The sequence below is a fragment of the Parasediminibacterium sp. HNIBRBA5674 genome (assembly GCF_056745525.1).
Genome location: NZ_JBQWIE010000020.1, coordinates 1 through 57,671, shown reverse-complemented (window position 1 = coordinate 57,671; position 57,671 = coordinate 1). Strand labels below are relative to the sequence as shown.

The following is a 57,671-nucleotide window of genomic DNA, read 5'->3' as shown; positions in this document are numbered from 1 at the left end:
GTAGCAAATATTTCTTTCAAGCATGTAGAGGGTGAAGGTTTGTTAATGGGCTTTAATAAAAACATTGCATTAAGTTCAGGTTCTGCTTGTACGAGTGCTTCTTTAGAACCAAGCTATGTATTGAAAGCATTGGGCTTGGGTGATGATTTAGCACATAGTAGCTTGCGCTTTGGTTTAGGTAGATTTACTACCGAAGAACAAATTGACTACACCATTGAGCAAATTAGCAGTACAGTTCTTAAACTACGTGATATGAGCCCACTATGGGAAATGTATAAAGAAGGTATTGATTTAAACAGCATTGAGTGGGCACACCACTAGCCCCCAACCCCTGAAGGGGAGTTTAAAAAGTTCTTTTAAATTATAATTATAAAAATATAAAAGCCTACTGCCTCATAGGTTTTAGTCCCCCTTTAGGGGATAGGGGCATTAAATTATGGCATATTCAGAAAAAGTAATCGATCATTATAGTAACCCAAAAAACGTGGGTACTTTAGACAAGGCTAGCAAAAATGTTGGTACTGGTTTAGTAGGCGCACCAGAATGTGGTGACGTTATGCGTTTGCAAATTCAAGTAGATGACGCTACAGGCGTAATTACTGATGCTAAATTTAAAACCTTTGGTTGTGGTTCTGCAATCGCATCTTCGTCTTTAGCTACTGAGTGGTTAAAAGGTAAAACTGTAGACCAAGCGGTTGCAATTGACAATATGGATTTAGTAGAAGAATTAAATCTTCCACCAGTAAAAATTCACTGTTCAGTTTTAGCAGAAGATGCTATTAAAGCAGCCATTAACGATTACCGTGTAAAGAACGGTTTAGAAGAGTTAGTATTTGAAGAGAAAGGTGTTCATTAATACAGCCGCCCCAACCCCTCCAAAGGTGGGGCTTATATAAGCGAAGATTATGCTAAAGGAAACAGATGTAAATGAGACTATTTCTAAAGCCCCCACTTTTGGAGGGGGTTTGGGGGAGGCGAATGCAATATATGTAAGTGACAAAGCAAAAGCCAAAGTGATAAAGCTGATGGAAGATGCTGGTATTTACGGTGACCCAAGTTACTTTTTAAGAGTAGGTGTGGTAGGTGGTGGCTGTAGCGGTTTAAGCTACAAGCTTGATTTTGATAATGAGCAAAAGCCTATGGATCAAGTGTTTGAAGACAATGGTGTAAAGGTGGTAACCGACTTAAAAAGCTTCTTATACCTAGTAAATACTGAACTTGATTTTAGCGACGGATTGAATGGTAAAGGCTTTTACTTTAATAACCCTAATGCTAGTAGAAGCTGCGGTTGTGGTGAAAGTTTTGCGGTATAATTGTCTGAACCTTGATTTGGTAGGATTTAAATGATTATTAGGATATTAAAAATCCCGATTGCGATGAGCAATCGGGATTTTTGTTTTTGTAAATATCTACGCTTAGTTAAAAGATGCTGTATAGAAAGGCGCACAAGTGTGCGACGCAACAATGCTACATTGAAAATCTACAGCTGGTAACATGAATATCTAACTTTTTCTAAAAGCCCACTTGCTCATCTCTTTCCAGCTTACTTTTTTGCCGTACATTAAAATACCTACACGATAAATTTTAGCACTTAACCATGTGGTAGATAAAAAGCCGCCAACTAATAAGGCCATGCTTAGAATTAATTGCCAATAAGGTACCGTACCTGGCACACCAAAAGGTATGCGAGCCATCATTACAATAGGTGAAGTTAGTGGGAATAAACTGCCAAAAACTGCTAAGCCACCTGTTGGATTGTTTACTGCGCTTTGCATAATAACAATGCTGAAAATGATAGGCATTGTGATTGGTAATAATAGGCTTTGCGCTTCCTGTGGATCTTCGTTTACTACGCTACCTACGGCTGCAAATAGTGATGAATACAATAAATAGCCACCTAAGAAATAGAATATAAAGCAACCTAAAATTAAACCAATATTAAGGCCGCCTAGTGATGACATTATTTGATTAAAAGCACCACTACTTTTTGCTGATTCAAGTGCTTGTGATGCACCTGGTTGTGTTACTTCGGCCATGCCAGGAATAAGTAACGGTAATAATACGCGTAAGAACAAGGTTAAGCAAATCCAAATAAGAAACTGCACCAAACCTACCGCACCAATGCCTGTAATTTTACCCATCATTAGTTGAAAAGGTTTTACACTGCTAATGATTACTTCGGCAATACGTGTGGTTTTTTCTTCCATTACGCCACGCATTACCATAGTGCCGTAAATAAACAAAATGATATAAATTAAAAAGCCAGAAATATAGCCTACAATTAAACTAGCACTTGCTTTTTTATCGTCTTCTGCTTTGCCATCAAGTGTAGAAAATTTAATATCGTTGCCTCTTTGTAAGCTATCTAATGTTTTTTTGCTGATATTAAGTGACGACAATAAACGCTGGTTTTCTAGCGCATTGTTAATACGTTTTTGAATATCTGAACGTGTCATTAAACCTACCGTTTTCCCAGAAACAAATACCAAACTATCATTGGTGCTAGCATTAAAATTACTATCAACAATAACGTAGCCATCAAACTCTTTTTTAGACACTTTTACTTTCAGACTTTCGGGGCTTTCATCTTTTACAAATACAAAACTGATATCACCTTTGCTAGAAATTTTGCCGCCAAAAATATTGGCTTTATCTACCACAGCCACTTTAAAATCATCGGTGGATTTTACCGTGAAATAGATGATTAACGCATAAAAACCAAATATTACCAATGGCAATAAAATGGTAGTAAGCAAAAAAGTCTTCTTCTGTACACGGCTTAAAAATTCGCGTTTTGCAACAAGCCAAGTTTTATTCATAAGTTAGGTTATTAAAAAGTTAGTTTTGGTTTATTCAGTTACAGGCTGAAAAGCTCTTGTAACAGATTTTGTACCTTCTACCAAGCCAATGAAAATATCGTTAAGTGATGGCAAAATTTCGTTGAAAGATTCTATCACCACACCTTGTTGTATAAAGTGTTGCAATACATCGTTGCTGCTGAAGCCTTCATTAATTTTTACGGTAAAAGCATTGGCTTTTTGGTCTAAAATATTAAATGCTTGACTATTTGATGGCGCTGTAATGCCGTGTAGTTTAATGCTAAACTTATTTTCTTTGAACTGCTGCTTAATATCGCCAACGGTACCATCTAAAATTTTCTGCCCAAGGTTTACTAACACAATATGGTCGCATATTTCTTCTACTTGTTCCATACGGTGCGTACTGAAAATAATGGTGCAACCACGTTGCGCTAGGCCGTAAATTTCATCCTTAATTAAGTTGGCATTTACAGGATCAAGGCCACTAAATGGTTCATCTAAAATAATCAACTTTGGCTCGTGCAGTACCGTAATTACAAACTGTAATTTTTGGCTCATGCCTTTACTTAGGTCTTCTACTTTTTTGTTCCACCAGCTTTCCATTTCTAGTCGCTTAAACCAGAAAGTAATTTTTTCCATAGCTTCGGCTTTGCTTAAGCCTTTTAGCTGCGCTAAATACAAAGCTTGCTCACCAATTTTCATTTTTTTGTACAAGCCTCTTTCTTCAGGCATGTAACCTATTTTAATGATGTCATTTATTGGATCAAAGCGTTTGCCATCAAACATAATATGACCATTATCTGGGTAAAAAATACCCGTAATCATACGTAGTAAGGTGGTTTTGCCAGCACCATTTGGTCCTAATAAACCAAATATGCTGCCTTGTTCAATATTGAAGCTAATGTCGCTAACAGCCTTTTGTGTTGCGTAAAATTTTTGCAGATTGTGAAGCTCTAAAATAGAAGCCATAGATTGTATTTGTGACCCGAATATAAGTGACTTACAAACGATTGCAATGATTGTATAAAAAAAAATGGATTATTTTATTTAATAAGAGTAGGCGCTAACAATTTGGTGTTAAAACGTTCATGTAATTGCTAGTGTTGCTGCTGCGTATTTCACCTATCATTGCAGCTTAAATATTGTAAGTTATGCAAGTTGTAAAAAGAAGTGTTGTTGCGGTAGCCTTATCTGCTATCGTTATTAGTTTGTGTAGTTGGGGCTTTTTGGTGCATCATACCACTACGCAGCTAGCCATTTACGAGTTGCCAAAAGCCATGCAACCATTTTTTTATGCCTCTATGAAAGGCTTGGTAAAAGATTGTACAAGACCAGATGAACGTAGAAATACCGATGCCACAGAAGCTACCAAACACTTTGTAGATATGGAAGCTTATGGCGATAGTGCCGCTTATAAAATGCCTTTGGGTTGGGATGAAGCAGTAAAAAAATATACTAAAGATACGTTGCTGAAATATGGTTATGTGCCTTATCATATTATGGTGATGAAAGACAAACTAGTAGAAGCTTTTAAGGCAAATGATACTAGTAAAATATTATTCTACGCAGCTGACTTAGCACATTACATTGAAGATGCGCATGTGCCATTGCATACGTCTATTAATTACGATGGACAATTAACCAACCAAAAAGGCTTGCATGCTTTATGGGAAAGCGTAACGCCAGAAGTAGAACTAGGTACTTACAATTTGCGCAGCAAGCACAAAGCCACTTATCTAGCTAATCCTGAAGCAGCTGTTTGGGCAGATGTGCGTGGTACTTATGCTTTAGTGGCCGATGTTTTTGCCAAAGAAAAAGAAGTGTCGAAAAATTTTCCTGATAGTTTAAAATACAAAACTGTGTTTAAATACGGTAGAAATTTAAAATACTATACTGAAGCTTTTGCCAAAGCTTATGGCGAAAGTTTGCATCCAACCATTAATCAGCAGTTAATAAAATCTGCCGATATGGTGGCTGATTTTTGGTACACAGCATGGGTAGATGCTGGCAAGCCTAATTTAGATATAGACCTTACAAAAGCAGAACGCAAGCAAAAAAGACAATCGTTCCGTTCGTTTAAGCGTAATCATTTATTGCAAGATAGTTTGCTACTAGCACGTACTGCCTACAAGCCTGAATAAAATATTATAAAATTAATTGGCTCATATTGGTTTTGCCGCTATTTTCGAATACGCAAAAAAACGCTTATGATTTCTTTAAAAAAAGTATTGCTAGTTGCAATCGTATTAGTGGGTTCGTTACAAACATTTGCCCAAAACGCAGAAGGTGCAGGTGCCTACATGACATCTGTAACTAATGCACAAGGCGAAATGAACAAAAAGTATATGGCTTATGTAAGTGCTGCTGCGCATGGCAAGCGCTTACGCAAAGTAGAAAAATTGCGCCAAGCTGCTATAGAAAGTATTCAACAGAGTAAGTTCAATACTATTGGCTTGCCATTGTTTAAAGGCGATAATTCGCTTCGTCAAAAAAGCATTGACTACATTAATTTTTGTTATAAAATATTTAATGAAGACTATGCTCACATTGTAAACATGGAAGAAATAAGTGAGCAAAGCTTTGATGAAATGCAAGCCTACTTACTATTACAAGAAAAAACAGGTGAGAAACTGAAAGAAGCTACTGCTACTATCAATAAGGCTTACACAGATTTTGCTGCAAAATACAATGTAAACATGGTAGAGGGCGAAAAGTCTGAATTAGGGCAAAAAATGGAAGTAGCATCTAAACTTAATCACTATTACAATCAAGTGTATTTAGTTTTTTTTAAATGCAACTGGCAAGATGGTAAATTGACCGAAGCACTGAATGCCAAAAAATTGAATGATGCCGAACAAAGCCGCAATGCATTAATAAAATATGCAACCGAAGGTTTGGCAGCGTTAGATACCATGAAGAGTTTTATGGGCGACCCATCGCTAGCAGTGGCTTGCAGACAAGCATTACAGTTTTATAAAAAGAATGCAGAAGTAGAATTACCAAAGCAACTAGACTTTTACTTAAAGCAAGAAAACTTTGACAAAATGAAAAAAGCCTTTGAAGCAAAATCACAGTCTGATAGAAAAAAAGAAGATGTAGACGCTTATAACAAAGGCGTAAAAGATATTAATGCTGCGGTAAATGCCTTCAACCAAAGTATTAATACTACCAACAATAACAGAACACAAGTATTGCAAAATTGGGAAAACACACAGAAATCTTTTTTTGATACCCACATGCCTTACTACAAATAAAACGAATAATGGATGACTTAAGAATACGCTGCCCAAAATGCGAGTGGGAGCCGGATGGCAAGCCTTACTGGCAATGCACTTGTGACCATGTGTGGGATACTTTTAGCACTGGTGGCCGCTGCCCTAGCTGCACCAAAGTATGGGAAGAAACAGAATGCATAGACCATGCAGGTGGCTGCGGTAAAACAAGCCCCCACCTAGACTGGTATGAAGGCTTAGACGATATAGTAGCACAGTTAAAAGCAGAAATTTTAGAGCGCTGGCATGAAGGGGCGGCGCATTAAAGCAAGAAATAAATGTAACTTAGCTGTATTCAAATAAAATAGTTATGGGTTTAGTATATGCAGATATTACATTGATTAATGGTGAGGATTTAATACTTGCCAAGCGCCATTATATTGGTGAAGAAGAGGTAAAGCAAATGAATATTACCATGCTTGTAGATACAGGCAGTTACAACCTTTGCATTAACGAAGAAATACAATCGCAACTGCAATTTCCTGTAGTAGAGAAAAGAAATGCCGAAACTGCAGATGGTAGAGTAATAGAATGTGATGTGGTTGATAATGTACAAGTACGTTTTAAAAATCGTGCAACTATCTGTAGGGCTATGGTACTGCCTGGTAATTGTGAACCCTTACTTGGTGCAATACCTTTAGAAGATATGGATGTATTAATCCATCCGCAAAGTCAACAACTTATCAATGAGGGCAATGGGTGCAGCGTTTTTTCGCCGTTTTTGCGTCTTTGACCAACAACGAGTAGTAAATGCTGTTGGAGAAAGCAATACCAACAGCGGCGAAAATGAATTCATCACCTTACTTTCGAAGATCTTTTTTTGTAATACTCTTTTCAAAATGTCTGAACCAAGAGTAACCCGAGAAAGCTAAACTTTTGGAAACATTTTCTTCTGAATCGGACTCGTCTTCTAGATAAGCAAGGATAAGATCATTACTTTCTGCATTCTTTATATTTATTATCTTTCCATTCCATCTACTAAATTCCACACTGAAATCAATTTTTGCCCCAATAAGTTTTCCTCTTGTATAATAAAATGCTATACGTTCTTTATCTTCTTCAAACACTACTACCCTTAGAAGGTCTTTTGTTTTAGGGAATACCTTAAACTCAGTAATAACCCTATTGGTATATTCTCCATTTGTAGCACTCCAGTGGTATAATGACGTTGTGTCGAAAAAAAAATCCCCTTTCTGAGCTTCAATTACTTTTATTACACTATCTAAGGGCACTAGATCTTGAGCGCTCACCGTCGTAAAAACAAAAATAAATGTTATAGTCTGCAAAATTTTCACTATCATTTAGTTAAAAATTAGGTTCGTTATTTAATTTAGTTGCACGGCTTGTGCATAAGGAAAAAGGCTTGGCGTTTTTGGGGGAAACGCAGTTCAGCTAAGCTAATTAGAATTCCTTCAGCCCATTACCTAAGCCCAATGATTGCAATATTGCTGATGTTTTATTCATAAGCCAAATCTATAACATCCAGCCCAGACTGAAGCACAGTAAATAACAAATGCTGAGGCTATGTTCGTCAATCTCTGCTGGTCAGGATTTATAATCCCGTCCTCGTAGCCAAGGATTTAAAATCCAAATATGCTATAGACCAGATTGCAAATCTGGACTAGCTGATAAAAAAATACGTGTAGGTGGGGTAACAATATTGTTTGTGGGGTGTCAACGTTGTTTGTGGGGTACTGCTATTGAATTTGCCATTTACAAAATTGATTATGACACTTACGTATTTGTTGGTGGCACTTACGCTATTGATTATGGCATCATTGATATTGGATATGCCACTTTCGACATTGATTGTGCCATAAATAATCTTGATTTTAACATATACAACATAGCAGATGGCAGAAATAAGATTGAATATTGCAAAAAAAATTGGTAGATGCGGGTATTGATTTTGAGGTGGGCTTTGTACTAGCTATGACCAATAAAAATTACTCCCCACTAATTTTCTTACTCAATGAATATAACCACAAAGCAACAGGACAAAGAAGAAAACTACTTAATAAATCTCCATTACTTCCTTGCCCTGTGTTTCGTTTACTACGCTACGATAAAAGCCCATCTACTTTATGCAGCCGCAGTGTGCGACGCATATGTAGATGGGCTTTGTACTATTGATGACCAATAAAAGATTGCTTCGTACCTCAGAATGACACTTATTCTGTTGCCATTTTCTCGGCGTTTTCGGCCATTTGCAATGCCTCAATAAATTCTTCTATCTCACCATTGATGACTGCATCTAAATTGTAAGACGTTAAGTTAATGCGGTGGTCTGTAACACGACCTTGTGGCCAGTTGTAGGTACGTATTTTAGCACTTCTATCACCTGTACTTACCAAGGTTTTACGGCGTTTTGAAATTTCATCTTCATGCTTACGTACTTGTTCTTCGTACAATTTGGTACGCAACATAGTCATAGCTTTTTCACGGTTGCCTAGCTGGCTACGTTCTGTTTGGCACACAATAACCACACCTGTAGGTATGTGGGTAAGCATTACTTTGGTTTCGACCTTGTTTACGTTTTGTCCACCAGCACCACCGCTTCGTGCTGTTTCCATTTTTACATCGGCAGGGTTAAGTTCAAAGTCAATTTCTTCTGCCTCTGGCATCACCGCCACGGTAGCAGCAGATGTATGTACACGACCTTGCGTTTCAGTATTAGGTACACGCTGTACACGGTGCACACCACTTTCAAATTTTAAAGTACCATACACATCTTCACCCGTTACTTCTATTACTACCTCTTTATAGCCACCCACGGTGCCTTCACTTTCGCTGGCAATTGCAGTTTTCCAACCTTTTTTGTTGCAGTAGCGCAAGTACATACCAAGCAAATCGCCCACAAATAAGCTGGCTTCATCACCACCTGTACCTGCACGCAACTCTATCATGGCGTTTTTATCGTCTTGAGGGTCTTTTGGTATTAATAATTTAGTGAGTTGTTTTTCTAGCGTTTCTTTCTTTTCTTCAAGTTCTGGCAATTCCATTTTTGCCAATTCTTTCATCTCTTCATCGCTGCTGCCAAGATTTTCTTTTACAAAATCGTAGTCGGCCAATACTTTTATGTATTCTTGGTAGGGTTGTACAATTTTTTCTAATGAGCGGTATTCTTTGCTCATTTTACCAAATTCCTTTTGGTTGTTTATAATTTCAGGGTTAGTAAGCGCAACACCTACTTGATCGAATCTTGCTTTAATAGCTTCTAACTTATCTAACATAACACCAATATTTTTTCGGTGGGCAAAAGTAAGGGAAAGTTAAGAGATGTGTGGTGTAACGCAGATATGAGAGGGCTTTTGCACTAAGTCTGCAAGCAATTTCATGTTTGCAAAAGCCTCCTCACTTGGTCTGCAACCAAATTCACGGTTGAACAGGCTTCCTCACTAAGTCTGCAATCAATTTCATGTTTGAACAAGCTTCCTCACTAAGTCTGCAACCAATTTCATGTTTGAACAAGCTTCCTCACTAAGTCTGTAACCAATTTCACGGTTGAACAAGCTTCCTCACTAAGTCTGCAAGCAATTTCATCACTGAAAAATGCTTCCTGCAATATGCAGCGACCATTTTTACAACTGAAAAATGCTTGTCGCAAGTTGCAGCGACTATTTTCACAACCGAAAAATGCTTCCTGCGATGTGCAGTGACCATTTTTACAACTGAAAAATGCTTGCCGCAAGTTGCAGCAGGCATTTTTGGATACAGAAATAGTAATTACTGTAAATATGGATTGGTTAATTTTTCGTGACCAATAGTAGTAGGCCTGCCATGACCACTGTACACTTTGGTATCATCTGGCAGTGTAAATAATTGCGCTTTTATGCTATCTATCAATTGTTGATGGCTAGCGTAAGGCAAATCGGTACGGCCAATGCTGCCATTAAACAAAGCATCGCCTGCAATTACAAAGCCTTCAGCTTTTGCATACAAACTAATACTACCAGGTGAATGACCGGGTGTTTCTAGTACAATCAGCTCGTCTTCATCTAACTGTATGGTATAGTCTTGTTTTAAAAAATGTAGCGGCCCTGTATAATTTTCAAAAGGCAATCCCCATTTAATACCGCTTTGTGGTGCGTAAGCCAGCATTTTTTCTTCTTCTGGGTGAATGTATAGCTCTAAACCAAAGGCTTTTGCCGCCCATTTATTACCAAAAACATGGTCTAAGTGGCAATGCGTATTAATTAGTTGAACCACTGTAAGGCTATGATTAGTTAAAAACGTTTGCAGAGTTTCTTGTTCGGCAGTAAAATAGCAGCCCGGGTCTATCACAATGGCTTTGCCTTTATCGTTATAAACCACGTAAGTATTTTCTTGTATCGGATTGAAGGTGAATGTGTGAATATGCAACATGAGATTTGTGATTTATGATTTGGTATTTGTGATTTGAATGATTGAAATGAAAAAATGATTAACCAAATAGTTTTAAATCATTTGCTAGATTAGTAAAACTGAACCTCGCAAGTATCGCAATCATCATTTAATCATTAAAATCATTTACTCATTGATTAAATCCATTAATTTTAACATCCTATCAACTTATAAAATGTTGGTGCAAATGTGAATTAACTATTTTTACTTTTCGCAAAAATGTTGTTAAGCATTAAAAGCAAACTTTAATGAGGCAACAAACGTTTCTAAATATAACTCTAGTACTTTAAAGCAAAGAGATTGGCTATGCAAATAATAAATAGACAGCAGGTGATGATATGGATGCTATTGTTGGTATCTACAACATCAATGGCACAGGTGAACACAGTAACGTTTGGCAAAAACCGCATACAGTACAAAAAAATGCAGTGGAAGTTTTTTCAATCGCCACACTTTAATACCTACACATCGCAGGGCGGTACAGAGCTTGGGAAATTTGTAGCCCAAATAGCAGAAGAAGAACTACCAGGCATAGAAAAATTTGAAGAATATAGCTTGCAGCGCCGTACCAATATTGTGGTGTACAATAGCTACGATGAATACAAGCAAAGCAATATAGGGCTTGGTATAGATTGGCAAAATGCAGGCGGTCTTACCAAGTTGGTGAACAATAAGATTGTGGTGTATTTTGATGGTAACCATACCACACTTAAAAGACAAATACGTGAAGGTATTGCACGTTTGCTACTTGATAATATTTTATTTGGTGAAGATATTGGTGAGTTTGCAAGTAATGCAGCTTTATTAGACCTGCCTGTATGGCTTACAGATGGCTATGTAGCTTATGTAGCCGAGCCATGGAGCACTGTGCTTGACGACCAATTGAAAAGCGAAATGCTGAGTGGTAATTATAACAACTTCTATCAATTTGCATACGATAAACCAACCTTGGCTGGCCATGCTTTGTGGCAATACATAGGCGAGAAATACAAGGTAGATAATATTACTTACTTCTTGTACCTAGCACGCATTTACAAAAACCTAAACAAGGCTTCTGAAAAAATATGTAAGAAGAAGTTTAAAGAAGTGCTAGCTGAGTTTATGACATACGAGCAAGACAAGTATTACAAGGATATTCGTCAGCGTAAAAATGCACCAAAAGGTGTGCTAAGCATTACAGAAGATGTAAGCAAAAACGATTATTTCCGCTTTCAAGCCAATCCTAACAACCGCAATAATAACTATGCAGTAGTTGAATTTAAGAAAGGTATTTACAAAGTAAAATTGGTAGAAAACTTTTACCAAACAACCGTGCTACTTGATAAAGGTGTAAAAACCAATCAAGGTGATATTAACCCAAATTATCCGATATTATCTTGGGATACAAAAGGGCAGCGATTGTTAGTAATTTATTGGGAAGCAGGAAAAACAAAAATGTTTGTGTACGATGCGGTAGCACGTTACAAACGCTTTAAGCAAAACATTGACGATTTTGACCAAATACTAGATGCGAACTTTATGCTTGACCAAAATAGCTTGGTATTAAGCGCAGTAAAAAATGGTCATTCTGACATTTACACTTACAAAATTGAAGAGCAAAAAGCAACGCAAATAACCAACGATATTTATGATGATTTAAACCCAACATTTGTATCGTTCCCTAATCGTTCTGGTATTATTTTTTCAAGTAACAGACCAGGCAATAATGCACCGAATGCTGATACTGTATTGCCTAGCAAATACCGCTTCAACATTTACATTGTAGATATTTTCAACAATACACCAACCAAGCAAATTTCTCAATTAACCAATAGCAAATTGGGTAATGCGAAATTTCCTATGCAGTACAATACTAATCACTTTACTTACATAACAGATGAAAGTGGTGTTGAAAACCGCTGGGCCGGCTTCTTTTCTACCCAAAGAAATGGCCTAGATACATTGTATTATGTAGGCGATGAATTGCTAAGAAATCCTGCACCAAAAGAATTAGACAGTACTTTAACTGCTTGGCAAAAACAAGAGCCAGATAGTGTGAGTTATTTTCAAGTATTTAAAGATTCTACTTACACATTTCCTATTACCAACTACCAAAGCTCTTTGTTAGAAACAAGAATTGCAGGTAATAATGGTCAAGTAAGTGAAACAAGACGTGAAGGCGACTACAAATTTTTATACAAGCTAAAAATAAATGAGGATGCACTTACAAGACGTAATGTAAACCCAAGGCCTACAGAATACATGAAGAGCTTGATGGGCATTAAAAAAGCTGCTGAAGGCAAGCCGATAAAAGGTAAACAATTGCCTGCTGCACCAAAAGCATTGCCTGCTGTAGACACTATTAAGCCAAAAACTGCAAAAGACTTTTTCCAAAATGATTTTGCAGATGAACCACAAGATTCTGCTACTGAAGCTTTGGTAAAACTAACCAAACAAGCACCTAAAAAAGAAAGTTATCTTAATAACACCAAACTGTTTAAATACAGTATGCACTTTAGTAGCGACTATGTGTTGGCTGGTGTAACCAACAATATTTTGGTAAACAGATATCAGCAATATGGTGGTGGTACTGGCCCAGTACAACTAAGCAATGGCACAGATTTAAACTTCTCGTTCAGGGCTGGTACTAGCGACTTAATGGAAGATTATAAAATAATTGGTGGTGTACGGTTTGGCACTAACCTAAGCGATAAAGATGTGTATTTTACCTTTCAAAATCATAAGCGTAGACTTGATTGGGGCTTAACATACTATCGTAGTTACCAGTCTGACTTTTATGGACCAACTTATCCAACTGCGCTTATTACAAACCTTTATCAAGCTAATTTTGCTTATCCTTTCAATGAGGTAAAGAGTATTAGAGCTACTATTGGCTATAGAATTGACAGAGGCATTGTAAAAGCATTTCCTGATCCCAACAACCCTTTTATATCACCAATTTTACTCACATACCCTGACACAGTAAGCCAATATGCTGTAGCTCGATTAGAATATGTGCATGACAATACTATCAATCCATCGCAAAACATTTGGAACGGCTTGCGCTACAAAGTATATTTAGATGTAAATAGGCCAGTTATTGGTTCAGAAACAAACCTTACTTACAACTTTGGTTTCGATGCAAGGCATTATCTTAAAATTTACCGCAACTTTATTTGGGCTACAAGAGCAGCGGCTGATTTTAGCTGGGGCAATCAAAAAATACTTTATTATCTAGGTGGTGTAGATGGTTGGTTTAGTCCTAGGTTCAACGACAACAATAAGCCAGCGCAAGACCAAACTTATGCGTTTCAATCGCTAGCTGTAAACATGCGTGGTTACAACCAAAACATAGCCAACGGTAATAACGCTTTTGTTATCAATAGTGAATTACGCTTACCAGTATTTTCAACGCTTTTAAACAAACCAATTAATAACGCTTTCATTCGTAATTTTCAGTTGGTACAGTTTATAGATTTAGGCACTGCATGGAATGGCAAATACAACGGCATCAAACGTCCAGTAGAATATTACACCAGCCCTGGCAGCCCTGTTACTGTTAAAATTGATGCAGGTGGTTTAGGCCCATTTGCAGGTGGCTATGGCTTTGGTGCTCGTAGTAATTTGTTAGGCTATTTCATGAAGATTGATGCTGGCTGGCCAATGAAAGGTGTGTTTAAAGGTAGCCCAGTTTGGTACTTTGCTTTGGGCTTAGATTTTTAAGAAGAAACAAATTATTTACAAATTAAAATCTCTCGAATCAGTGATCAAGAAAGAGAAGTTAAGAATAGATAAATATCTCTGGTCAATTCGTTTGTTTAAAACCAGAAGTTTAGCAGCAGAAGCTTGCGAAAAAGGCAAGGTGAAGCTAAATGGCGACAATGTAAAGCCAGCCAAAACGGTAAACCTAAACGATGAATACGAGGTAAAAACTGAAGCCAGAAAATGGGTAATTAGAGTAACTGGTTTGCTAGAAACGCGTCAAGCTTATAGTGAAGCCATTAAGCATTACGAAGACATTACACCACCAGATGAACTGAATAGCATCACCTTTCAGCCGGCTGCATTTAATACTGGTAAAAGGCTTAGCAAAGTAGGTAGACCAACTAAAAAAGATAGACGTAGTGTTGAGGAATTTATGGATGATGAATAATAAGAACACTGATATGGAAAATCCTCATAGTTGTATCTAACAATTATGAGGATTTTTATTTTAATAGTATTTTGCCTTTCGTCATTAAAGACAAGCGCTCAAAAGAGTAGTAAGGTTGGCACGAATTATAATGACATCATCATCTGTGAACTGCCTATACCTGCAGAATTTCCTGGTGGCAGTAAAGCTTGGGCAAAGTATTTACAAGAAAATACAAACTCAGAACTTAGCAATAAATATATCACAATACCAAAAGGGAAAAAATCTGCAAAATCTACTGTTCGTATATGTTTTGTCATTTCAAAATGGGGCTATGTTACAGATGTAGAAAGAGCCATAAATGATACCATAAAAGTTCACCCTAAATTAGTTGTAGAAGCGATACGTGTAATTAAAGCAAGCCCAAGATGGATAGCCGAAAGATTTAATAGCAAAAGAGTTGCTTCTAGAAAGTGCCAAGCTATTACTTGGCAAGTAGATGAACGTTGATTTCATCACGTATACTGTTAGCTTTGTAATAATTCGTGTAATTAGCCTTAATTCGTGTAATTATTTACTTGAGTATGATAATTGACATTATTACTGTTTCGCCAGATTTATTGATAAGTCCGTTTAGCCACAGCATTATGAAACGTGCGCAAGACAAAGGCTTGCTGACTGTACGCACCCACAACTTACGTGATTGGGCTTTGAATAAATATGGGCAAATAGACGATTACCAATACGGTGGTGGTGCAGGTATGGTAATGATGTGCGAGCCATTGGCAAATGCCATAGAACATTTACAACAAACAACTACATACGACGAGATAATTTATATGACACCTGATGGACCAACGTTTAACCAACAAACGGCCAATCAATTGTCTATGAAAGAGAACCTACTGATTATTTGTGGGCATTATAAAGGCATCGATCAGCGCATACGAGACTTGTATGTGACCAAAGAAATTTCTATTGGTGATTATGTACTAAGCGGTGGCGAATTAGCTGCTGCAGTGGTGGTAGATGCTATTGGCAGATTATTACCGGGCGTACTTAACGATGAAACTTCTGCACTTTTTGATAGTTTTCAAGATAATTTACTAGCCCCACCAGTATATACAAGACCAGCAGAATTTAAAGGCTTAAAAGTGCCAGACATTTTACTATCTGGTGACCCGAAAAAGGTAGAAGATTGGCGACATGAACAAAGTATACAACGTACCAAAGAAAGACGACCAGATATTCTTGAATAGGTGCAATACATACATTGCTGCAAAGCGAACAGAACGTACAAGTGTGCGACGCAACAAAAGTTAAATAGTAGTACTAACGTTGGTCAACAAATAAAAATGATTTGAATAGTTGGGTAGCTGTTACTTATTTCTATGGATGTTTTGGTATAAGCAAGCGAAATTTTATTAAGATAAAATACCCAAAAATGGCATTTACATGAAAACAGATGGTTTTAATAGACGAGCTTACGAGTGAGAGGTTTACATTTGCGGCTCAAAATATTGCTCATCTTTCCACGTAAAGATGCAGTAGTTGGCAAATAACCATTTTGCCTCCTTTGTTTCTTTGCGTGTCATCGTTCTCACCATGCAAAAGAAAATTCAATCGGCATTAATTTCCGTTTTCTACAAAGACGGCTTAGCCCCATTGGCACAAGAGTTACAAGCCCAAGGTATTACCATTTATTCTACCGGTGGTACACAGCAGTTTTTAGAAGATGCAGGCATTGCTTGCGTACCTGTAGAAAGTTTAACCACCTACCCTAGTATACTAGGTGGTCGTGTTAAAACCCTACACCCAGTTGTGTTTGGCGGCATTTTAGGTAAAAGAGATGATGCACAGCATGTAGCTGAAATGGTGCAATACAGCATTCCTGAAATAGACTTGGTGATTGTGGATTTGTATCCATTTGAAGAGACACTAAAAAATACCACAGAAGAAAAACTGATAATAGAGAAGATAGATATTGGTGGACCAAGCATGATACGTGCTGCTGCTAAAAACCATAGAGATGTAACGGTAATTGCTGCAAAAGATGACTATGCAGTATTGCAAAACATTTTGCACGAACAAGCTGGTACAACTACACTAGAACAGCGTAAAGCCTTTGCTGCTAAAGCATTTGAAGTAGTAATGAACTACGATATTGCCATAAGTAATTACTTTAACCCAAGTAGTACTACGTTGCAAACTTCTAGTACCAAACAAGTGTTGCGCTATGGCGAAAACCCACACCAAACAGCAACTTTTTATGGTGACTTGAAAGAAGTATTTGCACAACTAAACGGTAAAGAATTATCGTATAATAACCTTGTTGACGTTGACGCTGCAATTCAAATTATTAGTGAATTTACTTCTACTGAAAATGGCTTTGTATTTGGCATCATAAAACATACCAACGTATGTGGTATAGCCTTGAGAGATACTGTAAAAAACAGTTGGGATGCTGCACTAGCTGGCGACCCTGAAAGTGCTTTTGGTGGTGTGCTAGTAAGCAATGGCACAATAGACAAAGCAACGGCTGAAGCTATTAACGAAATATTCTTTGAGGTATTGGTAGCACCTGCATTTGATGAAGATGCATTGACAGTATTAAAAAGCAAGAAGAACAGAATTTTATTGCAGCTGAATAGTCAATGGTCAATAGTTAATAGTCAATCGAAATCGTTACTAAATGGTACTTTAACCCAAGGTACAGATGCTGGTAATTACGCTGAATGGAAAGAAGTTGGTGGTAGAGAAACGACTACTGAAGAAAGAGCGAATCTTGAATTTGCCAATATTATTTGCAAGCACTTAAAAAGCAACGCTATTGCTTTAATTAAAAATAAACAGTTGGTAGGCAAAGGTTGTGGCCAAACAAGCCGCATAGATTCTTTGCGCCAATCTATTGACAAAGCGAAGCAATTTAATTTTGAACTAAAAGGTGCAGTACTTGCAAGTGATGCGTTTTTCCCTTTTAATGATTGTGTGCAAATGGCCCACGCAGAAGGTATAGAAGCCTTTATACAACCTGGCGGTTCTATAAGAGATAAAGACAGTATTGAGTATGCTGTAACTAATAACCTAGCAATGGTGATTACTGGTTTGAGACATTTTAAGCATTAAGAGTAACCGCTGATGGTTATTGATAGGAATGATGTACTATGATTTTAAAAATCGCCTACTGACTTTTCGAGTAGGCGATTTTCTTTTCCAAAATATCATAGTAAATCAAGGGTCATCAATTTAATCAGCGGTTTCAAGAAACCTTTCATACATCCTACGCCAAGGTAGCCATTGTGGTTGCTCGGTTAAAAAGCTATTATGCAAAATAATATTGCAATTCCCGCCTACTTGCTTTACTACGTTGTAATAATCTTGCAGCTCTACCAAAGCTTCATCAGCTGATAATTGTTGCTCGAAATAACTGTTTGCATCCATCCAACAAAAAGGATGAACGAGCAAATTGGTTGCTTCATTTTGTTCTAAATCAAACCAATAAAATGGCGAAGCAACAGAAGCCCTAAAGCCATTGATGCTGCCATAACCCATTGAGTAATCGTCTGTAATGCCAATTTTTATAAGCTTTCTGTAAGTTTCAGGCAGAGACAAGCGAATATAATGTTGCCTGCTTTTAGTGCAATTCGCTTGTGTGATGTGTTCAAGTGCTTGCTTCTCTTGTATTAATAGTGCATCGCTATCACCACTTTGCCAAGATGGATGAATACCAACTGTGTACTTGCTATGTTGTTGCTTAATTAGCTGCTGCATACCTTTAGTTCTTGGCGATACATTTTTATCGTAAACACCTCGTTTTGTTGCTAATAGAAAAAAGTAAATCGGTTGTAGATGATGCTTTTGATGCAGGTCTTCTAGCCAATCATACGTATCAAAAGGGTCTTTTGCTGTGCCGCTATATACAGTTGCTCTTTCAATTACTTTTTCAAAATCGCCACGCATTAAATCTTTAAAAAAGCCACCTATATTTTTAAAAATTGGTTGGTACTGATGTGCATAAGCGATATCAATATCGTAAGTTGGGGTAAAGGTGAATGGTGCGTGATTATTAATCGATAATCGAATATCGTCAGTCGCTAGTACTCCTAAATTTTCTAGCGATTGTGGATTATCGATTAACGTTCTTCTTTTAAAATCATTTAACCAAATATTTACCAAAGGCAGGTTTAAAAACTGATGCTGATAAGCTAACGAATTGGTGTGGGCATATCTACCATAACTATCTTTATCATAGGGCAAATATTCTTCATATCGAGTAATTAGATAAAATATGGCCGACAACACATCAAAGCCATGACTATCATTTTGCGAAGCGAAAAAACACATTTGTGCTCTGCAAGTAGCTACCTCAATATCAATCAGTTCAATACTATTCTGAAACAACAAACCTTGTGGCTGTATGTGATAGGTTTTACTACAAACAGCCTCATTACTATAACTAATTTTAACACCATTAGCTTGCGTAAACAGTTCTTTATCAGTAGTTATAGTAATGGCTTCGCCAATAATACTTTGTATAAAATTGGTGGTATATTCTAAACGAGGTGAAGTTTGTTCTGTATAAAGTAGCAGCACTATTCTGGTTTGTAAATATCCTTTAGCGTAAAGCTGGTATTTAATTGCGGTAGATTTACAACATCAGCCTCTTTGCTGTAAGTTTCAGTCATCCATTCACCTTCTGCATTTTTAAAGTAAAAAATTACTACTTGCTGCTCAGGTTCTACACACAAATAATAGTGTAAGCTTGGTATTTGTTTGTATTGAATAAATTTATCGGTAAGGTCATATGTACGTGTGCTTTCAGATAATACTTCGACCAATAAAATAGGTTCTTCACTATAGTATTTATGAGGGTTCGGATTACAAACCATCACATCAGGATAAAAGAAATTACCTGATGGATTTTTCACTTTTACGGCTTCAATAAAAAATCTGTAATTACCCCCTTTTAAAAGTGTTTTAAGTAAAAGAAATACTTGAACAGTTATTTCATTATGTTCTATAGATACCCCACTCATAGCAATTAAGTTTCCATTCACTAATTCATTTCTTAGTTCGCATTTTTCTTCAAACAAGAAATATTCTTCCTCGCTAGCAAATGTTTTTTGAATGATATTTAGTTTCATGACTAAAAACTTGTAGTTAAAAGTACAAAATACCTATCAATTTTTAGGGTTCATTTTTTCTTGCCACATTTGGTTAAATGTTTTCGGGCTAAAGTCAAGATTACTTCTATGAGTTGTCCAGCCTTTAAACACCTTATTTACCACCCAATTTTTCAATACACCACTACCTTGGTTCATCATCTTACGGTTAAGGCTAGCCGTTTTCCAAACCTTCCATGCTATACGTTCTGCAATGCCACTATTACCTTCTACCACTGCCTCATGCCTATTTTCAAGTAATAGCTCATGCAGGTTGATTCTCACCGGACAAACCTCGGTACAATTACCACAAAGTGACGATGCATTACTTAAGTGTTTGTAGTCTGTCATGCCACGTAAGTGCGGCGTAATGACGCTACCAATCGGGCCACTGTAAGTGGTTTCATAAGCATGACCACCAATGTTTTTATATACAGGGCAAGCGTTTAAACAAGCACCACAACGTATACAATACAATGCCTCTCTAGCTTTGGTATTTTGTAGCAGATTGGTTCTACCGTTATCAAGCAATATCACATACATTTCTTCAGGGCCATCTACTTCATTAGCTTGTTTTGGTCCGGTAACAATGGTATTGTACACAGTTACCTTTTGCCCAGTACCAAATGTTGATAGCAGCGGCCAAAACATTGCCAAATCTGTCATTGACGGAATCACTTTTTCTATACCCACAATCACAATATGCGTTTTAGGCATGCTGCAACTTAGCCTTGCATTACCTTCATTTTCAGTAATTGCAATACCGCCAATATCTGCCACAATAAAGTTGGCGCCAGTTACACCTACTTCTGCTTGTATGTATTTTTCTCTCAGCTTTTGCCTTGCTACCAGCGTTAGTTCTGTTGGCGACAAATGACTTGGTGTACCCAATTTTTCAGCAAAAAGCTTAGCCACATCTTCTTTACTTTTATGCATGGCAGGTGTTACAATGTGGTAAGGTGGCTCACCATCAAGCTGTTGTATATACTCACCTAAATCAGTTTCTACGCTATCAATGCCTTTACTTTCTAGGTAAGCATTCAGGTGAATTTCTTCGGTCACCATGCTTTTACTTTTCACCAAAGTTTTACAGTTTTTTTCTTCACAAATTTCACCAATTTGGTTAAGTGCTTGCTCAGCTGTTTCAGCCCACAACACTTTGGCGCCACGTGCAGTAATCTGTTTTTCAAACAGTTCTAGGTAAGCATCTAAATTTTCGATGGCCCGCCATTTTGTGTTTTTGGCATGTTCACGTACACTCATCACATTGGCAAATTGCTGCTTGCCTTGCGGCACTACCGCATTGTATCTACCTATATTAAAATTAATCTTTCTTCTATGCTCAATATCAGCAGCTTTAATAGTGCTTTTTGCTATAAACGATGAGGCTGTTTTAGTCATATTTTTTTATTTGGTCACCAGTACCGATAGCTATCGGGATTATACAATAATCTAGCTTCGTTGCAAGTTAATGTTGAGTTTACGAAGCACCTACTTGTACGTTTAGATACGTTGCGCAACTTTTACCGAAGCGAATTTACTAATTGTACTATCAATACAATTGTAAAAGTGCGTTTGTTACAATTATTAAAGCTATTTAGCAAATCAATCATGCTAATCAACTGAACCATTTAATCAGCTGTGTATCTTTGTTGCATGTCAGCATCACAAAATATTCGTCATCTATCATTATCAGAGTTAGAAAATTATTTTACAACTATCGGTCAGCCCAAGTTTCGTGTTAAGCAAGTACACGAATGGCTTTGGCAAAAACATGCCCATAGTTTCGACGATATGACCAATTTAAGTAAAGACTTGCGTAACAAGTTAGCGTCAGAATTTACTTTGCCAGCCCTTCAAGTAGAAACCGTTCAAAACAGTGAAGATGGTACTATTAAAAGCCGCTTTAAAACCAGCGATAACCATTTAATTGAAGGTGTTTTAATACCAACAGAAGCTCGTAAAACAGCTTGCGTATCATCACAAATTGGTTGTAGCTTAAGCTGTAAGTTCTGTGCTACAGGTTACATGGAAAGACGTCGTAATCTTAACTATGATGAGATTTATGATCAGGTAGTTTTAATCAATCAACAAAGTGAAGCTGCTTACCAAAAGAAGCTATCTAACATTGTATTTATGGGCATGGGCGAGCCATTGCTTAACTATAAAAACGTACTAAAAGCTATTGAACGCATTAGCGCAGAAGATGGTTTAGGCATGAGTCCAAAACGTATTACAGTATCTACAGCAGGTGTGGCTAAGCAAATTAAACAGCTTGGTGACGATAAAGTAAAGTTTAAATTAGCGTTGTCTCTACACGCAGCCAATGACAAGAAACGCAATGAAATTATGCCTATCAATGAGAGCAATAATATCAGCGTATTGATTGAAGCTTTAAACCACTTTTACAAGCAAACAGGTAACGAGATTACGTTTGAGTACATCTTGTTTCAAAACTTCAACGATAGCCAGAAAGATGCAGAAGAACTAATAAAAATCTACCGTCAAGTACCAGCAGATTTGGTAAATATCATTGAATACAACCCAATAGATGCCTTCAAATTTCACAAACCAGACGAAGACGCAGTAGACGCATTTATGAGTATTCTAGAGAAAAACAGGGTAAATGCAAGACTAAGACGCAGCCGTGGTAAAGATATTGATGCAGCATGCGGGCAACTAGCTAATAAGGGATAGACGGAAACAAAGTTCATTTGAAGAAACCCAATTTATTGTAAACAAAGAAGGTCAGTTCGAAATAAACTGACCTTCTTTGTTTACAATACAGTTACACAAAATTAATAGCCAGGATTTTGAGTAAGGTTTTTGTTAAAATTTACTTCTAAGGTAGGATAGGGTAACTGGAATCTATGACTTCCAACGCCTGTAATAGGCAAATTCAAAAACAAATATGTGACACCAGTGCCATCGGCTCTATCGCCTTTTGTTCCATCTCTTACCACAGGAAGATTAAGTCTTTTTAAATCCCAGAATCTATCGCCTTCAAAAGCTAACTCAAGTCTTCTTTCACGTAATATTTCATCTAGCAAAGACGAGCCTGTTAGGGTAACATTTACAAAACCTGTATATCTATTCATCTTTAACAGGTTCAAATCCGCTAGAGCAGCTGTTTGATTACCACTTCTGTAATAAGCTTCAGCTCTATTTAACAAAACTTCAGCAGTTCTTAGAGCCTTGCCGTCAACTACACCTGCTGGTTGTCCCGCCCGACCATTATATTTGATAATATGATTTTGCTGTACACCATTGAAAGCTGAAGTCTGTATATATGATGAAGTTCTCACATCATTAGATAAATACTGTTGTTTCAAATTAAAATCAACAACATACTCAGACCTTATACCACTAGTCCCTACAACTTGATAGTAATTCACACCTGGGGTGTTAACATTGTCTAACGAAGTATTTAATACCTTAAATAGTACACCCGCGTTACTTGCGTCCGTCCATACTGAAGGGAATGTTGCTATATTTGGTAAATTTGGAGTACTAGTCAACGCATTATTTGACTCTGATATGCAGTTCGCCCAGTTACCTTGGTATAAATATACTCTAGATAATAAACCAGAAACCGCCGCTTTGTTTAACCTTCCTACCCCGTTAGAAGTAGCTATTAATGGTAACGCATCCGTCAAATCCTTAATAACTTTTGTATAAAAGTTTGCTACTGGTTCTTTTCGAGGGAGGATAGTTACGTCTGTTGTAGTAACGTACGGCATAACAGAGTCGGTTATATTAGCATTCAAAAACGTTTTACCATATACCCTACTCATATCAAAATACACCATTGCTCTTAATGCTAATGCTTCACCTTTCGCGTTATCTTTAAATCCACCAGCGGGAAACTTATCTATATTTTCTAAAATAGCATTAGCTCGTCTAGTGATAGTATAGCCACCTGTAAACAGACCATATGTATTATCGCCGTTATAAAGCCATTCGCTAAATGTTCTCAAAGTTCCTCTGCCAGCTTGACTAATAATAACATTATCTGCTAATGCATCGGCTATTATATTCCAAGTGCCACTAACATAGTATGAGCCGCTCGTTCTTAATCCTGCATACATCCCACCTAAGGCTAAGCTCACATCAGTTTCTGTATTAAAAGCATTTTCAACAGGTAGTTGATTTGACGGTGCTAGATCTAATTCAGATTTTCTACATGAGATTATCAGAGCTAGTAAAGCAATAGTTAAAAATATATTTTTCATTTTAAATTATTTAAATATCCTTAAATGGTTAGAATCTAATATCAAGTCCTAGTGTAATTAATCTAGACGGTGGGTATCCATATAAATTAAATTCACCAGGTTGAGTAAATGTAGTTGTACCTTGTTCTCTGCTTGGGAAACCAACTTCAGGTATGCCATTAAACTTAGTGTTGATCCAAAGATTGCTACCTTGAACAAAGAATCTTAAGCCTTTCATTTTTATCTTACTTAAAATTTGAGAAGATACATTATAACCAAGAACTAGATCTCTCAGAGAAATATAATCTCCTTTTTCTAAAAACTTATCGTGTTGATTATTAACCCTCTGTGTAGGGTCAGCTAAATTTGGAAACTCGGCTATTTCACCCACTTTAGTCCATGTGTTAGCAGCAGCGGTATACATATTAACATTTGGGGCTGCACGAGCTACAGTAGCATTAGCATAAACATTATTGTATATATAATTTCCGCCTGAATAATAAAACTGAATAGATAAATCAAACTCTTTGTACCTAACAGATGTAGAAACACCTCCAAAATAAGTAGCTAAAGGAGATTTCCCAGACAATAAGACTGCGTCGCTAGCACTGTAAGTTTCAGTCAAAGTTCCATCTTGCTTGATAAACTGGTTTCTACCGTTTAATGGATTTACACCAGCATGCCTAACCATAAAAAATGTATTTAAAGATTCGCCTACCTTGAATCTAGTACTATTTGAAATGATATTATCACTAACTAGAGAGAGTACGCTATTTTGGGTATTAGTATAATTAACAGTAACATTCCATGTTAAGTCTTTGGTTCTAATGATATCACTGCCCAAGGTAACCTCCACACCTTTATTTCGTATTGAACCCACGTTACTTGAAACGCTAGAAAAACCAGAAGTCAACGATATATTTCGTGGGAATAATAAATCATCAGTGGTTCTATTAAAGTAATCAATACTACCAAATATTCTTCTTTTATAAAATGAAAATTCAACACCAAGATCAAAGTTTTTATTTTTTTCCCAAGTTAGATCTGGATTAGGCAAATTGGCTGGGATTGCAGTTGGCAAATTATTGTATCTTGTTCCAAAGCTATACGTACCTAAAGAAGTATAAAATCCCGCTGGAACATTGCCAGACGTACCTATGGAAGCTTTAAATCTTAATTCATCCAAGAATGTCAATCTTTCTAAAACTTTCTCTCGGGTTAAATTCCAAGATGCACCTACTGCCCAAAAGTCAGAGAACAAATTGTTTTTTCCGAAGCGAGAAGAACCATCTCGCCTTCCACTAACAGTTATATAATATTTTTTATTATAATCATAAGTAGCATTCGCAAAGTATGAGATTATTGCGAAATCTTGTTTTGATGTTGAAGTTGTTTGAGGAGTACCTGCATTTTCAATAGTAGTTAATGAAACAGTTGGTAAGTTTCTACCTTCTAATGTATAAAAGTATGTGGAGTTTTTCGTAAACTCTTGACCAGCTAAAATATTAAAATTATGCTTACTTGCAAAGGTTTTTTGATAAGTAAGTGTATTAGTAGACACATATTGGAAATCTTGATTTCCTGCATCAGTTTTTGAGTTGTAACCTAGAATTGCAGCTAAATTAGAGCCAGGCTGCAAATAACTTTCTGACTTCAAAGTGTTGTAATTTAAAGCTAACAAGGTTTTAAACTTAAAATTCTTCAACATAGTCGCTTCACCAAATATAGTTGCGAAGCCAGAAATTCTATCTTGTACAAAAGGATTATTGTCAGCACCTTCAATTGGTGAGAATCCCTGCATGGTCAAGTTGATAGTCCCATTAGGCAATCGAAGTGGCTCATATGGGTTGGAAAGGTAAACACCAGCCCAAGGATTTTGTGCATTAAACACTTCTCTATTCTGATATTCCTTTGTAACTGCGACCGATAAATTAACACCAGTTTTGAACCAATCCAACGCAGCATATTCTACATTTAATCTTCCGCCAGTTCTATCTCTAAAAGATTTATATAACAAGCCGTCCTCTTTGAGTCTGTTAATGGAGAAAAAGTATCTTATTTTATCCGAAGTACCTGATAAAGATAATTCATGTTGCTCAGAGCCAGCCTTTTGATTTAAGTATTCATTTGTCCAATCACCTACACCTCTACTTGCGGACAAATCCCACAATGCTTGACGCTGATCGGCTGTAATGTTTAACAATGTTGCATTTGAAGGCAACACTGTTCCGATTCTGTTTGATATCATAGAATCTAAAATAGGATTGGTGTAACCAAGTGCAAATTCATACTGCTGTTTCTGTTGCGCATTCATTAGCTGTACATTATTCAGTGGCTGTAATTTAGTAAAGCCCCTTTGATAAAGGTATCTTAATTCAGGCTTTCCAGATTTACCCTTTTTTGTTGTTACAACTAGTACACCGTTACCAGCTCTTGAACCGTATATAGAAGACGCTGCAGCATCTTTTAAAACTGTTAAGTCTTCGATATCATTAGGATTAATTAAACTATATGCTTGGGAATTAACTGCAATTCCATCTACAATAATTAACGGTTCGCTTGACGCATTTATTGAACCGGTTCCCCTTATTCGAATGTAGCCATTTTGTCCAGGGCGTCCACTTTGTCCAACAACTTGAACACCAGCTGCTTTACCTTGCAACAATTGCGTAAAATTGGCAATTGGCTTTTCAGCAACTTCTTTTCCCCCAACAGTTGCTATTGCACCAACAAAGTCTTTTCTTTTGACTGTTTGGTAGCCCGTAACTACTACCTCGTCCAAGCTAGCTGTACTAGATTGTAATAATATTGATAGTTGGGAATTTTTAGTGCTAACTTCCTGGTTAGCAAAACCTACCGATGAAACCACCAATGTCTTAGCTGTGTTTGGCACCGAAATACTAAAACTACCGTCAGCATTAGTTGTTACACCTTTCGTAGTTCCTTTCACTACCACAGATGCATTTGCAACTGGTGCACCTTTCTCGTCAGTTACCTTACCAGTAACTGTCTTGTTTTGAGCCATGGCAAATGTTGTAAACACTACCATAACCAAAAGCGTCAGAAATTTTCTCATTTAAACTTGATTTTTGGTTAAAAAACTTGTTATGTTATCAATGTGTTATTTAGTTCTTAACAAAAAGTTAAGAATGTCAAATATAGAAGGTTAAGACAAACATTGTTAACAAAATGTTGCAAACGGTTTAGTAAATTAATGTTACAACACAAATTATTTTAGATAAAATTCATCTTTATGGCAATAAATAAGGAATTCATTTAGTCAGAATGACGTTTTCTACAACATTTTCAAAAAAAACATCAATAAAAATAAATTCTATAAAATACATAGAGATTATTACAAATCATTCATCAAGGCAAATTAATCCGCTTTAAATATCTTCGCCCCATGAAAATTTTAGATGGCAAACTAGCCGCAGCCTCAGTAAAAGCGCTTTTAAAAGCAGAAGTTGATATATTATTACAAAACAATCAGCGTAAGCCACACCTAGCAGCCATTTTAATAGGTAATAATGGCGCTAGCGAGACTTACGTGGCTAGCAAAGTAAAAAACTGCGAAGAAGTCGGTTTTGAATCTTCATTAATCCGTTTTGACAGCAATACTACTGAGGAACAATTACTATCTAAAATTGCCGAATTAAATAACGATACCAAGGTTGATGGCATTTTGGTACAACTACCTTTACCTAAACATATCAGCGAAGCAAAAGTCATAGAAGCCATTAGCCCTACAAAAGATGTGGATGGTTTTCATCCAATTAGTGTGGGTAAACTAGTACAAGGCTTGCAAACCTTTATTCCCGCTACACCTTATGGCATTATGTTAATGCTCGAACATTTTAACATTGAAACAAAAGGCAAACACGCCGTGGTTATTGGCCGCAGTAATATTGTGGGCCGCCCAATGAGCATTTTACTTAGCAGCAACCACCCACAAGGCAACAGTACGGTTACGTTGTGCCACAGCCACACACCTAATTTGCAAGAAATTTGCCTTCAGGCAGATATTATTGTTGCAGCCCTTGGCAAGCCAGGTTTTGTAAAAGCCGATATGGTAAAAGATGGCGCCGTAATTATAGATGTAGGCATTACTCGTGTTGAAGATGCTACAGCCAAAAAAGGTTTTCGCATTAAAGGCGATGTAGAATTCGATGAAGTGGCACCAAAATCTTCTGCCATTACACCCGTACCTGGTGGTGTAGGTCTTATGACTATTGCAGGTTTGCTAAAAAATACGTTACAAGCTTACAAATCAAACAACAACATTAATTAGACGCATTTTACTCATGTCACAGTTCAATTCGTCTAATTCGTGTATAAAGAATTTATGTAACCAGCTTTGGTACTACTATTGAACGTCTGTTGCGTCGCACTCTTGTACGTTCTATTCTTCATGCAGCAATGTGTAACTTCGCAACTTCCATTGACCATTGACCATTGACCATTGACCATTGACCATTGACCATTGACCATTGACTTTTCACATTTTCACTTTTCACATAAATGTCCGAACTACTCACTTCTCACAACTCACTACTCACTTTGCCTGTAATGGAAAGCTTCTACACCATTCAAGGTGAGGGTTTCTATCAAGGTAGTGCTGCTTATTTTATACGCTTAGGTGGCTGCGATGTTGGTTGCGTTTGGTGCGATGTAAAAGACAGTTGGGACGCTTCTAAACATCCTCAATTAAGTATCAATACAATTGTAGAAACAGCAGTTGCAGAGGTCAATAATCAATCAAATTCAAACTCCAAACTTCAAACTATAAACTCAGTTTTAGCTGTTGTTACAGGTGGCGAACCGCTCATGCACAATCTAGATGCATTAACAGAGGCTTTGCATCAAAAAGGCTTTCGCACCAATATAGAAACCTCAGGTTCTTCACCTTTAAGTGGTACTTGGGATTGGATTTGCCTCTCACCTAAAAAATTAAAAGCCCCATTACCAGAAGTTGTGCCATTTGCCAATGAATTAAAAGTAGTCATCTTTAATAAACACGATTTTGCTTGGGCAGAAGAATATGCAGCACAAGTATCGCCTTCTTGCAAATTATACTTGCAACCAGAATGGGATAAAGCAGCTTCAGTAACACCTTTAATAATAGACTACATAAAAGCTAACCCTAAATGGGAATTAAGTTTGCAATTGCACAAATACATTAACGTACCATAAGGCCCATTTCTGATTTGGGATTTATGATTCTTAATTCGTTCAAATTTGTGTTATTACATTTTTAACTCCCTCAACTCATCACTTTTCCCGAAATTGCTGCTTTTACACGTCTATGAAGCATCTCATCATTATCGCAGCAATATTGTTTTCTTATACAAGTTTTTCGCAAACTTATAACCCTGATAAGGTTAATAAAAAAGCGATTCCTATTTACCAAAAAGCTATAGAACACCTTTGCTACGGTGAGTATAAAGAGGCTATTACCGCTCTTGAAAAGTGCATCAATATTGACAAAAACTATGTAGATGCTTACTTATCACTAGCAGGCGCTTATGGCGAATTAAAAAACTACAAGGCAGCTATTGCCAATTACGAAATTGCCAAAGACAAAGACAGTAATTATTGTAAAATTTATAGCCTACCCTACTCTATTAATCTTGCAGGTGAAGGTAGATTTGAAGAGGCGCTAGCGGCAGTAAATCACTTTGCCACCTTACCAAATCTTGGCGAAAGAACACAGAAGAGTATTAAATACAGAAGAGACAGTTACACATTTGCCATTAACTATCAACAAAAACATCCTGATAAAAACTATGTTTTCAATCCCATCAATTTAGGCGATAGCATTAATAGCGAACGCTCAGAATATTTCCCTTCATTAACGGTAAACGACAGCCTGCTTGTATTTACTCGTAGAGAAGGTGGTGGTGAATATTTTTACAAAGCAAATATTACGAATCCTAACGCTTTACCTAAGGCTGAAAAAATTGCTGGTGACATTAACGACGAGCCATTTAAAGGCGCTATCAGTGTTTCTGCCGATGGTGAATGGATGATTTTTGCAGGCAATATTGGCAATAATTCTCACGATAATTTCGACCTATACATTTGCTACGCCACACCTACTGGTTGGAGCGAACCGCAAAATCTTGGCACCAATATCAACACGGGTTATTGGGAAAGCGCACCTAGTTTAAGCCCAGATAAACGTGTGTTATATTTTAGCAGTAATCGTCCGGGTGGCTATGGTGGTGCAGACTTATATGTAAGCTATAGAGACGAGAAAGGCAAATGGAGCAAAGCCATTAATATGGGGCCAGATGTGAATACTTTAGGCGACGAAACTGCACCGTATATTCATGCAGATAACCAAACATTGTACTTTACATCTAGCGGCTTGCAAGGCTATGGCGGCACTGATATTTTTGTAATGCGCAAAGGTTTTGCAGGTGCTTGGAGCCTTCCAGAAAATTTGGGTTATCCTATTAACACAATAGAAAATGAGGGTAGCCTTGCAGTAGCACCAAATGGCGTAAATGCCTACTATGCAAGCGATAGAAGCGACACACGTGGTGGTTTAGATTTGTACAAATTTGACTTACGAGAAGATGTACAACCTTATAAAACTTTGTACATAAAAGGTTTTGTGTACGATAAAAATACCAGCAAAGGCTTGCCAAGTAATGTAGAATTAATAGACAACAATACTGGTAAAACCTTAATGAATGTTCAAACCGATGAAACAGGATTTTACTTTGTAACGCTGCCAGTAAAGAAGGATTACACATTTGCTGTAAACAGAAAAGGCTATTTATATTTTAGCAAACTGTACGAGCTTTCTAGCAAAATAGCAGATAGCATTTACAAAGAAGACATTTACCTACAACCAATAGAACTGAATAAAATTACCACACTCAAAAACATTCAGTTTGAAACCAATTCTTACCAACTGAAAGACGTAAGCAAGGTAGAACTTGATAAGTTATTACAACTGCTCACAGACAATCCTACTATTAAAATTGAAGTGGATGGCCACACAGATAATGTAGGTAAAGCTGAAGACAATTTGAAATTGTCAACCAATAGAGCAAAAGCGGTTATTGATTATTTAGTAGAAAAAGGTATTCCCGCACAACGCTTACAGTACAAGGGTTTTGGCGCAGCCAAGCCAATTGCAGACAATGCTACAGAAGCCGGCAGAAGCACTAACAGGCGAACAGAATTTACAGTAATTGGGATGTAACCGCTGATTACTTTGATTTAAATGATTACCATGATGTAACCTAACTGAATAATGCACTTATCTATGTTGCTATGCGACGTCCATTTTACTTGAAAATGACTTTACTGTTAAACTTTTTTGTAACGAAGCAAAATGATATATTAAGTTATATTACCTTCATCACATTATGACGAATGATGTTTTACACCAAATAGCTTTAACACAGGTTACAGGTATTGGTGCAGTGCAGGCAAAACAATTAATAGACCACTTTGGTGATGCAACTTCTATTTTCAAAGCTTCGAAAAAAGTATTAAGCAGCGTTGAAGGTATCGGCGAAATAAGGGCAAAAGCCATTAAAGACTTTGACGATTTTAAATCAGCCGAAGAAGAAATCAAGTTCTGCCATAAACACCATATTAGCCCACTGTTTTTAAAAGATATTGATTATCCACAACGCTTACTACACTGCTACGATGCACCTACAGTTTTATATTACCGTGGCAACGCCAATTTAAACAACACCAAAATCGTCAGTATTATTGGCACAAGAAGTAATAGTGATTATGGCAAGCAAATAACTGAACAAATAATAGAAGCCTTACAACCCTTAAATGTGTTAATTGTAAGCGGCCTAGCGTTTGGTATAGATGCTATTGCACACAAAGCAGCAGTACAAAACAGCTTACCAACAGTGGGCGTTTTAGCGCATGGCTTAGATACTATTTATCCCGCACAACATAAATCATTGGCCAAAGACATGCTTTTAAACGGCGGGTTGCTTACCGAATTTCCCAAAAGTACAAAGCCCGATAAACACAATTTTCCTCGCAGAAATCGTATAGTAGCAGGTATGGCAGATTGTACTATTGTTGTTGAAACACAAGCCAAAGGCGGCAGCATGATAACCGCAGAATTGGCCTACAATTACAACAGAGATGTTTTTGCAGTACCAGGAAAAATTACCGATGCCAAAAGTAGCGGTTGCCTAAAACTCATTCAACAAAACAAAGCGGCCATTTTTACCGATGTAGATAATTTAATAGACACCATGGGTTGGGAAACAAAAGCTTCTAAACCCAAAAAACAACGTGAATTATTCGTGGCACTATCACAAGATGAACAAACAATTGTAAACATTCTCACAGCAAAAGAAATAGTAGGTATAGATGACATTTACCTACAATCTGGTTTAAGCAGTAGTTCTGTAGCAGCAGCCATGTTGGGTTTAGAATTGCAAGGATTAATCCTTTGTCTGCCTGGTAAAATGTATAAATTGTCATAAACAAGAAACTGCGTAAATCTGTAAAATCTGCGAGACGAATTTCATCCAACCAAAAACTTCATTTGCCACATATTCGCTGCGCTTTTATCTTTGCCTATGGCAACAATAAAATCTCCCGCAAAAAGCAATAGCAGTTCTCGCTTATTTGGTGTTGGTTTAACTTTCGATGATGTTTTGCTTATGCCTGCTTACAGTCAGGTATTACCTCGTGAAGTCAATATCCAATCGCAGCTTACCAAAGACATTTTGTTAAACGTACCTATGCTGTCAGCAGCTATGGACACAGTTACTGAAGCTAATTTAGCCATCGCATTGGCACGTGAAGGCGGCTTGGGCATTTTGCACAAAAACATGTCTATAGAAAAACAAGCCGAGCAAGTACGCAAGGTAAAACGTAGTGAAAGTGGTATGATTATAGACCCAATTACTCTACGTGAAACTGCAACTGTTGCCGATGCCTTGAAGTTAATGAGAGAAAATCGCATTGGCGGTATTCCTATTGTTGATGCCAATCAAAAATTAGTGGGTATTCTTACCAATCGTGACCTACGTTTTGAAACTGCCAACCGCAGTAAAAAAATTAAGGATGTAATGACAAAAGACAACCTTATTACTGCACCTGAAGGCACCGATTTAAGAAAAGCAGAGAAGATTTTACAACAATATAAAATTGAAAAATTACCAGTTGTAACCAAACAAGGTATTTTGGTAGGCTTAATTACTTACCGAGATATTTTGCAACTAAGCAATAACCCAAATGCGGTTAAAGACGGCTTTGGTAGATTATTGGTTGGTGCAGCTTTAGGCATTACCAAAGATTTAATGGACAGAGCAGCGGCACTTCAAGCTGTTGGTGTAGATGTGGTAACTTTAGATAGTGCTCACGGCCATAGTAAAGGCGTAATTGATGCCTTAAAAGCATTGAGAAAAAACTTTAAAAAACTACAAATTATTGCAGGCAATATTGGTACTGCCGAAGGTGCTTTAGCGCTTGCTGCTGCTGGTGCAGATTGCGTTAAAGTAGGTATTGGTCCAGGCTCTATTTGTACCACTCGTATTGTAGCTGGTGCAGGCGTGCCGCAGCTTACAGCCATTATGGAAGCCTCAAATGCACTAAAAGGCAAGAACATTCCAGTGATTGCAGATGGTGGTATTCGTTACACTGGCGACATGGTAAAAGCCCTTGCTGCTGGCGCCAATGTGGTAATGATGGGTAGTGTATTTGCAGGTGTAGAAGAAAGCCCTGGCGAAACCATTATCTATGAAGCTCGTAAGTACAAAGAGTACCGTGGTATGGGCAGCTTAGGCGCTATGAGCCAAGGTAGTGGTGACCGTTATTTTCAGGATGTTGAAGACGATGTAAAGAAATTTGTACCAGAAGGTATTGAAGGTAGAATTGCTTACAAAGGCCCACTTAGCGAAGTCGTTTATCAATATGTGGGCGGCTTACGTGCAGGTATGGGTTATTGCGGTGCTAAAGATATCAAGGCTTTACAACAAGCCACTTTTGTACAAATTACCAATGCAGGTATGCGTGAAAGCCATGCACACGATGTAGATATTACCAAAGAAGCACCAAACTATAGCAGAAAATAATTGGGTATTTTTTTGTTGACCAGCTACAGTTTTTCAATTGAACATCGTTGCGTCGCACACTTGTACGTTTAGATACTTTATTCAGCTTTTTTATGTCATGTTGAGGAACGAAACATCTGCCAGCCAACGGTTAGATTCTTCGTTCCTCAGAATGACAAAAACAATATGCAAATACAACTTACAAATACTGGCAAGCGTTACAATCGGGATTGGATTTTCCGACAAAGTACTTATACCTTTAGTGCAGGTAATTCTTACGCCATTATTGGCCCAAATGGTAGTGGTAAAAGCACTTTGCTACAAACCATTGCAGGTGCCATTAACCCAAGTGAAGGTTCTGTAGATTTTACTGTTGATGGTAGACCGTTGACAGTCGATAATTTCTATAAACATATCGCTTTAGTAGCACCCTATTTAGAAGTAATAGAGGAAATGACAGCTACAGAATTTCTACAATTTCATGCGGCTTTTAAACCATTATTACCAAGCATCACCATCGCTGAAATTATTGCCATCATTGGCTTAGAGAAAAACGCCAACAAGCAAATTCGTTATTACAGTAGCGGTATGAAACAGCGCATCAAACTAGCGCAAGCCATTTTCTCAGATACCAACGTACTACTTCTTGACGAGCCTTGCACCAACCTAGATGTTACAGGTTACAATCTCTACAACAAACTCATCAGCACCTATTGCGCTCACAAACTCATCATCGTTAGCAGCAACGATATTCAAGAATATGGTTTTTGCAAGGAGCAAATTTCAATTGCAGATTACAAGTAGAATTAGTCTGCTATTTCACCACCAAACGCAATCCCTTCGTACACATCTTTTAAAGCTAACTGACAATCAATATCAGCAAAGTCAACCACATCTTGCATCTCTTCAAACAAGTTGTAGGTAAATAGGGCATTACTATTTTGTCTGCTAAACACCTCTATCATTGGCTGTTCTTGCGATACTAACAGATAGTAACGCAGCGATTTTATTTTTCGGTAAATGTGAAACTTTTTAGAGCGGTCAGCAGTTTCGGTACTAGGCGATAATACTTCTACAATTATCAATGGGTTACGAACAAAATATGGGTCTTCTTTATCCGCAACGTCACAACTCACCACCACATCAGGATACATATAAACATTATCGCTCTCTATAGCCACTTTTATCCCCTCTTGAAATACGTCGTAGTCTTTAGGTTTAAATCTATTTTTAAGAAAACTAGCAATATTAAATGCGATGTTACTATGCACTTTACTTCCTCCCGCCATAGCAGTCACGTCGCCATTGTAAAATTCAAAGCGTTCTTGGCTTTCTGCTTCTAAAGCCACATATTCTTGGTAAGAGTAGTGTTGCGAGATATTTGTAGCTGCGTTCATAACAATCAATTGATGAGGCTGATAGACAATGTATTTGCCTGATAAAGTTGCAAATAAATTGGCAAATTATTTATAAAATTGCTACAAACCTATCTTATAAACTTCCAATAAAACATAGGATTAAGCAAATGCGCTGTAATGGTTTTTGTATTTAGCAATAGCCCTAATTGCGCTTCTGCATTTTTACGCGTAGTAATAAAGTTTAGCCATTTCAATATCAGTTTAGGAAAAAAGCGATTGCCCATTACAGGCGCCATTAGTCGGCTTAGTTTTAAGCTATCATCTATCTTTTTATACACCTTATTGTCGTATTGTTTTAGCATAGCTGCGCTAAAATCATTTTGTGCTAAAGCAATAGCAGCTTGCTCTGCAGCAATTTTACCACTAATCATGGCTTGCGGTATGCCATTACCAGAAATTAAATCTATCAAGCCGCCAGCGTCACCTGCAAGCATATAGCCTTCACCAGAAATAGGGCGCTTTTTAGTACCTAATTGCATACCGCAGCCTTCTAATTTCCCCACCTGTTCAGCATTTTTAAAACGTTCTTTTAAAATAGGATGCGAATTAACAGCATCCCAAAATAGTTGGTTTAAATTAAGGTGCTGTTTTTTTACTATATCGCTGCGCATCACAATATTTACATTGGCCAAGCCATTGTTAAACGGCCCTATATACAAGCCACCCGGCATCAATTTTTCCATAAAAAACATCTCACCATAATCTGGTAAAGTGCTATTGGTTACATTGGTAAAATACCCACGAATACCCAATGCATTGTGCTTGTCTTCTCTTTCAAGATTGCCTACTGTAAACGGTAAAGAGGCTGAAGAACCTGTTGCAATTATCAAAAGCTTGGTTCTGATTATAGGCTCTTTTTTGGCATCTAATAGTAACCATTCTTTGGTGTTCTCATCTTTTTGCCAGTTAGAAATGGCTGTGTTTGGCAAATAATCAATCATACCTGTCGCCATAATTTTTTCATGCAACACATTATCAAATTCAATACGAGGCATGGCAATGCAAGTAGGCAGATGTTCTATATTTTTCAATTTTACAAAAGGAATATTGAGCGATTTTCCATTTGGTGTATGTATCAATGTGCCTTTAATGGCTTGGTATTTATTGGCAAAATCTGACTGCAACACCAATTCAGGATCAATCTCATGTAATATGCGTACGGCTTGACCACCCACAATATCTGCGCAGGCCTTTACCCTAGGATGTTCACCCTTATCTACCAGCAATGCTTTGATGCCCTTTTTTGCTAAAAAAAGGCTCGCAACTTGCCCTGCTGGCCCTGCACCAATGATTGTAATTGCCGAATATTTTACCATACAAAAACCTTTAAATGAATTGCTAGCAAAAGCCTTGCAGCTAGGTTAACATTTTCCAATAAAACATTGGATTGATCAATTTAGTTGCTACATTTTTAGTGTACAACAAGCTACTTAATTGCGCCTGTGCACCTTTACGTGTAGCAATAAAATTAAGCGCATTGGTAGCTCTGTTAAGTATAAAATCATTACCCATAAAAGGCGATAATAATTTACCCAACTTCAAATCTTTATTTATTTTATTGTACACGTTTGCATCATACTCTTTTAAACTCGCTGCGCTAAAATCATTACTAGCTATGGCTTTAGCTGCTTGCAATGCTGCAAATTTACCGCTAATCATTGCCTGAGGAATACCATTGCCAGACATCAAATCTATCAAACCACCAGCATCACCTGCCAGCATATAACCATCACCAGAAATGGGTCTTGTTTTCGTACCTAAATGCAATGCACCACCTTCTAGTTTACCTATTTGTTCTGCGTTTTTAAAACGCTCTTTCAAGGTAGGGTGCAATTCTATTGCTTCCCAAAACAACTGTTTTAAATCTACATGATTGCGCTTTGCTACATCGCTACGCATCACCACATTTACATTGGCTACACCATTGTTAAACGGCGCAATGTAAAAGCCACCCGGCATCATTTTTCTGTGTAAAAACAATTCTGCATGATTGGGATAATCTGCATTGCCAATATTTTTAAAATAACCACGTACACCTATTGCAAAATGCTTGTCTTCTTTTGATAAATTACCTACTGTATAAGCCAAAGATGCAGATGAACCTGTCGCAATAATTAATAATTTGGTTTGTACGATGACTTGCTTATGTGCATTAAAAAGTTTCCATTCACTAGTTACGGTATCTTTTTCCCAGCCTGTAATAGCAGTGTTATCAAGTGTTTCTATTAATGGGCTTGCTATTATTTTCTCATGAAGCCAGTTGTCAAAGTCTGCCCTAGGCATCGCTATGCATGTGGGTAAATGTTCTAATCTATTTAATGGCAGAAAAGCAATGTCTAGTTGGCTACCATTTGGTGTGTGTAGCAACGTACCGTTTATGCGTAAATATTTGTCTGTAAATGATTTGTCCAAAGGTAGGTTTTCATCAAGTTCATGTAACACACGTATGGCTTGGCCTGTAACCACATCCGCACAAGGCTTAGACCTTGGATGTGCACCTTTATCTATTAATAATGAAGCGACACCTTGTTTTGCCAAAAAAAGCGCTGCCATTTGCCCTGCAGGACCTGCACCAACAATGGTTACAACTGATTTTTTGGCTGTGCTCATAATTTCTAAAGCGGTTCAATAACCTCAATTAACGTTTATCTAATGCACTAAGTTTAGCATTTGTTCAAAATAATACCAATTGTTGCAAACAAACGTTATTCGTTGAATACTTTCAAGTATTTATCGTCGGCTTGCTATTAACAAATTCAAGTCGGTGTATTTAAGGTCAAACTTTTGGCTGATGTAGAAATCTGTCAATGCGCCTTTGAACAAATAAATACCTTCTCGTAAATTAATATTGTGCCATATCATTTCATCCAAACCGCCGTTATCACTAATATCAAGCATTAAAGGCATCAATACATTACTAATGGCTTGGCTTGCGGTACGTGCAAAACCACTGGGAATATTTGGTACACAATAATGTATCACATCGTGTTTAACAAATACTGGGTTTTCGTGACTAGTTAATTCACTTGTTTCAAAACAACCGCCTCTATCTATGGCTACATCTAAAATAATGCTGCCTGGTCGCATGGCTGCTACCATTTCTTCTGTTACTACTATTGGCGCTCTACCACTTTCGTTGCTTAATGCACCAATAGCTACTTCACAAGTTTTTAATTGTTTGGATAAAATGCGTGGCTCTAAAACGCTCGTCCATACACGATGGCCTAAATTATCTTGCAACTGTTTTAAACGATACACATTATTGTCAAATACTTTTACACTAGCACCAAGAGCCAAGGCATTTCTAGTAGCTGTTTCACCCACAATACCTGCGCCTACAACTACTACTTTGGTTGGTGGTATACCACTGATGCTACCAAGCAATACACCTTTACCTTTATTAAAACTACTTAAATATTGGCCAGCAATTAGCATTAATGCACTACCTGCTATTTCGCTCATGCTGCGTACTATTGGGTAAGTACCGCTATCATCTTTTAAGTTTTCGAAACTGATGGCAGTAATTTTTTTCTCCATCATTTTCTCTATAATACAAGCTTTTAAAGCTGAGTGATGAATGGGCGAAATGATGGTTTGATTCATTTGCAGCAAGCCCATATCTTCTTCTACAACTGGTGCGCTTTTTATAAGCGACTGTGCTTTGTACACTTCTGCTTTATCGTACACAATTTTAGCACCGGCCTCACTGTATTCTTTGTCTTTATAATGGCTGGCTAGCCCCGCATTGCTTTCTAGCATTACATGGTGGCCATTACTTACCAATACACCTACCGCTTCAGGTGTAAGCGCAATACGGTTTTCCTGAAAGGCAAACTCTTTTGGTATACCAATATCTAGTTTAGCCCCTTGCGGTTTTACATCTAAAGTTTCTTCTAAAGTTTCGTAACTAAACGATGTAGAAATGTACGGTTTGGTGGTAGCCATTGATAATAATAAATTATATAAGTGTGAGCAAGTTACTATTGAAATTTGATTAATGCACCATGCATGATAATAATTTAATGAATCGCCATTTGTCTAGTAGCTGCATCTAGCAATTCTATGGTAATGTTTACCACGTCATCAGGCAATAAATCGGGGGCTTTTTCAGGCCATTCTACTAGGCATAAATCGCCTTGTTGTAAGGCATCTTCTACACCTGCATTAATGGCTTCTTCTTCACTTTTTAGTCGATACCAATCCATGTGATAAATAATGGCAAAACGAGGACTTGTGTACTCATTAATAATGGCAAATGTGGGGCTGCTAACCACATCGGTTACTTGCAGCACATCGCACAAGGCATGTATAAAAGTGGTTTTACCTGCACCCATAGGTGCGTAAAAAGCCCATACTTTTTTGTGGCCAAATTGGGCTAATACTTGGCTTGCAACATCATGAATTTGTGAAATATTGTACACTAGAATCATGTGGCGAAGATACAATGTAGCCGAAAAGATAATAGTGTAAAACGCATTGATTTTCGATAACTGATAAATGTCATAGTGCTTACAGCTAACGCTTGGTAATATTGGGTAAATTTGTAGCACTTATTGTTATTGTCATTCTGAGGAACGAAGAATCTAACCGTTGGCTGGCAGATGCTTCCTTCGTCAGCATGACAAATAATGAACAGAACGTACAAGTGTGCGATGCAACAGACGATGATAAGAATGGCTACAGCTGGTAACATAAAATAAAAAATTATGGAAAAGATATTGTGGAAGGTTGAAGGAATGACTTGCAGCAATTGCGCTTTAAGTGTAAGTAAAGTGCTGCAAAAACAAGGTATGCAGCAAGTGCAGGTAAATGCGATTACTGGCGATGTAAGCTTTGAAACTGTAGACGCAGAAAACTCGCTTACTACGGCTAAGAAAAACATTAACGAGCTTGGTTATCATGTGGTTGATGATAGCGTAGAAGTTACTGAAACTAAAAAGCCATTTTTAGGCACTTACTTGCAAAAGTTTTGGTTTACGCTGCCCTTTACTTTGGTGTTGATGATAGGTCATTGGGCCATGTATTTTCATGTTCATTTTTTACACAACGCTTGGTTGCAAATGGCTATCTGCTTACCTGTATTTATTGTAGGCATGAATTTCTTTGGACGCAGTGCTGTAAAGAGTTTGAGCAAAGGCATACCAAACATGAATGTGTTGATTGCACTGGGTTCATTAGCAGCTTTTGTGTATAGTTTAATAGGCACTATTACTGGTAATGAGAGCCAGATATTTTACGAAACGGCAGCTTCGATAATTACGTTGGTGTTTTTAGGTAATTGGATGGAAGACGCATCGGTAGCTCGTACACAAAAAACCATTAAAGAACTAACGAAGCAACATAAGGTAATGGCCAATATGATTGCCTATGATGATGCACATAACGAGAACATTTTCCCCATAGAAAATACATTTTTAAAAACAGGTGATTTGGTATTGATAAAGTCTGGTGAGCAAGTACCACAAGACTGTAAAATACTAAGCGGTGAGGCAGAAGTAAACGAAGCCATTATTACTGGCGAAAGTGTGCCTGTATTTAAAAAGCAAGGTGATATTTTAATAGGTGGTAGTGTACTATCTAACGGCAATGTAAAATGCTACGTAACTGCAACTGGTAAAGACACCGTGTTAAATGGTATTGTAGAATTGATGAAGCAAGCACAAGGGCAAAAGCCACCGATGCAATTATTGGCGGATAAAATAAGTGCCATTTTTGTACCAACGGTGGTAAGTATTGCGGTACTAACAATTGTGGTGAACTACTTCTTTTTGGATGTAAGTTTTGGCGATAGCTTGATGAGAAGTATTGCCGTATTGGTAATTAGTTGCCCTTGTGCTATGGGCATTGCAACGCCTGCTGCTATTGCGGTTGGGCTTGGTAGAGCTGCTAAAAATGGTATTCTTTATACCAAGACCGACAGCATGGAATTATTTGCACAGATTAAGCAAATTGTGTTTGACAAAACAGGTACATTGACTTCTGGACAATTTCAAATTTCAAATTTCAAATCAGACATTGAAGAAGCAGACTTTAAGAAACTCGTTTACTCTTTAGAGAAATTTTCTAACCACCCAATTGCTAAAAGTATTGCTGCTGCGTGGAAAACACAGGAAGTATTGAGGTGGCAAAAAATAGAAGAGATAAAAGGGCTTGGCATGAAAGCAAGCGACAAAGAAGGCAATACATATTGGATTGGTTCGGCCAAAATAGATGAACAAATAGTAGATACAAGCCACCATTTGTATGTAACAAAAAACAACACACTCATTGGCTGGATAGATATTGCAGATGAAGTAAGACCTGAAGCAAAAGCAGTTATCAATTACTTTAAAAGCAAAGGCATTACTACCATACTATTAAGTGGCGATAGCCAAGCTAAATGCGAACAAGTAGCTTGCCAACTTGGCATAGATAGAGTGATAGCAGAACAAACACCACAGCAAAAACTAGACATGATAGATGCATTGTGCAAAGCAGCACCAACGGTAATGGTAGGCGATGGCATTAACGATGCGCCTGCATTGGCAAAAGCCACTATTAGTGTGAGTTTGAGTGCTGCATCACAACTAGCTATACAAAGTGCATCGGTGGTATTAATGAACAATGGCTTACAAAAACTACCTGTTGCCATGCAACTTGGCAAGCATACGCACAACACTATTAAAGGCAATTTATTTTGGGCATTTTTCTATAACATTATTGCGATACCATTTGCAGCAATCGGCCTATTTACGCCCACTGTAGGGGCTTTATTAATGGGCTGCAGCGATGTAGTGCTAGCATTGAATAGCTTAAGGTTGAATTGGAAGAAAGTAACTACGATTTGAGATTTATAATTCGAAATTTATGATTTAATATTTCACGTCTCACCTTTGACTTTTCACCTCTAACCTTTCGCTTTTCACCATTTGTCTACACCACATCACATATTACAACAGTACTGGCAGCACAACGCTTTTCGTGGTGAGCAAGAAGCCATTATTACTGCTGTGCTTGCGCAAAAAGATTGCTTAGCATTACTACCTACAGGTGGTGGTAAGTCCATCTGCTTTCAAGTGCCAACGATGTTGATAGATGGGCTTTGCTTAGTGATTTCGCCATTAATAGCTTTAATGAAAGACCAAGTTGAAAACCTACAAAAGCGAGGTATTCAAGCATTGGCTATACACAGTGGTATGAATTTTTACGAAGTAAAAGAAACACTTGAAAAAGCGGTAAGTGGTGACTATAAATTTCTCTACGTATCGCCTGAAAGACTTGAAACCAATTTATTTAAAGAGCATGTTCATGCAATGAATATTTGCTTAATAGCAGTAGATGAAGCACATTGTATTAGCCAATGGGGTTACGATTTTAGACCATCTTATCTCAACATCAATAAGCTACGTGAAGCTTTAGACAAAGTGCCCATTATTGCATTAACAGCATCTGCAACACCTACGGTACAAGAAGATATTATTAGCAAACTACAACTTGCAGATGGGCTGATTTTTAAACAAAGTTTTGAGCGGCCAAATCTATCTTACTCGGTATTTAATGTAGATAGCAAAATCAACAAAGCGGTCACTATTTTAACCAATGTACTTGGCAGTAGTATTGTGTATTGTAGAAATAGAAGTCAAACCAAACTGGTGGCGCATTTACTATCGTTGCAAAACATTTCGGCAGATTATTACCATGCAGGTTTAAGTAACCAAGAACGTAACGAAAAGCAACAACAATGGATCAATAATAAAACGAGGGTAATGGTTTGTACCAATGCTTTTGGTATGGGTATAGACAAGCCCGATGTACGAACAGTCATTCATTACGATACGCCTGATTGCTTAGAAAATTATTACCAAGAAGCTGGCCGTGCTGGTAGAGATGGCAAAAAATCTTACGCTATTTTATTGTACGATGATAAAGATGTGACAAGCTTACAAGCCTTGGCAGACATACGTTTTCCCGTGATGTACGACATTAAAAAAGTGTACCAAGCACTTGCAGATTTTTTACACATACCTGTGGGTGCAGGCGAAGGCATGTACTACAGTTTTGACTTAATCAGCTTTACCAAAAACTTTCAGCTAAACATTATTATGGTAATGGCTATACTGAAAGCATTGGAACAAGAAGGATATATCAGTTTTAACGAGTCGGTATTTCTACCATCCAAAGTGCAGTTTATCGCACCCAAAAATGTACTGAACGATATAGAACAAAGTCACCCCAAGTTAGACACTGTGGTAAAATGTTTATTACGCAGTTACAGTGGTATTTTAGACAACCAAACATCTATCAGCGAGAAGCAAATAGCCAAACTAACACGCCTTACAGAAGCTGATGTAAAAGCAATATTAGAGCAACTACAAGCCTTTGGCATTGTACAATACACACCACAAAAAGAAAGCCCACAACTGCACTATTTTACCAACCGAGCACCTGCACAATACTTAGTATTTAATCAAGCTGCCTATCAGCAACGTAAACGCATTTACCAAGAACGTGTAGATGTGATGTTGCAATATTTACAACTTACCAAGCAATGTAGAAGCCAATACATTTCAAAGTATTTTGGTGACGGTACCGCACAAGGTTGTGGCATTTGCGATACCTGTTTGGCTAATAAAACCAATGTATTATCTGCCAAAGCATTTGCCCTTATTCAACAACAAATAATGCAAGTAGTAAAGGCTAATACTAGCATTAACGTTACTGAATTACTAAAGCAACTACAACCTACTAACAAGCATCATATTTGGCAAGTGTTGTTGTTTTTGCAAGATCAAAAACGTATTACCATTAACAACTTGAATGAGATAACTGTGGTGTAAAAGTGAAAAGAAACACAGAGCAAGAAAGCAAAGAAGCGTTAAACAACAACTTCCTTTTTCACTTCGTCTTGTTTGTATTTTACTAATGGCAAACCTTTTAAAGCCCTTACTAAAAGCAAACTTACCAGCACAAAATAAATAGCTGATACTACAATAATACCACTTGGCTTTTTGAAAATAAAATAACCTGCCAAAGGCAATAACTGCAAGGCATGCATACCAAAGAAATGAGCGATACGCAAGTCGCCATAATGCTTGCTCCAGTTTACAATGGGCAAGCCTTCGCTACCATCAGCAGCACCAATGGTATGCGATAATCTCGCACCCATCATACCACCTTCAAACGCAAAAATGACAAAGCAAATAATGCCTAAACGAATGCCCCATAAATAGCCCAAAGGAATGGTTACAGGTTGCACTGTAAAAAATTGATAGCCTATAAAAAGCGTCCATAAAGTGAGTATGCTTATAGCTATACCCATCAATGTAAACAAGCTACCGTACAAAGCCGATGACACATTGAAATGTGACAGTCTACCATTAGCAGCTTGCCAAGTAATAATCACCAACTCAATACTCATCACTATTACTACCATTACGCTGTAACTATTGGCAATACTAGGTTGTTGCAGTTCAAATACGAGCCAGCCCATCGTAAAGCAAAATAGCCATACACTGAAAAAGAATTTCATAGGCTTTATAAATGCATTGATATTATTAACCTGAATGTTGGTTGTTTTAGTAAGTATGGCGCATACCATACCGCCTACAAAACATAGCCATCCATACCAAAAAAGTAAGGGATTGCGTTGCTGTAATTCATAAAGCCACTGCATAGTGATGCGATTTAAGTTGATAAATATTTCGCTAAATAATTTTTGCTCGCAGAATACGCAGAATGCACGGAAAATTCAGCGATTTCTGTGCATTCTGCGAGAGAATTATATAAACGTAATTCTGACACAAAATTTAAAACTGTATTCTGTACAATAAGTCTGGGAAGAAGCCAATTTGATTCACCTCGCCTATTTGTTGCCTTTCAGGATTGTATCTTCTTAAGAAAATGTTTTGCTGATTGGTAACATTCTGTAAGTCTAAGTAAAAGGTTTGGCTCATTTTTCTTTTACTACTATTGATGCGAAAACCAAACTTAGTATCTAATCTAAAGTAGCCTTTCAATTGGTCTGTATTATATCGTGTTTCATCTAGCACTTCTTTGTTAGCAGCTATTGAAGCGGCTAAATTCACAGGTGTAGTATATCGGCCACCAAGCGCTGTCAGCTTTACATCAAACGTAAAAGCGTTCTTATTGGCTTTGCCCATTTTCCATTCTTTACCTGCCAATACATTGGTAGCATAACCATAGTTAAACGTGGTATTTCTTTCTACACCATCGCTGCCTTTGTAAGTAGATTTAAAAATAGAACCTGTGGTTAAAATATAAAACCCTTTGCTTAAAAACTTCTCTATGGTTAACTCTACACCATAGTTTTCGCCAGTACCATTATTTACCAAACCTACTTTTTCAGGAAAGGTGAAGTCTGCACCTGCGTTAAGCATACTAAACCCTGTTGCCGCCTTTTCTACAGGTACATCGTACAAATATTGATAGTAAGTTTCTGCTTTAATGCGCCAATCATTCTGCAATCTTCTTTCATAGCCCAACACAAAATGGTGTGCTTTGGTAAAGGCTAAATCTCTATTGCTTTTATCTATTACACCACCATTGGTTTGCTGAAAAAGGTACACTGGCAAAGGCTGTAGCTGGCCATGCAAGCCATAGTTAAATAGCACCGTGTTGCTATTATTAATTTGATAAGCCACACCAAATCTTGGTTCTACAATACTGCTTTTGTTAAGTGTAAAATACATACTGTGCAAGCCCCCCGTAATAGTGAAAGCATTACTAGGCTTGTATCTTACTTGGCTATAGGCTTGTAGTAATGTACTGTTGCCATCATAATCTTGCTGCACGTTAAAAACGGCTGTACTAGATTGTCCTTCACGAGAAATGACTTTTGATTTGGCATTGTATGCCTCTACCAACACACCTGTGCGCCAGTTGAGCTTTGCACTAAATTTGGTATTTAAAAAACTAGAAAAACGTAGTGTTTTACTTTCTGTATTTGACTGAAAACTTAACCAACTACTTGTATAATTAAGTGGTAAGCTATACTGGTATTGCGCTACATCGCTTTTGGTAGCTGCATAAGACAAAGCAGAACGCAAGTACGATTTTTTACCCACGTCTATTGTATGCTTTGCACCTAGCACAAAGAAGTTGCTTTTTACATAAGTGTCTTGGTCTTTTCTAGAGTAAAAATCTGTGGTATCTGTATCCTTACCCAAAAAGTCAATGCTACTAATGCCGCCCATACCAAATAGGTTTAACTTACCTGCTTTGCCTTTGGCAAATTGAATATTATACACCCAATCTTGATACTTAGGCACTGCACTTGTACCTACTTTTAAGCCAAGGCTTTGGCCTATTTGTACAAATGAATAGCGATAGCCTACCATGTAAGATGCACCATTTTTATTCTTGCTCAAAGGCCCTTCTAGCATGGCTTCTAAGCCAGAAAATAAGTTTACTTGTAAGGTTTTCTCATGCTTTTCAGTATTACCAGTTCTTAACTGAATATCAAATACAGCTGCATTAGCATTGCCGTATTCAGCAGGAAAAGCACCCGTATAAAAGTCAGATGTTTTTAAGGCATTGGTATTTAATGCCGATACAGGACCACCTGTAGTACCAGACGTAGAAAAGTGGTTAGGGCTTGGTGTAGGCAAGCCTTCTAAGCGCCAAAGCACACCAGCAGGCGAGTTGCCACGTACCACAATATCGTTTCTGCTATCGCTGCTAGAAATTACGCCAGCAAAGCTACTCACCAGTTTACTTGGGTCGTTTCTGCCCCCTGCAAAGCGGGTTACTTCTTCCATACTAAAGCTTCTACTGCTTGCACCTGCAAACTCATTACTCGCATTACCTTTTTTAATTCTGCTGCTGCTTACGGTTATATCGGCTAGGCGTTTTACTTCTTGTTCCAGAGCAATATCCATTACCACTTCTTTGCCCGCAGTTACTAGCACTTCTGGTATTACTGCCGTTTTATAGCCAATAATAGATACCATAATGGTTACCCTGCCTGTAGCTACATTGTTAATGGCAAACTGACCACTGCTATTACTTATGGTAGATAAGGTTTTGCCATTGCTTACCACCACAGTAGCACCAGCCAATGGCTTCTCACTTGCCTTATCTGTTACGGTGCCTTTAATGGTTTGGGTAATGTTTTGCGAGAATACTACCAAACTAAAAAGGGTAGTCATCATAAAAATAAAAATGCGCTTCATGTTCGTTTTGTTTGAGATGCAAACATGAAGTAAGGCAACTTATTTTTCGTTGATAAATGTTAAGAAGAATTTGCCAGTAATATTTATTGATAAATATCAATAGACTTTGTCATCATCTTTTTGCGAATGCGACTTAAGTGTTCTGGTGTTACGCCTATGTAAGAGGCAAGCATGTATTGTGGTACACGTTGTAGTAGTTCCGATTCGTTTTTAATCATGTTCTCGTAGCGCTGTTCTGGTGTTAATAGCAGCAAGGCATTGGTTCTATCATTTATCCAAATAAATAGTTGTTCAGCTATTACTCTACCAAACATTTGATACACAGGATAATGCTTGTACAAAAACTGCATATCATCATAACTCAAGCAATGCAACTCAGCGTCTTCTAGCACTTCTAAGTTTTCAAAAGCTGGCTGTCTTTTTAAAAAACTATCGTAAGCAGATACGTATTCATTAGCCCCAATAAAGCCTGTAGAAATTTCTTTACCATCAATTATTTTGTAAAAGCGTAAGAAGCCTACATTAATAAAGTACACATAATTGCATACGTCACCTTGCTTTACAATATAGTCGCCTTTTTTGTAGGTTTTAATGGTCAATCGTTCTTCCAATGCTTGCCAATCCGCCTCAGTAAGATGCGGTATCATGCGGTAATAATAGGTTTTGATGTTTTGAAACATGGCATTAAAACTAATGAATAAAACAACTAGAACAGCGAAATGGTGGGTTAGTTGTAAAGCATCTATTTATCTACAATTGAACTAACTATTACAAGTATTCTATGGCATAAGAGATGCCTTTTATCTGTTGTTCGAGATGCCCTTTGGAACATCTCGAACAGCGGATTGTCATTTAATCTTCTTTTTTATAGCCTTCATAAAAATAAGATTGTTCTATGCCTTTAAAAATTACCTCTCTATTGTTTACATCGGTAGTAAGATGAGCAAGTAGCAAAGTTTTTAATTCTAAATCATTTATGGGGCTTCGTTCCATGGCCTGCATATACAATGCTTTATCTACAAACTGCCAGTTTACTACTTGTTTAAGTTCTTTTTTCAAAATCATATCTAGCCATATTCTGGTGGTTCTTCCGTTGCCTTCCAAAAACGGATGGGCAATATTCATTTCTATATATTTGGCTATTATGTCTTCAAAAGTATGTTGTGCCATCAATTCTATTTTTGCCAAAGCTTCTTGTAGATACAAAGCGTTGGCAAATCGAAAGCCGCCTTTGCTTATGTTTTGCTTGCGTATTTGTCCTGCAAAATCATATAATCCCTCAAACAAATAAGTATGTATTTGTTGCAAACCTTTGGTAGTGCCTATTTCTATAGCATCAATAGCCCCACTTTCAAATAAGCGATACGCATTTTCTAAACTTTGTTTGTCTATGTTTTTCATTTTTGCTTGTGTTTAATTAAAATTCGCTCTCAAGCAGGTCTCTCACCTGTTCGTTATTGTTACTTAGTTTTAAATACCTACTACTTAAACTAAGTGACGGCTTAGATTTCAGTTAGTTCAGATTTGTAATCTGGTTTTACGAGCATTTGGATGTAACATCCTTTGCTCTTAGGAAAGTACAATAAAATTACCAAAGTTCAATTACTTTCATCAGCCCCCACTTGCCACAATACTATGTTGGTGGCAGTGTTTTTTTCGCCGAGTAATTTCTTAGTTCGTCTATTGTCAATGAAAATATGTCCGTCAATTTGTGAATAACAAAAGCATTTTTCTGGTTTCTTCCGTTCTTGTAAGCGGAAATAGTTTGTAATGGATAAAATAATAATCCTAATGTTGCCAATGAAATTGGATAAATCCAAGTTGTTGGAAACCCCTTGCGTCCTCCACTTGATAACTCCCAAGCACTCACTTGAAACTCGCCTTTCCAAGTTGTTGGATAACCTGTTAAAAAGTGATTTATGTCGTGCAGTAATAGAGCTGTTCCGTTTAGGTTTGGGTAACGAAAATAAAATCGTCCAATTTGAGCTTTGTTAAAAGTTTCGCTTGCACCTCCATCAACTGGCAAATTATTTTCTTTCCAATAATTTTTAAGTTCGTCTAAAACTGTCATGGTTTATACTTTTTCTAATTCTTTGATTATTCCTTTCAACATGGTTGGTACGATTAACTTGTGAAATGGCTTGACTGGTAAAAAATATAGCCTACCAAACCAATTGTTAAATTCGGCTACTGTTGAAATAGTTAGATTTTTCTTGGTTGTTTCGATAGAATGATTTTCAATAAATAACGAAACTCTAAAATTCAAATGTTTATCATCTTCACCAATTATAACTTCGCTGTCAGTTCGGTTAAAAACTTTAAACAAACCAAGTTGTTGTCCTGTTTCACAGTTAAAACTATCAAGAAGTTTTTGTCTGTCGGTAGTTTCTCCCGAAGTTTTTAACCCAAAAATTGAAACTATTTTGTTTCTCAAAATAAATAGTTTGTCCACCCATTTTGGACTACTTGTAAAGAAGGCTTTACCAACTTTTTGAGAAGTTATAGAGTTGTTTTCGTCATTTACAGTGCCTACAAAACTATCAATGAAGTCATACTTTTTATTGGCAATATTGAGTGCAGATTGTTCTGGTAAGTCGGATTTTAGTATTGTCATTTTTGTATATAATTGTCTGTTTTGTGTCGTGGTAACATTGCCACCAACTCAAAAATAGCCGAAAGTTTTCATACTAAACAATACCAAATACCCAACTGCTAAAACTTTCGGCAATATATTTTTCAGCATCCCTATTCGCTTTCTCTATCAGGTATCTCACTTGTTCGCTATTGTAACTTAGTTTTAAATGCCTATTTTTTATACCAATTAAAGCTTTAGCACTAATAACACTAGTGGAAAATGGTGCGGATGTGCTGAAAAACAATGGGGACATACTACAAAACGGTAGGGATATACTAAAAAATAATGCGGACTCACCTAAAAATGGCGAGGACGTATAAAAATATGGTGCGGACATACTAGAAAATGGTGGGGAAGCATAAAGAAGTGGCAGTTCACTCTGGAACCGCCACTTTTTACAATTGAATTACAATAAAACTGTTATGAGTTGTTAAAAAATTGGCTTATTTACTCCTTCCAACCCATTTTTTCCCTCAATTGGGGTTCGCCGCTAAGTGCTAGCATAGCGTATTTTTTAAATTTCACAAACCATTCGTCAAATGCATCCCAAGCTTCATCTCTTGTATGGGTGGCTTGCTGTGCTTCACCTGTTTCTTTTGCTTTTATAGGTATCATTGCTTTTAAGGTAGTATAGCCTGTTTGCCCGGCTTGCAGTTTCTCCACAGTAATGCCCCTTGCTACCATTGCTGCTTTGTAGGTATCGTTACTTAATACGCCATCATAAAATAATAATGCCTGGTTGCAGTAACCACTTTCGGGTCTCAGTCGCTTACCTTTCAGGCTCAAGGCATTGGTGGCTGCCAAGTCATCTTCAAAAATTAATTTGCCCCATTTTACATGGCTTAAATAACTAGGATGCAGGCTGGTAGCCAATTTGTCAAAATTTTCAGTGGCTTGGTACTGCTCACCGTACTCTTTTTTCTGTAGGTCATCTAGTTTTTTAAGGGCTTCAAGCTCGGCAGTTTTAGCAGCTATAATGGCTGGTGGGTAGCCGGCTGCGGTAAGCAAGCCTACAATGTTGGCATCGGCAGCATTGGTAAGGGCTGTTAATCGATTGCTGTAATACAAATCGAAGTTTTCGTAGTTGCTATTTTCTGCAACTGGGTCGGTTACTGGTGTGTTTGGTTCCATACGCTTATTTTTTAAAATTATTGGATAAGCTAAAGTAATAATACTTCTGATTGGATAAAAATATTTTTTAGATAAGTATAACGGCAGATAGTGGCAGAAACTTAGCCGTGGTAATTGAGGGCAATTTACCACGGCTGTGATGATTGTTCCATAGGAACAAATGATAGGTAGCCATAATAAATTAGAATTGGGTTGGCGTTCTGTAGAAACGCATGGTGCTGTATTCTCGCATAAAACGTATCTATGGAACGTTCGTGAAAATATCATTTTTCTACCCACCTTTTGTCCCTATGGAACAATAAACCATAGCCCCAAACGCTTATAGGAAACTTGAAAATTAACGCACAAAAAGCCTGCTACTTTAATCGCAGCAGGCTTTTGTAACTTATATTATCTATTTACACCAAAGCTAAATCTAGCACTTGCTGCATGTTTTTTACATAATGAAACGTAACACCTTTAATAAACGCACTGTCTATTTCTTCTACGTCTTTCTGGTTTTGCCAGCACATAATAATCTCTTTTAGGCCAGCACGTTTGGCAGCCAATACTTTTTCTTTAATACCGCCTACTGGCAATACTTGGCCACGTAGGGTAATTTCACCCGTCATGGCTAGGTAAGGTTTTACTTTACGGCCAGTAAATGCAGATGCTAAAGAGGTAAGCATGGTAATGCCTGCGCTTGGACCATCCTTTGGTGTAGCGCCTTCTGGCACGTGCACATGAATGGTTTTCTTACCAAAATCTTCTACATCTATACCGTATTTTTTAGCGTTGGCTTGCAATAGGGTAAGCGCAGTGATGGCACTTTCTTTCATCACATTACCAAGGTTACCAGTTAGTTTCAACTCACCTTTGCCACCATCGCTTAGTACGGTTTCTATAAATAAAATATCGCCGCCCACATAAGTCCAGGCCAAGCCTACCACTACACCCGGCATATTCACCGTTTTGTAGATATCGTTACTATATCTGGCAGAACCTAAAATGGTTTCTACATCATCGGCAGTAACTGGGCTTTTTACTTTTTCGTTCAGCACTAGTTCTTTGGCTTGGTAACGCATAATGCTGGCCAACTGCCTATCTAGCTCACGTACACCACTTTCTCTAGTGTAGCTTTCTATTATTTTATCTAATACTTTGTCGGCTAGTTTTAGGTTTACTTTACCTAAACCATGTGCTTCTTTTTGTTTAGGTACTAAGTGTCTTTTAGCAATTTCTACCTTTTCTTCTACTGCATAGCCGCTTAAATCTATAATTTCTAAACGGTCACGTAAGGCTGGCTGTATGTTTTGCAAATTATTGGCGGTAGCAATAAATAGCACTTTACTTAAGTCGTACTCAAGTTCTAGGTAGTTATCGTAAAAAGTATTGTTCTGTTCTGGATCTAGCACTTCTAGCAATGCAGATGAAGGGTCGCCTCTATGGTCGTTACCTATTTTATCTATTTCATCTAAAATCATTACCGGGTTGCTGGTTTTGGTTTTGCGAATGTTCTGCAAAATTCTACCTGGCATGGCACCAATATAGGTTTTACGGTGACCACGAATTTCACTTTCATCGTGCAAGCCACCCAAGCTTACGCGTACATATTTGCGCCCAACAGCATGTGCTATGCTTTTACCCAACGATGTTTTACCAATACCTGGTGGGCCTACAAAACATAAAATTGGGCTTTTCATATCTCCTTTTAGCTTTAATACTGCCAAATATTCTAGTATGCGGTTTTTAATTTTCTGCATACCATAATGGTCTGTATCCAACACTTTTTTAGCATTGCTTAGGTCGTAATTATCATCGGTATATTCTTCCCAAGGTAGGTCTAGCAACAGGTCTAAGTGGTTGTACACAATAGAATAATCTGGTGTAGATGGGTGCATTCTTTCCAACTTTTGTACGTTGGTATTAAACAAGTTTTTGGCAGCTTCTGGCCATTTTTTGGCTTCAGCTTTCTTCTTCATATCGGCTACTTCACGTTCGTTGCTATCGCCACCAAGCTCGTCTTTAATGCTTTTAAGTTGCTGTTGCAAAAAGTAGTCACGCTGTTGCTTGTCTATTTCTACACGAGCTTTATTGGTTACTTTATCTTTTAGTTCGGCAAATTGTAATTCACGTTGCAGCAAGTGCACTAGTTTTTCAGCACGCTCTGTGATGTCGTGCATTTCAAGCAGGGTTTGCTTTTCAGTTAAATCTGCATTTAGATTACTACTTACAAAATTGATTAAGAAGCCTGCACTTTCTATGTTTTTAAGAATAATACCTGCTTCGGTAGGCATATTTGGCGATAGCTGAATAATTTGCGAAGCCAAATCTTTAATGCTACCTAAGTAAGCTTCAAAGTTTTCGTTCTCTGGATTTTCTTCATCTACAAGTAGTTTTATACTGGCTTTAAAAAACGGATCGTCGCTTAGCATTTCCACAAGCTCAAAACGTTTTTTTCCTTGTATAATGATGGTTGTACCGCCATCGGGCATTTTTATGAGCTTAATAATTTTTGCTACCGTACCTATAGTGCACAAATCTTTCGCTTCGGGGTCTTCTATATTGGTATCTTTTTGAGAAATAACGCCAATTAATTTATCGCCTTTATAAGCTTCGCTTACGGCTTTTATACTCTTGTCTCTACCCACAGTTATTGGCAACACTACACCTGGAAACAACACGGTATTTCTTAGCGGTAGAATTGGCAGTTCATCTGGAATTACGAGGTTTTTATCTTCTATATCATTCTCGTTTATAGGAATTATGGGCATGAAATCCGATTCATCTTCACCCGCAAAAAAGCGCTTGTTTCTAGTCATGTTCAATTATGTTGCAAAATACGGCTGGTCAAGTTGTCACACTACAACAGTATTATTATAAAAAAATTAAGAGTGCTAAGTAAAACAATATTAGTGCCACTACAATATTATGTGTAACGGTGGTACAAAATGGCGGTAAAACGATATTAGTGATTAAATGATTTGAATGATTGAAATGATTAATTTACACTAAAAGGTTGTGTCTATTTAGTTTTTACAAAAAATTTCTTTTGAGAACAAATAATACTATTGGCATTGGATAATAAGTGTTAAAAATCATGCAAATCATTTCAATCATTCAAATCAGTGATAAAAAAATGAAGGCATCGTGTAAAAACACAATGCCTTTGCCTGAAAAACCTAAAATCCAAAACCTAAACCCAAACCTATAGTTTGAAACCAACACCTAGTTGTAGTTGCTGGCTTTTCCATTTTTCTTGATTGCTTACATCGTTAATGTTAGATAAGCCAACATTGTAACGACCGTAAATGCGCAATACACTAAAGTTGAATTGCACACCACCTACCATGCTAAAGTCGCCACTTTTAAATGCGTCTTGACCATTCTGCAAAACCGTTTTATCTTTATTTAGTAAGATAGCAAACTGAGGGCCTAAGTTTAAGGTAACCAACTTGCCTACATTGTAACGTAGCAATACCGGTATAGACAAATAATTAAGGGTAACATCTTGGCTAGAAGGTAGATTAGTACCTACAGCACCAATACCGCTAACAGTTTTACTGGTAGATTGACCAAATAATACTTCGGGTTGAATACCAAATTTTTTATTGAAATCGGCTTCAATAAATACGCCACCTTGATAGGACAGTTTGTAGCCATCTTCAAAAGATTGTCCATCTATTTTAGTGCCATTGGCACCAATTTTAATACCGGCTCTAAGGCCTTGTGCTTGTACCGACACTGCTACTAGTAACAATGCAAGGGTTGAAACGATTAACTTTTTCATGTGCTTATATTGTTTGTTTGAAAGACATTTTCCAATGATTGTGCCAAAGGCGTGTAAATCAGTGTGAAAAATATTTTTTCAATAAGCAGTCAACCGTTTCTGACATACGGTTGTTTGTTGATTATAGATTTAGGATGTATGAAAAATGATTTAACAATTGTAGATACTGACCGCATTATAGAAATGGCATGGGAAGACCGTACACCCTTTGAAGCCATTGAGTTTCAGTTTGGGCTAAGTGAAAAGGAAGTAATAGAATTTATGCGTGCCAATAGCAAACCTAGCAGTTTTAAAATGTGGCGTAAACGCATGGCAGGCCGTAGCACCAAGCACAGAGAACTGCGTGTAGCTGGTGTAGACCGCTTTAAATGCACCATGCAAAAAGCAATAAGCATGAATAAAATAAGTAAGCGATAGAGAAAAAGTGAGCAGTAAGTAGGCTTTAGTGATTAGTAAAGCACTTACTAATCACTACTATTTCCACTAATCATGCTCACTGACTACTTGCAATAAATTAGACTAATTCAATTACTGTAATTTCTGGCAAAATACCCACTCGACCAGGATAGCCAATGAAACCAAAACCACGGTTTACGTACAACTTCTGACTGCCATTTTCGTACAGGCCAGCCCATTGTTTGTACATCCATTTTACAGGGCTCCATTTAAAGTAAGGATTCTCTAGCCCAAACTGCATACCATGTGTGTGACCAGCTAGCATTAAATCAACGTCTTTATAGTCTTTGGTTACTTGATAATCCCAATGGCTTGGGTCGTGGCTCATTAATATTTTAAAAGGAATGTTTTCTGTACCAGGATGTGCATCTTGCATTCTGCCGTATTTAGGAAAACGGCCTTTTGCGCCAAAGTTTTCAATACCTAACAGCGCAATTTTTTCGCCATCTTTTTCAAAAATGGTATGTTCATTCATCATCAATTTCCAGCCAAGTTGTGCATGCACTTTCTTCAAATTTTCAAGATTTTGTTTTTTTGCAGCTTCACTAGGCCACGCTACATAGTCACCATAATCGTGATTGCCCAATGTGCTATACACACCCATTGGCGCTTTTAGGCGATTGAAAACATCTATATAGTCATGCATTTCTTCGTGTCTATCATTTACCAAATCGCCAGTAAACAAAATTAAATCTGGTTTTTCCTTCAATATCATATCTACACCATGATTCACGGCTGCCTTATCATTAAAACTACCGCTGTGTATATCGCTTATGTGTACAATTTTTAAACCTTTAAATGCTTGGGGTAAATTTTTAAATGCCAATGGTACACGGGTAATTTGATACTTGTACTTGTTGCTAAAACCATACAACAAAGTACCAAATAAACCACCACCAATACCTAAGCCCATCCAACTTAAAAACGTAGAACGAGGGATGCTATTTTCTGTAGCAACAGTCTCAACTTGTGAGGTTGAGATTTTACTAAATACAAATGCAAACAACCTGCGAATGTCATCTAGTAAAAAGAAGGTAGAACCAATTAGTTTAGCCAAAAACAAGCCCACCATAATGGCAAACACGTAATTACGGAAGATTTTATTGGTTTGCAAAGCCTGTATATGTGGTAGCGATAAAAGGCTGGCCAATGTGAGCACAGAAATGGTCCAATAACTTATTTGAATAATCCATTTTACTCTTTCTGTAGAGTTTTGGCTAACGGTTTTTATAGCTTGGTACACATAAAAATCTAACAATAACATTAAAAAAGCGATAATCCACAACGTACTTGTATTTCTCATAAAAAACTCTTGTTCAATTAAACTATTAAAATTGGTGATGAATATTTTACAATGATACACCAACAGTTTGCCTTAAAGATTGTTGCTTTGTTGTTACTCTTTTTTAGAAACTATAAAACCAACAATTGTATGACACTTACTTATTTTGGTCAATCTTGTTTTCAAGTAGACGTACAAGGCAAAAAAATATTGTTCGATCCTTTTATTTCGGGTAATCCATTGGCTACCAATATTTCAGCAGATAGCATTGAGGCTGATTTCATTTTTGTTTCTCATGGTCATGGGGACCACGTTGCAGATTTAATAAGCATTGCACAACGCACCAAGGCAACGGTTGTATGCGCAGCAGAAATTGCAGATTGGCTAGGTAGTAAGGGCTTAGAAAATGTATTGATGATGAACCATGGTGGTTATATTAATTTTCCATTTGGGAAGGCTCGTGGTGTAAACGCGGTGCATTCATCTACTATGCCTGATGGTGCAAGTGGTGGCAACCCAATGGGTTTTGTATTTAGCACACCAGAAGGCGATTTTTATTATGCTGGCGATACTGCACTTACGATGGATATGCAGTTAATAACGCTTTGGGCTAACTTGAAATTCTCTGTAATGCCAATTGGCGGTCATTTTACAATGGATGTAGCAGATGCGATTCATGCAGCAGGCTTTGTGAAGTGCGATACAGTGGTTGGTGTGCATTCAGGGCAAACGCATCTAAATTTCTTTAAAGAGTATATTTTCTAAGAACTTATCGTTTAATATACACATCATCCTTT

General features: G+C 37.4%; 49 protein-coding genes (1 of these 49 running past the window's edge). 23 read left to right on the top strand and 26 right to left on the bottom strand.

Features of this window, described 5'->3' with window-relative positions:
- The 3 genes from ACT9TX_RS11170 to ACT9TX_RS11160 form a co-directional block, all read left to right on the top strand.
- Positions 1-321, top strand: partial view of an IscS subfamily cysteine desulfurase gene (locus ACT9TX_RS11170; RefSeq protein ID WP_481338374.1) — the end only. The gene continues 894 nt to the left of window position 1, outside the view; only the last 321 of its 1,215 coding nucleotides appear in the window; its start codon lies beyond the left edge, outside the window; it ends in the stop codon at positions 319-321.
- Positions 322-436: 115 nt separating this feature from the next.
- Entirely contained in the window at positions 437-856 is a 420-nt protein-coding gene (iscU, locus tag ACT9TX_RS11165) for a Fe-S cluster assembly scaffold IscU (RefSeq protein WP_481338373.1), read from the top strand.
- Positions 857-905: 49 nt separating this feature from the next.
- On the top strand, positions 906-1,313 hold the full coding sequence (locus ACT9TX_RS11160; protein ID WP_481338372.1) for a HesB/IscA family protein: 408 nt from the start codon (positions 906-908) through the stop codon (positions 1,311-1,313).
- Between the two features lie 189 nt (positions 1,314-1,502).
- Here the strand turns inward: ACT9TX_RS11160 and ACT9TX_RS11155 are convergent, their stop codons facing one another.
- Both ACT9TX_RS11155 and ACT9TX_RS11150 read right to left on the bottom strand, forming a co-directional pair.
- The gene (locus ACT9TX_RS11155; RefSeq protein ID WP_481338371.1) at positions 1,503-2,819 is read right to left on the bottom strand and encodes an ABC transporter permease; all 1,317 of its coding nucleotides are present in this window, start codon (positions 2,817-2,819) and stop codon (positions 1,503-1,505) included.
- Positions 2,820-2,849: 30 nt separating this feature from the next.
- Entirely contained in the window at positions 2,850-3,788 is a 939-nt protein-coding gene (locus ACT9TX_RS11150; RefSeq protein WP_481338370.1) for an ABC transporter ATP-binding protein, read from the bottom strand.
- Between the two features lie 182 nt (positions 3,789-3,970).
- Between ACT9TX_RS11150 and ACT9TX_RS11145 the strand changes: the two genes are divergently transcribed.
- The 4 genes from ACT9TX_RS11145 (at position 3,971) to ACT9TX_RS11130 (ending at position 6,824) form a co-directional block, all read left to right on the top strand.
- Complete coding sequence (locus ACT9TX_RS11145) at positions 3,971-4,960, top strand: zinc dependent phospholipase C family protein (protein WP_481338369.1); 990 nt, start codon at positions 3,971-3,973, stop codon at positions 4,958-4,960.
- A gap of 66 nt (positions 4,961-5,026) precedes the next feature.
- The gene (locus tag ACT9TX_RS11140) at positions 5,027-6,073 is read left to right on the top strand and encodes an LIC11966 family surface protein (RefSeq protein WP_481338368.1); all 1,047 of its coding nucleotides are present in this window, start codon (positions 5,027-5,029) and stop codon (positions 6,071-6,073) included.
- 8 nt (positions 6,074-6,081) lie between these two features.
- Complete coding sequence (locus ACT9TX_RS11135) at positions 6,082-6,357, top strand: hypothetical protein (protein WP_481338367.1); 276 nt, start codon at positions 6,082-6,084, stop codon at positions 6,355-6,357.
- A gap of 44 nt (positions 6,358-6,401) precedes the next feature.
- The gene (locus ACT9TX_RS11130; protein ID WP_481338366.1) at positions 6,402-6,824 is read left to right on the top strand and encodes a clan AA aspartic protease; all 423 of its coding nucleotides are present in this window, start codon (positions 6,402-6,404) and stop codon (positions 6,822-6,824) included.
- A gap of 67 nt (positions 6,825-6,891) precedes the next feature.
- On the opposite strand, the gene ACT9TX_RS11125 is transcribed toward ACT9TX_RS11130, so the two are convergent.
- From ACT9TX_RS11125 to ACT9TX_RS11115, 3 genes are all read right to left on the bottom strand, one after another.
- Positions 6,892-7,392, bottom strand: a complete 501-nt coding sequence (locus ACT9TX_RS11125) for a hypothetical protein (protein ID WP_481338365.1) — start codon at positions 7,390-7,392, stop codon at positions 6,892-6,894.
- Between the two features lie 870 nt (positions 7,393-8,262).
- Positions 8,263-9,324: a peptide chain release factor 1 gene (prfA, locus tag ACT9TX_RS11120; RefSeq protein ID WP_481338364.1), complete on the bottom strand. Its 1,062-nt coding sequence runs from the start codon at positions 9,322-9,324 to the stop codon at positions 8,263-8,265.
- Positions 9,325-9,817: 493 nt separating this feature from the next.
- A complete protein-coding gene (locus ACT9TX_RS11115; RefSeq protein WP_481338363.1) occupies positions 9,818-10,456 on the bottom strand; it encodes an MBL fold metallo-hydrolase in 639 nt (212 codons plus the stop codon).
- A 324-nt stretch (positions 10,457-10,780) separates the two neighbouring features.
- On the opposite strand from ACT9TX_RS11115, the gene ACT9TX_RS11110 reads away from it, so the two are divergent.
- From ACT9TX_RS11110 to purH, 5 genes are all read left to right on the top strand, one after another.
- A complete protein-coding gene (locus ACT9TX_RS11110; protein WP_481338362.1) occupies positions 10,781-14,176 on the top strand; it encodes a hypothetical protein in 3,396 nt (1,131 codons plus the stop codon).
- A gap of 40 nt (positions 14,177-14,216) precedes the next feature.
- Positions 14,217-14,606 carry an RNA-binding S4 domain-containing protein gene (locus ACT9TX_RS11105; RefSeq protein WP_481338361.1) on the top strand — a complete coding sequence of 130 codons (390 nt, stop codon included), beginning with the start codon at positions 14,217-14,219 and terminating at the stop codon, positions 14,604-14,606.
- 45 nt (positions 14,607-14,651) lie between these two features.
- Positions 14,652-15,095, top strand: coding sequence for a hypothetical protein (locus tag ACT9TX_RS11100; RefSeq protein WP_481338360.1), 444 nt, complete (start codon positions 14,652-14,654; stop codon positions 15,093-15,095).
- A gap of 74 nt (positions 15,096-15,169) precedes the next feature.
- Positions 15,170-15,844 carry a tRNA (guanosine(37)-N1)-methyltransferase TrmD gene (trmD, locus tag ACT9TX_RS11095; RefSeq protein ID WP_481338359.1) on the top strand — a complete coding sequence of 225 codons (675 nt, stop codon included), beginning with the start codon at positions 15,170-15,172 and terminating at the stop codon, positions 15,842-15,844.
- 346 nt (positions 15,845-16,190) lie between these two features.
- Positions 16,191-17,711, top strand: a complete 1,521-nt coding sequence (gene purH, locus ACT9TX_RS11090) for a bifunctional phosphoribosylaminoimidazolecarboxamide formyltransferase/IMP cyclohydrolase (RefSeq protein ID WP_481338358.1) — start codon at positions 16,191-16,193, stop codon at positions 17,709-17,711.
- A 120-nt stretch (positions 17,712-17,831) separates the two neighbouring features.
- Here the strand turns inward: purH and ACT9TX_RS11085 are convergent, their stop codons facing one another.
- The 3 genes from ACT9TX_RS11085 to ACT9TX_RS11075 are packed head-to-tail and all read right to left on the bottom strand — an operon-like array spanning position 17,832 to position 21,148.
- Positions 17,832-19,178, bottom strand: coding sequence for a polysaccharide deacetylase family protein (locus ACT9TX_RS11085; protein WP_481338357.1), 1,347 nt, complete (start codon positions 19,176-19,178; stop codon positions 17,832-17,834).
- A complete protein-coding gene (locus tag ACT9TX_RS11080; RefSeq protein WP_481338356.1) occupies positions 19,178-19,729 on the bottom strand; it encodes a Uma2 family endonuclease in 552 nt (183 codons plus the stop codon). The genes ACT9TX_RS11085 and ACT9TX_RS11080 overlap by 1 nt, the downstream gene beginning before the upstream one ends.
- 36 nt (positions 19,730-19,765) lie before the next feature.
- Positions 19,766-21,148 carry a LutB/LldF family L-lactate oxidation iron-sulfur protein gene (locus ACT9TX_RS11075; RefSeq protein ID WP_481338355.1) on the bottom strand — a complete coding sequence of 461 codons (1,383 nt, stop codon included), beginning with the start codon at positions 21,146-21,148 and terminating at the stop codon, positions 19,766-19,768.
- A 255-nt stretch (positions 21,149-21,403) separates the two neighbouring features.
- Here ACT9TX_RS11075 and rlmN point away from each other — a divergent pair, with 255 nt between their 5' ends.
- The gene (gene rlmN, locus ACT9TX_RS11070; protein WP_481338354.1) at positions 21,404-22,444 is read left to right on the top strand and encodes a dual-specificity RNA methyltransferase RlmN; all 1,041 of its coding nucleotides are present in this window, start codon (positions 21,404-21,406) and stop codon (positions 22,442-22,444) included.
- A 101-nt stretch (positions 22,445-22,545) separates the two neighbouring features.
- Here rlmN and ACT9TX_RS11065 read toward each other — a convergent pair whose 3' ends face one another.
- Positions 22,546-23,979 carry a RagB/SusD family nutrient uptake outer membrane protein gene (locus ACT9TX_RS11065; protein WP_481338353.1) on the bottom strand — a complete coding sequence of 478 codons (1,434 nt, stop codon included), beginning with the start codon at positions 23,977-23,979 and terminating at the stop codon, positions 22,546-22,548.
- 28 nt (positions 23,980-24,007) lie between these two features.
- Positions 24,008-27,034, bottom strand: a complete 3,027-nt coding sequence (locus ACT9TX_RS11060) for a SusC/RagA family TonB-linked outer membrane protein (RefSeq protein ID WP_481338352.1) — start codon at positions 27,032-27,034, stop codon at positions 24,008-24,010.
- 330 nt (positions 27,035-27,364) lie between these two features.
- On the opposite strand from ACT9TX_RS11060, the gene ACT9TX_RS11055 reads away from it, so the two are divergent.
- The 6 genes from ACT9TX_RS11055 to ACT9TX_RS11030 all read left to right on the top strand — a co-directional run bounded on the left by ACT9TX_RS11055 (position 27,365) and on the right by ACT9TX_RS11030 (position 34,817).
- Positions 27,365-28,249, top strand: coding sequence for a bifunctional 5,10-methylenetetrahydrofolate dehydrogenase/5,10-methenyltetrahydrofolate cyclohydrolase (locus tag ACT9TX_RS11055; protein WP_481338351.1), 885 nt, complete (start codon positions 27,365-27,367; stop codon positions 28,247-28,249).
- Between the two features lie 230 nt (positions 28,250-28,479).
- Positions 28,480-29,151, top strand: a complete 672-nt coding sequence (locus ACT9TX_RS11050) for a 7-carboxy-7-deazaguanine synthase QueE (RefSeq protein WP_481338350.1) — start codon at positions 28,480-28,482, stop codon at positions 29,149-29,151.
- A 112-nt stretch (positions 29,152-29,263) separates the two neighbouring features.
- Positions 29,264-31,174, top strand: coding sequence for an OmpA family protein (locus ACT9TX_RS11045; RefSeq protein ID WP_481338349.1), 1,911 nt, complete (start codon positions 29,264-29,266; stop codon positions 31,172-31,174).
- 166 nt (positions 31,175-31,340) lie between these two features.
- On the top strand, positions 31,341-32,438 hold the full coding sequence (dprA, locus tag ACT9TX_RS11040) for a DNA-processing protein DprA (protein ID WP_481338348.1): 1,098 nt from the start codon (positions 31,341-31,343) through the stop codon (positions 32,436-32,438).
- A gap of 96 nt (positions 32,439-32,534) precedes the next feature.
- A complete protein-coding gene (guaB, locus tag ACT9TX_RS11035; RefSeq protein WP_481338347.1) occupies positions 32,535-34,034 on the top strand; it encodes an IMP dehydrogenase in 1,500 nt (499 codons plus the stop codon).
- 165 nt (positions 34,035-34,199) lie between these two features.
- The gene (locus tag ACT9TX_RS11030; RefSeq protein ID WP_481338346.1) at positions 34,200-34,817 is read left to right on the top strand and encodes an ABC transporter ATP-binding protein; all 618 of its coding nucleotides are present in this window, start codon (positions 34,200-34,202) and stop codon (positions 34,815-34,817) included.
- A 2-nt stretch (positions 34,818-34,819) separates the two neighbouring features.
- On the opposite strand, the gene ACT9TX_RS11025 is transcribed toward ACT9TX_RS11030, so the two are convergent.
- From ACT9TX_RS11025 to tsaE, 5 genes are all read right to left on the bottom strand, one after another.
- Positions 34,820-35,410, bottom strand: a complete 591-nt coding sequence (locus ACT9TX_RS11025; RefSeq protein ID WP_481338345.1) for a Uma2 family endonuclease — start codon at positions 35,408-35,410, stop codon at positions 34,820-34,822.
- A gap of 89 nt (positions 35,411-35,499) precedes the next feature.
- The gene (locus ACT9TX_RS11020; RefSeq protein WP_481338344.1) at positions 35,500-36,747 is read right to left on the bottom strand and encodes an NAD(P)/FAD-dependent oxidoreductase; all 1,248 of its coding nucleotides are present in this window, start codon (positions 36,745-36,747) and stop codon (positions 35,500-35,502) included.
- A gap of 40 nt (positions 36,748-36,787) precedes the next feature.
- Positions 36,788-38,041, bottom strand: coding sequence for an NAD(P)/FAD-dependent oxidoreductase (locus ACT9TX_RS11015; RefSeq protein WP_481338343.1), 1,254 nt, complete (start codon positions 38,039-38,041; stop codon positions 36,788-36,790).
- A 120-nt stretch (positions 38,042-38,161) separates the two neighbouring features.
- Complete coding sequence (locus tag ACT9TX_RS11010) at positions 38,162-39,376, bottom strand: alanine dehydrogenase (protein ID WP_481338342.1); 1,215 nt, start codon at positions 39,374-39,376, stop codon at positions 38,162-38,164.
- Between the two features lie 74 nt (positions 39,377-39,450).
- The gene (gene tsaE, locus ACT9TX_RS11005; protein ID WP_481338341.1) at positions 39,451-39,861 is read right to left on the bottom strand and encodes a tRNA (adenosine(37)-N6)-threonylcarbamoyltransferase complex ATPase subunit type 1 TsaE; all 411 of its coding nucleotides are present in this window, start codon (positions 39,859-39,861) and stop codon (positions 39,451-39,453) included.
- A 276-nt stretch (positions 39,862-40,137) separates the two neighbouring features.
- On the opposite strand from tsaE, the gene ACT9TX_RS11000 reads away from it, so the two are divergent.
- Together ACT9TX_RS11000 and ACT9TX_RS10995 are read left to right on the top strand one after the other, a co-directional pair.
- Complete coding sequence (locus tag ACT9TX_RS11000; RefSeq protein WP_481338340.1) at positions 40,138-42,258, top strand: heavy metal translocating P-type ATPase; 2,121 nt, start codon at positions 40,138-40,140, stop codon at positions 42,256-42,258.
- Positions 42,259-42,339: 81 nt separating this feature from the next.
- On the top strand, positions 42,340-44,247 hold the full coding sequence (locus ACT9TX_RS10995; protein ID WP_481338339.1) for a RecQ family ATP-dependent DNA helicase: 1,908 nt from the start codon (positions 42,340-42,342) through the stop codon (positions 44,245-44,247).
- 38 nt (positions 44,248-44,285) lie between these two features.
- On the opposite strand, the gene ACT9TX_RS10990 is transcribed toward ACT9TX_RS10995, so the two are convergent.
- From ACT9TX_RS10990 to ACT9TX_RS10945, 10 genes are all read right to left on the bottom strand, one after another.
- On the bottom strand, positions 44,286-45,083 hold the full coding sequence (locus ACT9TX_RS10990; RefSeq protein WP_481338338.1) for a hypothetical protein: 798 nt from the start codon (positions 45,081-45,083) through the stop codon (positions 44,286-44,288).
- Positions 45,084-45,216: 133 nt separating this feature from the next.
- Positions 45,217-47,601: a carboxypeptidase regulatory-like domain-containing protein gene (locus tag ACT9TX_RS10985; RefSeq protein ID WP_481338337.1), complete on the bottom strand. Its 2,385-nt coding sequence runs from the start codon at positions 47,599-47,601 to the stop codon at positions 45,217-45,219.
- A gap of 83 nt (positions 47,602-47,684) precedes the next feature.
- Positions 47,685-48,281 (bottom strand): Crp/Fnr family transcriptional regulator, encoded by a 597-nt coding sequence (locus ACT9TX_RS10980; RefSeq protein ID WP_481338336.1) that lies wholly within the window; start codon positions 48,279-48,281, stop codon positions 47,685-47,687.
- Between the two features lie 172 nt (positions 48,282-48,453).
- Complete coding sequence (fic, locus tag ACT9TX_RS10975; RefSeq protein WP_481338335.1) at positions 48,454-49,002, bottom strand: protein adenylyltransferase Fic; 549 nt, start codon at positions 49,000-49,002, stop codon at positions 48,454-48,456.
- A gap of 232 nt (positions 49,003-49,234) precedes the next feature.
- On the bottom strand, positions 49,235-49,672 hold the full coding sequence (locus ACT9TX_RS10970; RefSeq protein ID WP_481338334.1) for a hypothetical protein: 438 nt from the start codon (positions 49,670-49,672) through the stop codon (positions 49,235-49,237).
- Positions 49,673-49,675: 3 nt separating this feature from the next.
- Positions 49,676-50,215 (bottom strand): DUF2867 domain-containing protein, encoded by a 540-nt coding sequence (locus ACT9TX_RS10965; RefSeq protein WP_481338333.1) that lies wholly within the window; start codon positions 50,213-50,215, stop codon positions 49,676-49,678.
- A gap of 73 nt (positions 50,216-50,288) precedes the next feature.
- Positions 50,289-50,489 carry a hypothetical protein gene (locus ACT9TX_RS10960; protein WP_481338332.1) on the bottom strand — a complete coding sequence of 67 codons (201 nt, stop codon included), beginning with the start codon at positions 50,487-50,489 and terminating at the stop codon, positions 50,289-50,291.
- A 194-nt stretch (positions 50,490-50,683) separates the two neighbouring features.
- On the bottom strand, positions 50,684-51,367 hold the full coding sequence (locus ACT9TX_RS10955; RefSeq protein WP_481338331.1) for a PQLLE family protein: 684 nt from the start codon (positions 51,365-51,367) through the stop codon (positions 50,684-50,686).
- Between the two features lie 398 nt (positions 51,368-51,765).
- Complete coding sequence (lon, locus tag ACT9TX_RS10950) at positions 51,766-54,168, bottom strand: endopeptidase La (protein ID WP_481338330.1); 2,403 nt, start codon at positions 54,166-54,168, stop codon at positions 51,766-51,768.
- A gap of 386 nt (positions 54,169-54,554) precedes the next feature.
- Positions 54,555-55,136: a porin family protein gene (locus ACT9TX_RS10945; RefSeq protein WP_481338329.1), complete on the bottom strand. Its 582-nt coding sequence runs from the start codon at positions 55,134-55,136 to the stop codon at positions 54,555-54,557.
- 138 nt (positions 55,137-55,274) lie between these two features.
- Between ACT9TX_RS10945 and ACT9TX_RS10940 the strand changes: the two genes are divergently transcribed.
- Positions 55,275-55,553: a TIGR03643 family protein gene (locus ACT9TX_RS10940; RefSeq protein WP_481338328.1), complete on the top strand. Its 279-nt coding sequence runs from the start codon at positions 55,275-55,277 to the stop codon at positions 55,551-55,553.
- Between the two features lie 97 nt (positions 55,554-55,650).
- Here the strand turns inward: ACT9TX_RS10940 and ACT9TX_RS10935 are convergent, their stop codons facing one another.
- Positions 55,651-56,895, bottom strand: a complete 1,245-nt coding sequence (locus tag ACT9TX_RS10935) for a metallophosphoesterase (protein ID WP_481338327.1) — start codon at positions 56,893-56,895, stop codon at positions 55,651-55,653.
- 129 nt (positions 56,896-57,024) lie between these two features.
- Between ACT9TX_RS10935 and ACT9TX_RS10930 the strand changes: the two genes are divergently transcribed.
- The gene (locus tag ACT9TX_RS10930) at positions 57,025-57,639 is read left to right on the top strand and encodes a metal-dependent hydrolase (protein ID WP_481338326.1); all 615 of its coding nucleotides are present in this window, start codon (positions 57,025-57,027) and stop codon (positions 57,637-57,639) included.
- Positions 57,640-57,671: the final 32 nt, after the last annotated feature.

What these genes read in the sequence shown, in the direction of transcription:
- iscU (WP_481338373.1), top strand. Translation starts at nt 437, where the DNA reads ATGGCATATTCAGAAAAAGTAATCGATCATTATAGTAACCCAAAAAAC.
- ACT9TX_RS11160 (WP_481338372.1), top strand. Translation starts at nt 906, where the DNA reads ATGCTAAAGGAAACAGATGTAAATGAGACTATTTCTAAAGCCCCCACT.
- ACT9TX_RS11155 (WP_481338371.1), bottom strand. Translation starts at nt 2,819, where the DNA reads ATGAATAAAACTTGGCTTGTTGCAAAACGCGAATTTTTAAGCCGTGTA.
- ACT9TX_RS11150 (WP_481338370.1), bottom strand. Translation starts at nt 3,788, where the DNA reads ATGGCTTCTATTTTAGAGCTTCACAATCTGCAAAAATTTTACGCAACA.
- ACT9TX_RS11145 (WP_481338369.1), top strand. Translation starts at nt 3,971, where the DNA reads ATGCAAGTTGTAAAAAGAAGTGTTGTTGCGGTAGCCTTATCTGCTATC.
- ACT9TX_RS11140 (WP_481338368.1), top strand. Translation starts at nt 5,027, where the DNA reads ATGATTTCTTTAAAAAAAGTATTGCTAGTTGCAATCGTATTAGTGGGT.
- ACT9TX_RS11135 (WP_481338367.1), top strand. Translation starts at nt 6,082, where the DNA reads ATGGATGACTTAAGAATACGCTGCCCAAAATGCGAGTGGGAGCCGGAT.
- ACT9TX_RS11130 (WP_481338366.1), top strand. Translation starts at nt 6,402, where the DNA reads ATGGGTTTAGTATATGCAGATATTACATTGATTAATGGTGAGGATTTA.
- ACT9TX_RS11125 (WP_481338365.1), bottom strand. Translation starts at nt 7,392, where the DNA reads ATGATAGTGAAAATTTTGCAGACTATAACATTTATTTTTGTTTTTACG.
- prfA (WP_481338364.1), bottom strand. Translation starts at nt 9,324, where the DNA reads ATGTTAGATAAGTTAGAAGCTATTAAAGCAAGATTCGATCAAGTAGGT.
- ACT9TX_RS11115 (WP_481338363.1), bottom strand. Translation starts at nt 10,456, where the DNA reads ATGTTGCATATTCACACATTCACCTTCAATCCGATACAAGAAAATACT.
- ACT9TX_RS11110 (WP_481338362.1), top strand. Translation starts at nt 10,781, where the DNA reads ATGCAAATAATAAATAGACAGCAGGTGATGATATGGATGCTATTGTTG.
- ACT9TX_RS11100 (WP_481338360.1), top strand. Translation starts at nt 14,652, where the DNA reads ATGAGGATTTTTATTTTAATAGTATTTTGCCTTTCGTCATTAAAGACA.
- trmD (WP_481338359.1), top strand. Translation starts at nt 15,170, where the DNA reads ATGATAATTGACATTATTACTGTTTCGCCAGATTTATTGATAAGTCCG.
- purH (WP_481338358.1), top strand. Translation starts at nt 16,191, where the DNA reads ATGCAAAAGAAAATTCAATCGGCATTAATTTCCGTTTTCTACAAAGAC.
- ACT9TX_RS11080 (WP_481338356.1), bottom strand. Translation starts at nt 19,729, where the DNA reads ATGAAACTAAATATCATTCAAAAAACATTTGCTAGCGAGGAAGAATAT.
- ACT9TX_RS11075 (WP_481338355.1), bottom strand. Translation starts at nt 21,148, where the DNA reads ATGACTAAAACAGCCTCATCGTTTATAGCAAAAAGCACTATTAAAGCT.
- rlmN (WP_481338354.1), top strand. Translation starts at nt 21,404, where the DNA reads ATGTCAGCATCACAAAATATTCGTCATCTATCATTATCAGAGTTAGAA.
- ACT9TX_RS11065 (WP_481338353.1), bottom strand. Translation starts at nt 23,979, where the DNA reads ATGAAAAATATATTTTTAACTATTGCTTTACTAGCTCTGATAATCTCA.
- ACT9TX_RS11060 (WP_481338352.1), bottom strand. Translation starts at nt 27,034, where the DNA reads ATGAGAAAATTTCTGACGCTTTTGGTTATGGTAGTGTTTACAACATTT.
- ACT9TX_RS11055 (WP_481338351.1), top strand. Translation starts at nt 27,365, where the DNA reads ATGAAAATTTTAGATGGCAAACTAGCCGCAGCCTCAGTAAAAGCGCTT.
- ACT9TX_RS11050 (WP_481338350.1), top strand. Translation starts at nt 28,480, where the DNA reads ATGTCCGAACTACTCACTTCTCACAACTCACTACTCACTTTGCCTGTA.
- ACT9TX_RS11045 (WP_481338349.1), top strand. Translation starts at nt 29,264, where the DNA reads ATGAAGCATCTCATCATTATCGCAGCAATATTGTTTTCTTATACAAGT.
- dprA (WP_481338348.1), top strand. Translation starts at nt 31,341, where the DNA reads ATGACGAATGATGTTTTACACCAAATAGCTTTAACACAGGTTACAGGT.
- guaB (WP_481338347.1), top strand. Translation starts at nt 32,535, where the DNA reads ATGGCAACAATAAAATCTCCCGCAAAAAGCAATAGCAGTTCTCGCTTA.
- ACT9TX_RS11030 (WP_481338346.1), top strand. Translation starts at nt 34,200, where the DNA reads ATGCAAATACAACTTACAAATACTGGCAAGCGTTACAATCGGGATTGG.
- ACT9TX_RS11025 (WP_481338345.1), bottom strand. Translation starts at nt 35,410, where the DNA reads ATGAACGCAGCTACAAATATCTCGCAACACTACTCTTACCAAGAATAT.
- ACT9TX_RS11020 (WP_481338344.1), bottom strand. Translation starts at nt 36,747, where the DNA reads ATGGTAAAATATTCGGCAATTACAATCATTGGTGCAGGGCCAGCAGGG.
- ACT9TX_RS11015 (WP_481338343.1), bottom strand. Translation starts at nt 38,041, where the DNA reads ATGAGCACAGCCAAAAAATCAGTTGTAACCATTGTTGGTGCAGGTCCT.
- ACT9TX_RS11010 (WP_481338342.1), bottom strand. Translation starts at nt 39,376, where the DNA reads ATGGCTACCACCAAACCGTACATTTCTACATCGTTTAGTTACGAAACT.
- tsaE (WP_481338341.1), bottom strand. Translation starts at nt 39,861, where the DNA reads ATGATTCTAGTGTACAATATTTCACAAATTCATGATGTTGCAAGCCAA.
- ACT9TX_RS11000 (WP_481338340.1), top strand. Translation starts at nt 40,138, where the DNA reads ATGGAAAAGATATTGTGGAAGGTTGAAGGAATGACTTGCAGCAATTGC.
- ACT9TX_RS10990 (WP_481338338.1), bottom strand. Translation starts at nt 45,083, where the DNA reads ATGCAGTGGCTTTATGAATTACAGCAACGCAATCCCTTACTTTTTTGG.
- ACT9TX_RS10985 (WP_481338337.1), bottom strand. Translation starts at nt 47,601, where the DNA reads ATGAAGCGCATTTTTATTTTTATGATGACTACCCTTTTTAGTTTGGTA.
- ACT9TX_RS10980 (WP_481338336.1), bottom strand. Translation starts at nt 48,281, where the DNA reads ATGTTTCAAAACATCAAAACCTATTATTACCGCATGATACCGCATCTT.
- fic (WP_481338335.1), bottom strand. Translation starts at nt 49,002, where the DNA reads ATGAAAAACATAGACAAACAAAGTTTAGAAAATGCGTATCGCTTATTT.
- ACT9TX_RS10970 (WP_481338334.1), bottom strand. Translation starts at nt 49,672, where the DNA reads ATGACAGTTTTAGACGAACTTAAAAATTATTGGAAAGAAAATAATTTG.
- ACT9TX_RS10965 (WP_481338333.1), bottom strand. Translation starts at nt 50,215, where the DNA reads ATGACAATACTAAAATCCGACTTACCAGAACAATCTGCACTCAATATT.
- ACT9TX_RS10960 (WP_481338332.1), bottom strand. Translation starts at nt 50,489, where the DNA reads ATGTCCCCATTGTTTTTCAGCACATCCGCACCATTTTCCACTAGTGTT.
- ACT9TX_RS10955 (WP_481338331.1), bottom strand. Translation starts at nt 51,367, where the DNA reads ATGGAACCAAACACACCAGTAACCGACCCAGTTGCAGAAAATAGCAAC.
- lon (WP_481338330.1), bottom strand. Translation starts at nt 54,168, where the DNA reads ATGACTAGAAACAAGCGCTTTTTTGCGGGTGAAGATGAATCGGATTTC.
- ACT9TX_RS10945 (WP_481338329.1), bottom strand. Translation starts at nt 55,136, where the DNA reads ATGAAAAAGTTAATCGTTTCAACCCTTGCATTGTTACTAGTAGCAGTG.
- ACT9TX_RS10940 (WP_481338328.1), top strand. Translation starts at nt 55,275, where the DNA reads ATGAAAAATGATTTAACAATTGTAGATACTGACCGCATTATAGAAATG.
- ACT9TX_RS10935 (WP_481338327.1), bottom strand. Translation starts at nt 56,895, where the DNA reads ATGAGAAATACAAGTACGTTGTGGATTATCGCTTTTTTAATGTTATTG.
- ACT9TX_RS10930 (WP_481338326.1), top strand. Translation starts at nt 57,025, where the DNA reads ATGACACTTACTTATTTTGGTCAATCTTGTTTTCAAGTAGACGTACAA.